A 56332-nucleotide genomic window follows, 5' to 3' on the forward strand; every position below is an offset into this window, starting at 1 on the left:
CCGCACCCGCGCTTACATGGAACGACGCATCCAAGACGGCCTGTCGAAGAAAGAGATCATCCGCTGCCTCAAACGCTACATCGCCCGCGAGATCTACCAGGTGATCATCAAAAACGATCATGAACGTGTCGCTTGACATCTATAGGAGCATCTCAGCTGAAGAACTGGTCGTACCCGAGCTTGGCGACCAGGGCGGCCACCACGCACAGCAGGACGACGCGGACGAACCCCGCGCCGCGGTTGAGCGCCATCCGCGCGCCGATCTGCGCTCCGGCGATGTTGCAGACCGCCATGGCCAGGCCGAGCGCCCACACCACATGGCCCTGCACGGCGAAGACGACGAGGGCGCCGAGGTTGGTGCCGGTGTTGACGACCTTCGCCGTGGCGGAGGCGTGGACGAAGTCCATCCCGAGGATCGAGGTGAACGCGATGAGCAGGAAGGTGCCGGTGCCTGGCCCGACGATGCCGTCGTAGTAAGCGATGCCGACGCCCGCCACCGCGACTCCCGTGATCGCCCGCGCACGCGTACGCAGGTGCGGGTGGGGCAGGCGGCCGAACCCCGGCCGCAGGGTCACGAACGCCCCCACCCCCAGCAGCACGACCATCACCAGCGGCTTCAGCACATCCGCGTCGAGCAGGGCCGCCGAGGCGGCCCCGAGTCCGGCGAAGGCCACGGCCAGCGCCGCGGCCGGCACGGCCACCGCCCGGTCGAGCTTCGTCTTCCTGGCGTAGGTGACGGCGGCCGACCCCGTGCCGAAGATGGCTGCGGACTTGTTCGTCGCCAGCGCCTGGACCGGCGTGAGACCGGCCAGGAGCAGCACCGGCAGTTGCAGCAGCCCTCCCCCGCCGACGACGGCGTCCACCCATCCGGCGGCCACGGCCGCGAGGAGCAGGAGCACGACCTGTCCGGCACCCATCCCGTCCCCCTTTTGCACCGGTTTGACCATGGCCCGACGAGCGAGCCTAGCGGGCGGCGGACAGCCCGGCGTTGGCCAGGATCTCCTGACGGGACAACGTCGTGCTCTCGGCGGCCGTCAGCCCTGAGGCGGCGAGGTGCGCGTCGACGATCCGCAGCCCGACCGGGTAGCCCGCGTGGTCGGGCAGGCCGACGGGCGGCTGCCCCATCGACTCCGCCGTGGCGTCCCCGTGCACGTACGCGGCGAAGTTGTGCATGCCGGTCAGGTTCACGGCCTCGGTGATCGTGGCGTACGCCGCGTCGAGCGCGGGCCCGTCCAGGGAGGTGCTCCAGGGGCCGAGACCCTCCGGCCCGTACAACTCGCGGACGAACGCGTCGGCGAGCCCTTCGGAGACGATCTGCTCGCCGAGGGTGACGGTCGGGGGGTCCCAGACGACGTTCGAGTACCGGATGTTGTGGTTGAGTTCGTGGACGGCGCAGTGCCCGAGGCGGCCGACGTTGTCCTCCGTCGGCCAGACCAGCAGGTAGACCAGGCCCTTGCCGCTCATGCCGAGGTAGCCGTGGTTACGCCGGACCAGTTGCTCCGCGTCGGGGTCGCCGAGGACGACGTAGACCTGCAGCGTCTCGGGATGCCGGACGCCGGGCACGGCCTCGCGCTGGTGCTTCCACGCGCCGGTGAGCGCGTCGCGGACCTGCTCCCACACCCCCGCCTCGCGCATCCGCCGCAACGCGGGCAGGTACCGCTCGTCGTCCCGGTCGACGCGGAAACCGGACCCCTTGTGATGCATGCCGACGACGTCGTCGACGGGCATCCAGGGCACGGCGTCCCACATCGGGCGGAGCATGCCGGTGAGCGCGGCGGGCCGTTCCGCGAGGGGGGCGGCCAGCAGTCCGGCCATCGCGGTGGCCGTGTCGTGAACGATGATCTCCATGCCGCCGACGCTAAGAGCTCACGCCACGTGAGGCTCAAGGGAGTTCCCCCGCGCGGGGGATGCGGCTCCCGCCCCGTGGGGAAGCCCGGCGAGGATGCGCCCGCGAGCCTGTTGGTCATGGAAACGGCACATCATCACCGGGAGTCCCCGCCCGGGCGCACCGGCCCGCTCACCACAGCCGCCACGACGGTGGCCGGTCTCGCGCTGGCCGGCGCCGGGGCGAGCGGGATCGCCTTCGACATCGTGGGCGGGATCATGGCGGGAATCGCGGCGGTCACCGGGGAGAGCGGAGTCGTCGACCTGGGCTTCGACCTGCCGATGGCCGCCGCCCGCGCCGCCGCGCTCGCCGCCGGCACGACACTCCTCGTGACCGCCGTACGGCGTCGCCGCCGCGCGCGCGGCGCCTGCGCTCGCTGCGGCCGGCGGCCTGACCAAGGCGCGGCGGACCACGGCGCGGCGGGTCACGAAGGACGCGGCGACGCGGGCCACGCATCTCCCGCCGGCGGGGGCCGGGAGACGTGGCAGAGGCTGAGCGTCCGCGCCGGATACCTGACCGTGCTGCTCGCGGCGGGGTACGGCGCGCTGAAGGTGCAGTGGGGCCTCGGGGGCACGGTCGGCCTCTCCGATCCCCGCGCGTTCGGGGACGTGCACCTGTGGACGCCGGGGCTGGGCGACACCGGGGTGCTGGCGCTGATCGGCATGGCGCTCGGCCTCGGTTTCGCCCGGACCTGGCGGCCACCGCTGCGCATGCCGCGGTGGATGCCGCTGACCGCCGCCTTCGTGGGCAGCGTGATGCTGATCCCGGTCGGCGTCCTCGGCACGGGACTGCGTGTCGCGGTCGCCCTCGGCCTCGCGCGGTCGTCCCTGGAGGGGGTATCCCCCTGGGTGTTCGACGTCATCTATCCCTGGTTCCTCGCCTGGGGGCTGGCGATGGGAACGGCTGCCGCCGGCTACCACTACCGCACGCGTGGCATCTGCCGCGCCTGCGGCCGGGGGCGTCCCGCCTTCGTACGGCACACCGGCACCGGGGTGCCGGCGGCACGAGAGGGGGCAGGGACGACGACACTGTGACCGGACGGGCGACGACGAGGAGCGGCTGTGACGTCATGGAGCGACCACGCGATCTGGTGGCATGTCTATCCTCTGGGCTTCACCGGCGCCCCGCTGACGGCGCCGCCCGAGGGAGCGCCGGTCCGGCACCGCCTGCGTCGTCTGGAGAGCTGGCTCGACTACATCGTCGACCTCGGCTGCTCGGGTCTCCAGCTGGGCCCGATCTTCGCGTCGCAGACGCACGGGTACGACACGGTGGACCACTTCCGGATCGATCCCCGGCTCGGGGACGACGACGACTTCGGCCACCTGGTGGCGCAGGCCCGGCAGCGCGGGCTCCGGGTGCTGCTCGACGGGGTGTTCAACCACGTGGGCAGGGGGTTTCCGGTCTTCGCGCGGGCGCTCGCGGAGGGGCCGGACTCCCCCGCCGCGCGCTGGTTCCGTCCCGGTGACGGCGCCGGCGGCTTCGCCGTGTTCGAGGGCCACGACCAGTTGGTCGCGCTGAACCACGCGGAGCCCGCCGTGCTCGACCACGTCGTACGGGTGATGAGCCACTGGCTCGGCCGGGGCGCGTCCGGCTGGCGGCTCGACGCGGCGTACGCGGTGCCGCTCGTCTTCTGGCGGGAGGCCGTCACGCGGGTGCGGCGGGAGCATCCGGACGCCTGGTTCGCCGGCGAGGTGATCCACGGCGACTACGCGGCGTACGTGACCGAGGGCGGCCTCGACTCGGTGACGCAGTACGAGCTGTGGAAGGCCATCTGGAGCTCGCTCAACGACGGCAACTTCTTCGAGCTCGCCTGGGCGCTCGACCGGCACGACCGGCTGCTGGAGGTGTTCGCGCCGATGACGTTCGTCGGCAACCACGACGTGACGCGCCTGGCCAGCAGGCTCGCCGATCCGCGGCACCTCGGGCACGCGCTGGCCGTCCTGCTGACCGTGGGCGGGGTGCCGAGCGTCTACTACGGCGACGAGCGGGCGTTCCCCGGGGTCAAGGAGGAACGTGCCGGGGGCGACGACGCGATCCGGCCCGCCTTCCCGGACGGCCCGGGCGATCTGGCGCCGGACGGCATGCCCGTCCACCGGCTCCACCAGCGGCTGATCGGGCTGCGCCGGCGGCATCCCTGGCTGGCCCGGGCGCGCACGAAGGCCGAGCACGTCGCCAACACGGCCCTCGCGCTGCGCAGCGAGGGACCGGAGGGAGAGGTCGTCACACTGCTCAACATCGGCGACGACGCCTGCCGCTTCCCCGTGGACGTCTCCCGTCTGACCGTGGCCGAGAGCTCCGCCGGGGCGGATGACCCGGATGGCGATCCCGCCCTCGTGCCCGCGCACGGGTGGCGGGTGCTCGTCCACAGGCCGTGACCGGACGGCACGGCGTCCGCCGTCACTGCGGGACCATCGGAACATGAACAAGGTCCTCGCCCCGCTCATCGACAGGGCCACCTACCGCAGGTGGGCCTGCCTGATCGTCGGCGGGGCGCTGCTCATGCCCTACATGATGGCCGGAGAGGTCGTGACGGCGCTGTGGCGCCCGACGCCGGACGTCGGCGATCCGCTGCTGTCGGTGCAGCCGTTGATCTTCATCGGGGTGCTTCCGGTGGTGGCCGCCTCAGGGCTGTTCCTGCCGGTCCGGGCCTTCGAGGTCGCCGCCGCCCGCACGCTGCTGGGGGCGGCCGTCGAGACCCCGCCGTCCTCCGCACGGCGGACCTGGTCCGAACGGCGCCGGACCGCGGCGTGGTTCACCCTGCACCTGGCCGTCGGCGGCCTGGTGAGCGGGGTGACCCTGGCCATGGTGCCGTTCTCGGTCTGGCTGGCGGTCCTCCCGCTGGCCGGGGATCACCTCGGGCTGGTGGACCGCGGGATCCGCGCCGGCCGGGCCACGATGTGGGGTCCGCCCGCGGGGCTGGCCGTCCTCGTCTGCCTGCTCTTCCTCACGGCCGGCGCCGGGGCGCTGCTCGCCCGCCTGGCCCCTGTGTTCCTGGGGCCGTCCGCGGCCGACCGGCTGGCGTCTGCGCGGCAGGCCGCGCGCCGGCTCGCGGTGCGCAACCGGCTCGCCAGGGAGTTGCACGACTCGGTGGGCCACGCCCTCAGCGTGGTGACCGTGCAGGCCGCCGCGGCCGGCCGGGTGCTCGACCGGGATCCCGCCGCCGCCCGGGCCGCGCTGGAGGCGATCGAGACCTCCGCCCGGAGCGCGCTGGACGAGCTCGACCACGTGATCGGCGTGCTGCGGGAGGGCGGGGGGCGGGCCTCGCCGGAACCGTCCCTCGACGACCTTCCCGCGTTGCTGGACGCCGCCGGCCCCGGAGACAGGCCGGTCACCCGGCGACTGGGCGAGCTGTCCGGAATCCCTCCCGTGATCTCCCGGGAGGCCTACCGCGTCGTGCAGGAGGCGTTGACCAACGCGATCCGGTACGGCACCGGCCCCGTCGAGGTGGACGCCGGCGTGCGCGACCGCGTCCTGGAGGTGTGCGTGCGCAACGAGGTCCGTGCGCATCACAGGCGAGGCCTCACCGGGCCACGCCGGCGTGGCGGGAGCGGCGGCGTGACCGGCGGGGCGGGGCACGGGCTGGCCGGCATCCGGGAGCGGGTGACGCTGCTCGGCGGCCGGGTCGAGGCGGGAGGCGACGATGAGACGTGGCGGGTCGAGGTCAGGGTCCCGCTTCCGGGGGCGGACGCCGCCCGGCTCCCGGACACGCGTGCCGAGAGCGCGAGCGGGGACATGGACGAGGACTCCGGGGAGGGGCGGACAGGGGAATGAGCACGAACATCGGGGTCCTGCTGGCCGACGACGAGGACCTGATCCGCACCGGCCTGCGGATCATCGTCGAGTCCGAGCCCGGCCTGAGCGTCGTGGGCGAGGCGGCCGACGGCGCGGCGGCGGTGTCGCTGGCCCGCTCGCTCCGGCCCGACGTCGTCCTGATGGACGTGCGCATGCCGGCGGTCGACGGCATCCAGGCGACGCGGGCCCTCACGGCCGCCGAGGGCGGGCCCAAGGTCGTGGTGGTGACGACGTTCGAGAACGACGACTACGTCTACGAGGCGCTGCGGGCCGGCGCGAGCGGCTTCCTGCTCAAGCGGGCGAGGGCGGACGAGCTCGTCCAGGCGATCCGGGTGGTCGCGGCGGGCGAGTCGCTGCTGTTCCCCGGCGCCATCCGGTCGCTGGTCGCGGCCCGCGGCGCCACCCGCGCCGTCCCCGGCATCGACCGGCTCACCGCGCGTGAGGGGGACGTGCTGCGGCTGATGGCACGCGGCCTGTCGAACGCGGAGATCGCGGCCGAACTCCACGTCGGCACGGAGACGGTCAAGACCCACGTGGGGAACGTCCTGGCCAAACTCGGCGCCCGCGACCGCACGCAGGCGGTGGTCGCCGCCTACGAGTCGGGCTTCGTCTCCCCCCGCTGAACCGCCCCTGCCCCATCGCCGTCCGTGGCCCCTGGCCTTGTGCGACGGCCGGTGCTGCGCGGCCCGAAACTGGTGAACTCCTTCGGCTTCCGCGGCCACAACGCCTCGGTGGTCCTCATCACCGCCTGATCCGCGTCAGATCGGGCCGCGGCCGCCGAAGAGGTCGTCGGGCCAGGGGCTCTCGCTGCCCTCTCCGCTGCCGGACGGGCCGGGCGTGGGCTGCTGCGGCTCGGGCGAGGCGGGCTCGGGCGGCGGGGTGGGCACGAACTGCGTGTTCGGCAGCGGGCGGGGCGGCTCCTGCTCGTCCTCGCCGTGGAACAGCAGCATCGAGACGACCAGCAGCAGCACCAGCACCAGCGTGGCCAGCAGCGTCGAGGCGAGCACGACCGAGCGCCGGGTCGCCAACGGCGGCGGGGGCGGCGCGGGCGGGGCGGGCAGCGCGGGGGTGCGGTCGCCCAGCCAGTAGTGCACGAAGTCGGGCCCGTGCCGCCGACCCGTCAAGGTGCCGGACACCGGCACCGGGTCGAGGAACCGCTCGGCCCCCGGGCCGTTCGCCACGTACGGCACGGCCACCCAGGGCGCGGGCCCGTCCTGCATCGCCAGGACGGGAGGCGTGTCGGGGGGAACCCGGCCGCGCACCCGGTCCACCAGCGAGGCCCCCCACGCGCGTACGCCGGCCCTGACCTGTGTTTCCCTGATCGCGCTGCTTTGTGCGTCCTTGATCGCGGTGACGAACCGGTCCCTGGCGGCGGCGTCGAGGGCGGCGCCGCTGGACAGGACGGCCACCGACACCACCCGGCCGTCCGGCGCCTGCCCCAGGTAGACGAGCCCGGCCGGGGCCGTCCGCAGACGCGCCTGCAGCGCGAACGGCCCCACGTGGGGCGGGTCGCCGTACTGCAGCGGAGTGACCATCCCCCACATGAAAACACACGGGCGCGGCAGGGGGTGTGGCGCGCGCCGGGACGGGCAAATGGGAGAGAAATGGATTCTCCAGCCGAGTCACGATTGAATAACGAGCATGACCGTTGCCGATGAACGCAGTGACCCCGAGCCCGGCGAGGGCGTGACGGAGCAGGAGGAGGGCGAGGCCCGGCTGGACACCCTGCGGGAGGCGCTGGGCGAGGTCCGGCGGGTGATCGTCGGACAGGAGCACATGGTCGAGCGGCTGCTGGTGGCGCTGCTCGCCCGGGGACACTGCCTGCTCGAAGGCGTCCCGGGAGTCGCCAAGACGCTGGCCGCCTCGACGCTGGCCACCGTGGTGGGCGGCACGTTCGCCCGCATCCAGTTCACTCCCGACCTGGTGCCCAGCGACATCGTCGGCACCCGCGTCTACCACCCGAGCTCCGAGCGGTTCGATGTCGAGCTCGGGCCGGTGTTCGTCAACTTCCTGCTCGCCGACGAGATCAACCGCGCTCCGGCGAAGGTCCAGTCGGCCCTGCTGGAGGTGATGGCCGAGCGACAGGTGACGCTCGCGGGGCGCACCCACCCGCTGCCCCGGCCGTTCGTCGTGCTCGCCACGCAGAACCCGATCGAGTCGGAGGGCGTCTACCCGCTGCCGGAGGTGCAGCGCGACCGGTTCCTGTTCAAGGTTCGCGTGTCCCACCCGAGCGCGCACGAGGAGCTGGAGATCCTGCAGCGGATGAGCGTGCGCCCGCCCGTGCCCAAGCCGGTGCTCGACCCGGCCACGCTGGTGCGGCTGCAGGACATGGCCGAGGAGGTCTCGGTCCACCAGCTCGTGGCCGACTACGTCGTACGGCTCGTCATGGCGACGCGCGCCCCCGCGGACTACGGCCTGGCCGACCTGCAGGACACGATCGAGATCGGGGTGAGCCCCCGGGCGACGCTGGGCCTGATCTCCGCCGGGCGGGCCCTGGCCCTGCTGCGCGGGCGCGACTACCTGCTGCCCGACGACGTCCGCGACGTGGCGATCGACGTCATGTCGCACCGGCTGATGCTCACCTTCGACGCGCTGGCCGACGAGGTGGACCCCGACGACGTCGTACGCCGGGTCCTGCAGGCGGTGCCGCCGCCGCTCGTGGTGTGGAACCAGGGCATGCGATGAGCGCGGCCAACCCCGACCAGGCGCTGCGGCGGCTGGAGCTGACGGTGGTGCGGCGGCTGGACGGGCTGCTCCAGGGCCGCCACCAGGGACTGATCCCCGGGCCCGGCAGCGAGCAGGGGGACAGCCGCGTCTACGTGCCCGGCGAGGACGACGTGCGCCGCATGGACTGGGCGGTGACCGCGCGCACGACGGTCCCGCACGTGCGGGACCTCATCGCCGACCGGGAGCTGGAGACGTGGGTGGTGGCCGACCTGTCGGCCAGCATGGAGTTCGGCACGGCGAGCATGTCCAAACGCGACCTGGTCGTCAGCGCCGTCGGGGCGATCGGGATCCTCGCGAGCCGGGTCGGCGACCGGTTCGGCGCCTACATCCTGTACGGCGACGACGTGCACCGCTATCCGGCCAGGTCCGGCCGGCCCCGGCTGTACGCTCTGCTGCACTCGCTGCTCAGCGCGCCGCCCGCGCAGGGCGCGGTGGACCTCGGGGAGGCTCTGGAGATGATGGCGCCGGCGCACCGCAAGCGCGGGCTGCGGGTCGTCGTCTCCGACTTCCTCGACTCGCCGGACTCCTGGGAGCCGCCGCTGCGCCGCCTGGCCGCGCGGCACCAGGTGCTCGCCGTGGAGATCATCGATCCCCGCGAGCTGGAGCTGCCCGACGTCGGGTTCGTCACCCTCGCCGACCCCGAGACCGGGCGCTCGCGCGGGGTCCAGCTGTCGCGCACGCTCAGGGAGCGGTACGCCGAGGCGGCGGCCGAGCAGCGCGGGTGGACCCGGGCGGCGCTGCGCCGGGCCGGGGCGGCCCATCTCGTGCTCCGCACCGACCGCGACTGGGTGTTCGACATCGCCGAGTTCGTGCTGCGGCAGCGGCGGGCCTCTCATCTGCTGCGCCGGGCCGCCGGCGGGAAGGCGGGCGCATGACGTTCCTCGCCCCCGGCTGGCTGTGGCTGTTCGTCCTGGTCGCCGCGATGGTCGCGGCGTACGTCGGGGCGCAGTTCGCGCGCCGCCGCTACACGGTGCGCTTCACGAACCTCGCGCTGCTGTCGCTGGTGGCGCCCGAACGGCCCTCCTGGCGGCGGCACGTGCCGGCCGTGCTGTTCCTCGTCATGATGAGCCTGCTGGTCCTCGGCGCGGCCCGGCCGGCCGGCGCGGTGAAGGTGCCCCGCGACCGCGCCACCATCATGGTCGCCGTGGACGTGTCGCTGTCGATGGAGTCGGCGGACGTCGCCCCCACCCGGCTCGTCGCGGCCAAGCAGGCCGCCCAGCAGTTCGTCAGCGACCTGCCCGAGCGGTTCAACGTCGGGGTGGTGGCCTTCGCGAGATCGGCCGCCGTGGTCATCTCCCCCACCACCGACCACGCCGCCGTGAACACGGCGATCTCCAGCCTGACCACCCGCCCCGGCACGGCGATCGGCGAGGCCGTGTTCAACTCGCTCGACTCGATCAGGTCGTTCGACCAGCGGGCGGTCACCGACCCGCCCCCGTCGGCGATCGTGCTGCTGTCGGACGGCGACAACACCTCCGGGCGGTCGGTCAACGAGGCCATCGACGCGTCGGTCGGCGCGAAGGTGCCGGTGTCCACGATCGCGTACGGCACGCCGGAGGGCACGGTGACGATCGACAACCGGGCGGTGCAGGTCCCGGTCAACAAGACCACGCTGAAGTCGCTGTCGGAGGGCACCGGGGGCCGGGCGTACACCGCCGAGTCGGGCAGCGAGCTGCGCGACGTGTACACGCAGATCGGCACCTCGCTCGGATACAAGGTCGTGCACCAGGAGATCACGCAGCGGTTCCTCGTCGCCGCGATCGTCGCGGGCCTGCTGGCGGCCGCCGCCGCGATCCTCCTGGGCGCCCGCATCCCCTGACCCACGGTCGTGCCCGTTCCCGGGGGAACGGGCACGATGGCGGATACGTCGCTAGCGAGTGATCCGTACGTCGTCCACGCCGGCCTCGACCAGGCTGGCGGTCGACTCGTCCCCGGCCTCGATCACCACGCGCACGGTCTGCCCGGCGAAGGCGGAGATGTCGGCGGTGGCCGTGCTCCACGCGCCGTCGCGGTTGGACGCGGCGCCGAGCTGCTGGACCACCGTGGCGGTGGTGCCGCCGACGATCCGGACGCGGAAGAAGTCGGCGCTGGTGGCGTTGCTGCCGTGGGCGAGGTACCACGACAGCGACAGGCTCAGCGAACCGGCCGGCAGGGTGATCGGCGGCGACTGGATGGAGGTGGTCCCGCCGTCGACGTCGTAGTCACCGGCCGAGGAACCGGCGAGCCTGCCGGTGACCAGGTCGTTGGTGCCGCTGACGGTGGTGCCGAGCTGCTTGGCGCCGCTGGACGACGTGGCCTCGGGGTCACCGCGCTCCCAGGTGCCGGTGGTCGCGGTGCCGGGGACAACGGTCCAGCCCTTGTCGGTCTCGAAGTCGTCCGACCAGACCGCGACGGGCGGGGTGGCGGTGGCGAGGGTCCACACGGCGTAGGCGATCGCGTCGGCGTTGCGGTCGAGCGCGGTGTCGTTGACGTTGCTCGTCGTGTCGCAGGACCGGTGGTAGCAGGCGTCGAACGCCTGGCCCGCCGTGCCTCCCCACAGGGACGCCTGGGCGCTGGTCTTGACGCCCTCGGCGCCGGTGAAGGTGCCGCCGGCCGGGATGCCGCGCGAGATGAACGGCCCGTAGTCGGAGCGTCCGTCGAAGTCGGTGCCGCGGGTCGGCACGCCGATCGAGGTGAAGTAGTCCTGCAGGACGCGCTCCAGCTGCGCCGAGCCCGCGGGACCGGGGCCCGAGCCGACGCCGTCGGAGTTGTCGCCGTCGTAGACGAAGTAGCCCGGGTTCGGCGAGCCGACCATGTCGAAGTTCAGGTACCCCTTGATCTTCGACCGTTCCGTGGTGGACAGGTTGGTGACGTAGGACGACGAGCCGCGCAGGCCGAGCTCCTCCGCGCCCCACCAGGCGAACCGCAGGTGCTTGGCGGGGGCCAGTCCCTGCCGGGACACCTCCAGGGCCGTCTCCAGGATCGCGGCGCTGCCGGAGCCGTTGTCGTTGATGCCGGGCCCGGCGGTCACGCTGTCGAGGTGGGCGCCGACCATGAGGACGTCGTTGGGGTCACCGCCCGGCCAGTCGGCGATCACGTTGTAGCCCGTCGCGCCGTTGTAGCTGAACGACTGGAGGGTCGTGGTGAAGCCCGCCGCGTCGAGCCTGCCCTTGACGTAGTTGGCCGAGGCCAGGTAGCCGGGACGGCCGTGGGCCCGGTTGCCGCCGTTGGCGGTGGCGATGCTCTGCAGCTGGGACAGATGCGCCTTGACGTTCTCCAGCGAGATGTTCGGCGGGGCGAGCGCCGATGCGCCGGAGGCGTGCGACGGCGCGGCGGGCAGCAGGGCGGCCGCCAGGATGGCGGCCAGCGTGAGCAGACGTGGTCTCATGCCGGTCCTCGGGGGGTGAGAGGGGGGTGGGCGGGCCGGGTCCGCCGGGGTGTGGCGTCGCCGGCCGGGGACGGGGGCGTCCAAGGGGGTGCGGCAGGGGATGCGGCAGTGCCGCCGGGTATGCCAGTGCCGGTGGCGCCTCCGTCGGAATCGAGGGGAGCGATTCTTGAATCGCTACCTTTGCGGAAGTTAACCCGTTCTGACACTTTCGCCTAGACCCGATCTGACGGACGTGCGCACGGAGGCGGTGAAAGTGTCAGAGAGGCCGCCCCTGTTCCCGATGATCATGTCTCCGGGTCAAGTGCCCGTGGTCAAGTGCCCATGGTCAAGTGCCCGTGGTCACGCGTCCGCGGTCGCTTCGCGGAGGGGCGCCTCGCGCCGGCCTCCCGAATGCCCGCCGTACGAGTGCCCGCCGTACGAGTGCCCGCCGTACGAGTGCCCGCCGCTGCGCCCAATGCCCGCCGCCACTTCCGATGCCCGCCGCCGCGCGCGGGGGCCGGGCGAGCGCCAGCCCCGCCGCCAGGCACGCCACGGGCACGGCGGGAAGCACGTAGCGGTGGTCGAAGTCGAGCACCGCCACCGGCGCGACGAGCAGCGTCACGGCGACCGCCCAGGGCAGCGCCGCCGTCCGCGGCCGCCGCACAGTGTCCCCCCTGCCCACCCTGCCCACCCTGCCCACAGTGCCGGCGGCGCCCATGAGCAGGATGACGGCCAGCAACGGCCCGCGCAGGTAGGCCGGGTGCTGATAGGCGATGAGCAGGTCGGCGTACGGCCGGACGGACCGCATCCCGGTGAGATCGGGGTCGTACTCCCGTCCGGCCTGCTCGACGAGCGGCCGGCCGGCGGGGAGCGGCCAGGTCCCGAGAGCGAAGCCGAACGCGGGGACGGTGCGAGCCGGGTGGGCGACGGGGGTCCAGGCGAACGCGAGCGCGGTGTCCGTCACCACGTCGCGCAGGTAGTCCAGGGGCTGGGCGGCGATGGCGCGCAGCGCGAAGGCGCGCGCCCGGTCGTTCAGCGCGATGTGTCCGCCGGGGAGCCGGTTGAGGGAGGACTCCTCGGCCCACACGTACTCCCCCGCGGCGTCGAGGACGGTGCCGTTCGGGCACAGTGGCGCGAGGTCCGGCGGAGGCTGGATGACCGCGCAGTCCGCGAAGGTCATCGAACGGGCCCACAACGCCACTCCGTCCGTGCCGCTGACACCGAACCGGCCGTGGAGCCCGCCGTACCACGTCGCGTACGCCGCGACCGGCAGCAACCCGGCCAGGGCGAGCGCGGCGATCCGGCGCCAGGGCACGCGGCGGACGGCGAGCACCATCAGGACCAGCAGGATCAACGGCAGCGCGACCGTGCGGGTGAGGGTGGCGCCCGCGAGCAGCAGACCGGCGGTCGCGGCGGCGCGCGCGGACGGCACCGGCCGCCGGACCAGCAGGGCCGTGGCGGCGACGACCAGCAGGATGAACAGCGAATCGGACAGCACCGCGTGCTCGAGCCGGAGGAACGACGCGTCGAACAGCACCGGGGCCGAGGCGAGCACGGCGCCCCAGGCGGGCAGTCCTCTGCCACGGAGCGCCGCGTAGACGATGACGCCCGTCGCCAGTCCCATCGCGTGCTGCAGCACGACGATCAGCTCGACGCTGTGGAAGGGCAGCAGGACGCGCAGCAGCAGGGGGTATCCGATCGGATGGAACCCCTGCTCGGGCCGCAGGTGAACGGCGTTGTGCAGGTAGCTGAACGAGTCGTACCAGTACAGCCGGGCGGGCGGGTAACCGAGCATCGTGACCACCCTGAGCACGGCCGCGGCGGTGAGCGCGATCGCGAAGAACCGGTGGCGCCCGATCCCGGCGAGCACCGGGAGCAGGGCACGAGCGTATGCGGGCATGACGAGACCGTTCGTTGAGGGGGAGATCCGGCCGGGCGGCGAACGGCCGCGGCGGCCGGGCATGACTGTGGGCATGCCGGTGTCAGCGCTGGAAGGCCGGCCGCTGAGGGCAGGGGTGAAGGCCCGGGCGCCGCGCCGGATTCGGCCGCGACGCCGCCGCCGTGGCAGGCGCGGGGCAAGGGGCGCCTGGAGCGGAGCGCGGAGGGGGCGCCTGACGGTCCGCGCCGCGAGCGGGGCGCGGACCGCCAGGCCGACCTCAGTGACGCCGGGGTCTCAGGGATGCTCGGCGCAGAAGGCGTCCCTGGGCCGCGGCTCGGGGTTCGGGGTGGGGTTGATCAGCATGAGCGCCTGTCCCTCCGCGACCATGACCCCCTCGTAGACGTACCAGGAAGCCGGGGCGGACGGCCTGGCGCCCTTGGTGGCGTAGGAGGTGAACTCCGCCCGCACGCCGCGCTCCCGGAGCAGGGGCAGGACCTCGGCGACGGTCTTGTTGACGTAGTCCACGCAATGGAAGGGCCGGCCCTCCATGTCGATGGCCTCCACAATCGCGTAGCGCTCCCCCGGCCGGGCGGTGCGGGTGAGCAGCACGGTCGCGTGCCCGCGGAAGTTAACCGGGACACGGAAGCCGATCGGGCAGCCGCCGAACCACTCGCACTCGCCCGGCGCCTTCATCACGGTGATGCCGCTGGTGTCCCGCGTGCCGTCGAAGCCGATCGCCCGCCCCGCCGAGCCCTCCGCCGTCGGCACGAGCCGCACCTCCACGTCCAGGCCGCGTTCGCGCAGTTCACGCTGGTACGTCGCGGGAGCGGCGAACAGGTCCCGCACCATGACGACGTAGTGGTCGCCCTCCCGCCTGATGTCGAGCGCGGCGGAGGCGGGTGCGGAGCCGATGCCGGCCGCCCCGGGCACGAGCCAGCCCACGGCGAGCAGAACGGCGGTGAGCGAGACGATCGCCGGCACCAGCCGGGGGCCGCGCAGGATGGTCCGGGCGGCCCCGGTGAGCGCCTCCGTCACCCGCCGGCGGCGGGCCGCCGGAGCCGGGCCGGAGACGATCTCCTCCAGCAGTTCCAGGGCGACCGGCGTCATCCCGGGGCCGGGGGCCGGAGCGATGCCGGCGACGAGCCGGTGCAGGTCATCGCGGTCGTAGGTCATCACGCCTCTCCTCCCGCCAGTGCCGGCACCCGGACGCCGTACCGGGCCACGTCCACCCCCGCGCAGGTCAACTCCTTGGTCAGGCGCTTGCGGGCCCGGTGCAGCCGGAGGCGGGCGGCTCCGCGTGAGCAGCCGAGCACCGTGGCGATCTCCGCCGATCCCAGCCCCTCCCAGCTCGCCAGTGCCAGCACGTCGCGGTCGTCGGAGCCGAGACGCCGGAACGCCGCGCGTACGGCGTCGAGATCCTCGTGGTCCGGCAGCCGATCGTGCTCCTCCCGTTGGGCGAGTTCCGCGCCGAGTCTCTCGACGAGCGCGCTCCTGCGGGTCTCGGCCCTGCGGCCGTTGGCCAGCACCCGCCGGGCCACGCCGTACAGCCATAATCGGGCGGACGACCCGGCCGGGACGTCGCCGATGCGCCGCCACGCCGTGGCGAAGGTCTCGGCGAGAGCGTCGGCGGCGTCCTCGGGGGTGTCCGTGCGGCGCCGCACGTATCCGAGAAGATCCGCATAATGCGCCATATAGATCTCCTCGAAGCGACGCCTCGTGTCCGAGCGGGCCACCGATACTCCCCCTTCACCGCTTTATCCGCCATCTCGTACGTGTCCGGAAGGCCGGAAGTGTTTCAGCTCTCCCGCGTCCTCGCGGGCGCGGAGATCAGGGGTCCGCGACGTTGGTACGTTTGGGCACGTGGCCCATTACTTCGAGGAGAGTCCCCAGGCGGCGAGCCGGCCGGGCTCGGTCACCCTGGTCCTCCCCGACCTGCACCTGCGGCTGGAGACCGACCGGGGGGTGTTCTCCCCCGAACGCATCGACGCGGGGACCCGGGTGCTGCTGGAGACCGTCCCGCCGCCCCCGGCCGAGGGCGACCTGCTCGACCTGGGCTGCGGCTACGGGCCCATCGCGCTGACGATGGCATCGCGGGCGCCCGGCGCGACGGTCTGGGCCGTCGACGTGAACCGGCGCTCGGTGGAGTTGTGCGAGCGGAACGCCAAAAGCGCGGGCCTTGACAAAGTAAGGTCAGTGCACGCCGACGAGATGCCGGACGACGTCCGGTTCCGGGCCATCTGGTCGAACCCCGCCATCCGGATCGGCAAGGCCGCGCTCCACGAGATGCTCACCCGATGGCTCGACCGGCTCACCCCCGACGGCAGCGCCTACCTGGTCGTACAGAAGCACCTCGGCTCCGACTCCCTGCAGCGCTGGCTGGGCGACCGTGGGTGGCCCACCTCACGGCTGGCCTCGCGGTCGGCCTACCGCGTCCTGCGGGTCGACGCCCGTCCCGCCGACATCGAGACCCAGGAGCGATGACCGCCCGATGAGCACTCCCAACCCGCGCAGGCAGCTCAAGCCGACCGACGTCAAGCGGCTCAACCGCACCTGGCGCCGCAACACGGAGGGCCGTCTCGCGCTGATCCTCGAATCGGTGACCGGCCCCTTCAACATCGGATCGATCTTCCGTACGGCCGCCGCCTTCGGCGTGCAGACGGTCTGGCTGGCCGGCAACGCCACCCCGCCCACCAACCCCAAGGCGCAGAAGACCGCGCTGGGCACCGACCGGCTGGTCGAGTGGCACGAGCCCGTCCCGGTGGCCGAGGCCGTGCGCGCCGCCAGGGAGGAGGGCTTCCGGGTGGTCGCCGTCGAGCTGACCGGCGACGCCGTGCCGCTGCACGAGGCCAAGCTCGACGGCGACGTCTGCCTGGTGCTCGGCAGCGAGGACCACGGCTGCTCCCCGGCCGGCCTGGAGGCGGCCGACTCGGTGGCCTACATCCCCCAGGTCGGCAGGGTCGGGTCGGTCAACGTGGCGGTCGCCGCGGCCATCGCGATGGCGGAGACCCGGCGGCAGGAATGGGCGTCGGCCGCCGGGTAGCCGGCGTACGGCGCCTCAGCCCTGCGCGGGGAGCGGACCGAACAGCCAGTTGCCGTGGCACTCCGCGTCGGAGCTGCGGAAGAACTGCTCGTTGGCCACGTGCAACTCCTGCCGGCTCAGTGAGCCGTTGCCGTCGAGATCGAGACGCTCGAACGCGGCGACGGCGTTCGCCTCCGACATGCGGAAGGCGCTCGCGGCCATCCGCAGGTACTCGGTCCGGGTGATCCTGCCGTCTCCGTCGGTGTCCATCAGGTCGTAGAAGGCGTCGGCGACCGGCGCGACATGGGTGTGGTAGCCCGTCTCGGGCTGGGTGACGAACCGGTCGAAGCCGGCCACGAACTCTTCCAGCTCGACGCGCTCGTCCCCGTCGGCGTCCATGGGCAGGGTCACCTCGTCCCACAGCCTCGCGTATCGGTCCCGGACCCGCCGCGACTCCGTCGAGCCCGGCGCGAACCCGAACGCGTTCACCAGCCGGTCGGCCGAGGCGGTGTAGTCCATCTTGTCGACGGTCCCGTCGTCGTCCACGTCCAGGAGCGTGAACAGATGGGCCAGCTTGCGCTGCTGCAGGTCGTTGAGCATGCACCCTCCCGAGTTCGGTCACTGTGAGCGATCGTGACTTTACCTTCCGCTACCGCTTGTGGGAAGGTGCGTTGGTGCGCGTCCACGTGATCGACGGGGCCAACGGCTTCGTGGCCTCCCATCTCATCGGCGCCCTGCTGGCCCGGGGCGACGAGGTGATCGCCCTCGCCCGCGCGTCCGCGGAGGTGGTGCGCCGCCGGGTCGCGGACGCGCTGTGCTGCCTCGGCTTCGACGAGTCCCCGGCGGGCCGCCTCCGGGTGCGCGGGCTGGCGCTGGACGAGCCGGACCTCGGCCTTCCGGTCGCCGAGGTCTTCGCCGAGCCCTGCGTCTACTGGCACGTCGCCGCGCTCGTCACCTTCTTCCCACGCCGGGAGGAGGAGCTCCTGAACGTGAACGTCACGGGATCGGCCAACGCGCTGTCCACCTACCAGCGGCACGCCCGGCCCGGCTCGCGCTACGTCCTCGTCGGGACGGCCTACCAGTGCGGACTCGACACCGAGGGCCCCGTTCCCGAGGACTGGCCGTCGCACGCTCCGCCGGACCGGTTCCGGAACTTCTACGAATACTCCAAACGCGAAGCGGAGATCGCGCTGGCGCGGTCGCGGTCCGCCCGCGAGGGCGCCGCCCTGGTGGCCCGGCTGGGCGTGATGGTCGGGCACTCCCGCACGGGGCGGGCGCTGACCGACTACGGCCTGTACGACTTCCTCCGGGTGATCGCCTTCTTCGCCCGGCGCACGCCCGGTGAGCGGGTCCGCCTCCCCTGCCATCCGGAGGCCAACCTCCATCTGACCCCCGTGGACACCACGGTCTCCCGGCTGCTCACGCTCGCCGCAGCCGACCGGGCGCGTCCGGTCTCCCACGTGGTGAGCGGGGCCACCGTGCCGGTGCGCGACCTGTTCGATGTGATCAACGCCCGGCTGCCGATCGAACTGGTTCCCGCCACCCTCGAAGAGATCCGCGACAGGCCGTTCGGCCGGTTCGAGGCGCTGGTCAACATGCGGGCGAAATACACCGCGACCTATTTCCGGCACCGCTACGACTTCGCCTGGCGAAACGCGGTGGCCCCGCCCGCCGTCACTCCCGCGACCCTCGACCGGCTCGTCTCCTGGTACGTACGGGAGGGGTTGCCCGAATGACCGACTTCGTCACCCACGTACGGAACCGCATCAGCGACGATCGTGAGTTCGTCTTCGTGCGCGACGACGGCGGCCGGAACCGGCTCACCTTCGCCGAGCTGGACCGGCGGGCGCGCGCCACCGCCGTGTGGCTCGCCGGACGCGGCCTGACCGACCAGCCGGTGCTGCTGCTCTACCCGGCGGGGCTCGACTTCACCGTCGCGTTCCTCGGCTGTCTCTACGCCCGGGTGCCGGCGATCCCCGCCCCCCTGCCGGACGCGGGCACACCGCACGCGAGCCGCGTACGGACTCTGATGCGGGACGCGGGCGCGCGGCTGGTCCTGACCGATCCCGCGCACGCGTCCGGACTGTCCGGTCTTTCGGCCCGCGTGGCCGACGCCGCCACCGCCGATCCGGACGCCTGGACTCCACCGGCCCTGACCGGCGGCACCATCGCCTACCTGCAGTACACCTCCGGCTCGACCAGCGACCCGCGCGGAGTCGAGGTCTCACACGGCAACCTGCTGCACAACCTGGAGTTGTTCCGCTCGCTGGCACGGGAGAGGCCGGTACGGCGACTGGCCGGGTGGCTGCCTCACTACCATGACATGGGCCTGGTCGGCCTCCAGTTACAGGCGCTCCACGCGGCCGCCGACCTGGTGTTCATGTCACCCGCCGCGTTCGTCGCGCGGCCGGTGCGCTGGCTGGAGCTGATCAGCCGGCACGGCGCGGACTGGACCGTGTCCCCGGACTTCGGGTACGCCTGGTGCACGCGCAGGATCACCGACGAGCAACTCGCCGGCCTGGACCTGTCCACGCTGACGATGGCCCTCAGCGGAGCCGAGCCGATCCGGGCCGGCACGCTCGCCGCTTTCGAGCGGCGTTTCGCCCCGGCGGGCTTCCGCCCGACCACCTGGAATCCCGGTTACGGCCTGGCCGAGTGCACCCTGATGGTCACCTGCGTGCCGCAGGGGCAGGGCGTGACCGTGCGCCGGTTCGACCCCTCCGCGCTGCAACGGCACCGGGCGGTCCCGGCGCCCGAGGGAACGCCCCTGGTCGCCTGCGGCCCGGTCTCCGGGCTCGATCTGCGAATCGTCGATCCGGGCGGCTCCGGCCCCGTCGCCGACGGCGAGATCGGGGAGATCTGGGTGGCGGGCCCCAGCGTCGCCCTCGGCTACCGGGGCCGCCCGGCGGAGACCCGCGCCACCTTCCGGGCGGGCGATCCGGCGCTGCACGGCCGCTGGCTGCGCACCGGGGACCTGGGGTTTCTGCTCGACGGCCAGCTCTACGTGACGGGACGGATCAAGGATGTGATCATCGTCAACGGCCGCAACCTCTACCCCCAGGACCTGGAGGAGGCCGCGGCGCGGGCCAACCCGGCCGCGGGGCGCAGCGCCGCCTTCGGCGTCCGGCGCGACGACGGCGGGGAACACGTCGTCCTCGTCCAGGAGGTGCGCCGGGGACAGTCGGGGGCCCTCGGCGAGACGGCCGGCCGGGTCATGGACCAGGTGACGCGGGAGTTCGGCATCCCGCTGAGCCTGATGCTGGTGCCTCGTGGCGCGGTGCGGCAGACCACCAGCGGCAAGCTACGCCGCCGGCACATGCGAGAGCTGTTCCTCAGCGGACGCCTCGCCCCACTGCACGCCGAACTGGAACCCGCGGTCAACGATTTGCTGGAGACCGTCGCATGAACGCCGCCTCCGAGCCGATGCCCCCAGACGACCTGCGCCGGTGGCTCACCGAGCGGGTGGCCGCCTATCTCGGGCGGCCACCCGCGGAGATCGACCCGACGGTGAAGCTCCGCACGTACGGCCTGGACTCGATCCACGCGCTCAGCCTGTGCGTCGACGTGGAGGAGGCCGTCGGCCTGCTGGTCGAGCCGACGCTGGCCTGGGATCACCCCACGATCGACGACATCGCCGCACACCTGACCGATCTCCTGTCGCGGGATCGGCCCCGGCGAGAGCCGGCGGCGGACACAGAGTGAACCGCGACACGCAGAGGCACCCCTTCGATCCCGAGCATGACAATGGACTCTTGTGACGCAAATGTTCACCTACGTGCGCTGACTGTACGGCCGGGACCCGGCATACTCCTCTCGTGCACCGCCGTTTCGCGTTCCTCGACCACCCCGGCCCACTCGCCTTCGCGCACCGAGGCGGGGCGGCGGAGGCCCGCGAGAACACGATGGAGGCGTTCTCCCGCGCGATCGAGCTCGGATACACCTACCTGGAGACCGACGCGCACGCGACCGCCGACGGCGTCCTGCTCGCGTTCCACGACCGCACCCTCGACCGCGTCACCGACCGCACCGGCCGCATCTCGCGACTGCCCTACCGCGAGGTGCGCGAGGCCAGGATCGGCGGCCGGCACGAGATCCCGCTGATGGAGGACCTGCTCGGCACCTGGCCGGAGGCGCGGTTCAACATCGACGTCAAGGAGAGCGCCGCTATCGCGCCGCTCGCCCAGGCCATCCGCCGCACCCGTGCCTACGACCGGGTGTGCCTGACCTCGTTCTCCGACGTGCGGCTGGCCCGCGCCCGGCGCGCGATCGACCGGGAGGTCTGCTTCTCGCTCGGCCCGCGCGGCCTGGCCGCCCTGCGCACGGCCGCGGTGGGCGGCGGGTACGGCAGGCTGCTGTCCGGGCTGGCCCGGGCGGGGGTGCCGTGCGCGCAGGCGCCCATCGGGTTCCGCGGCCTGCGGGTGACCACCCGCGCCCTCGTGCGCACCGCGCACGCGATCGGCATGCAGGTGCACGTGTGGACGGTGAACGACCCGGTGACGATGGCCCACCTGCTCGATCTCGGCGTCGACGGGATCATGACGGACAACGTCAGCGGCCTGCGCGACGTGCTCAAGTCACGCGGGCAGTGGCACCCGCGCCCGGCCGCGCCGTGACGCGCTGAACCCGCCCGTCGGGCACCTGCCGTCCCCCGACCGATTCGTACGACCGCCCACCCCGGCGAGGAGAGAACATGACCGCCCCCCAGGTCGTCCACGAGGAGATCCCCGAGGCGCGGCGGCGCGAGCAACGCGGCTGGTACTGGTACGACTGGGCGAACTCCGCGTTCCAGACGACCGTCCTGACCGTCTTCCTCGGGCCGTACCTCACGTCGATCGCGACGACGGCGGCGGACGGCGCGGGCGGCTTCGTGTCGTTCCTCGGCCTGGACCTGCGGCCGAAGGCGTACTTCACCACGCTGGTGACGATCTCGGTGCTGCTGCAGATCGTGGTCATGCCGATCATCGGCGCCGTGGCGGACCACACGGGACGCAAGAAGCAGATCCTGGGGGTGCTCGCCTACCTGGGCGCGACGGCCACACTCGGCTTCTACCTCGTGTCCGGTGACGCCTATCTGCTCGGCGGCGTGCTGTTCCTGGTCGCCAACGTGGCGTTCGGCGCGTCGATCGTGGTCTACGACTCCTTCCTGCCGCAGATCTCCGGCGTGGAGGAACGCGACGCGATCTCCAGCAGGGGGTGGGGCTTCGGCTACCTCGGCGGCGGCCTGCTGCTCGCGCTCAACCTGGTCGTCTACCTGTCCGGCGCGGTCGAGGAGGGCCTGGCGGTGCGGATCAGCCTGGCCTCGGCGGGCCTGTGGTGGGGCGCGTTCACGCTCATCCCGATGCTGCGCCTGCGCAACCGCCGGGTGCCCGTCCACGAGGCGACCGCGGCCCGGGCCGTGGCCGGCAGCGTCCGCCAGCTCGGCCGTACGATCGCCGACCTGCGGCGCTACCCCCGCACGCTGCTGTTCCTCGCGGCCTACCTGGTCTACAACGACGGTGTGCAGACGGTGATCGGCTTCTCCGCCACCTACGCCGACCAGGAGCTGGGGCTGAGCCAGACGCACCAGATCGGCGCGATCCTGATGGTGCAGTTCATCGCCGTCGGCGGCGCGCTCGGACTCGCGCGGCTCGCGGCCAGGATCGGGACCAAGCGCACGGTCCTGGCCAGCCTGGTCGTATGGACACTGGTGGTGGGAGTGGCCTACTTCCTGCAGAAGGGCGCGGCGATCCAGTTCTACGCGATCGCCTTCGCCATCGCGATCGTCATGGGCGGCACGCAGGCGCTGTCACGCTCGATGTACTCCCTGGTGATCCCGCCCGGCCGGGAGGCGGAGTACTTCAGCCTCTACCAGATCAGCGACAAGGGGTCGGCGTTCCTCGGCTCGCTGGTGCTCACGCTGGCGCTCCAGCTCACCGACAGCTACCGCACCGCGATCGTCTCGCTGGTGGTGTTCTTCGTCATCGGATTCGTGCTGCTCACCGTTGTCAACCTGCCCCGGGCCATCCGTGAGGCGGGGAACGAGGTGCCCGAGCACATCTGAGACCACTGGGACGGAAAAAGCGCGATTGGATCAGGTCTCGGCTGGGAATCCACACACGGTATCAGGCGTTGTACGCGGTGGCGAACGAACCCCTCGAAGGCGGGGACCTCAGGAGGCTTAAAGACATGGGCGAGCGTGCACTTCGCGGTACCCGGCTCGGCGCGACCAGCTACGAGAACGACCGCAACACCGACCTGGCCCCGCGCCAGGAGGTGTCCTACACGTGCCCGAAGGGCCATCTCACCACCGTCCCGCTCGCCGTCGAGGCCGAGATCCCCACGACGTGGGAGTGCCGTCACTGCGGCAGCCCGGCGCTGCGGGTGGACGCGGAGCAGCCCCAGCAGAAGAAGGCGAAGCCCCCGCGGACCCACTGGGACATGCTGCTGGAGCGCCGCTCGATCGAGGACCTCGAAGAGGTGCTGAACGAGCGGCTCGCCATTCTGCGCGAGCAGCGGCGCAAGAGCGCGTAGGACGCCGACGACGCCCCCGGCGGCCCGGATCATCCGGGCCGCCGGGGGCGTTTCGCGTGTTCAGCCAGCCAGCTGTTCAGCCGGCGCGCGGACGACGACCATGGGGCACCTCGCGTAGTGCAGCATGGCCTGGCAGACCGAACCGAGGACCAGGCCGGTGAACTGGCCGTGGCCCCGGGAGCCGATGACGAGCAGGTCGGCGCCCACCGACGCGTGCCGCAGCACCTCCACGGGATGACCCCGGACGACCTCCTCGACGACCTTGACGTCGGGGTAGTGCTCGCGGCGCCCGGCGAGAGCCTCCCTGACCATCCGCACCTCGACCTTCTCGTCGTCGAAGTCGTCCGGCACCGGCGCGAAGCCGCCGCCCGCCTCCAGCGGCCTGTAGGCGTGCACCACCCGCAGGCCCACCCCGCGCAGCGCCGCCTCGGCGAAGGCGAAGTCGAGCACCTTCGCGCAGGCGGGCGATCCGTCGACGCCCACCACGATCTCCGGGCGCGGCGCCGAGGGCACCTCCCGCACGACGACCACGTCGCACGGGGCGCGACCCGCCACGCCGTACGCGACCGAGCCGAGCAGCAGGCCGCGGAAGCCGCCGAGCCCGTGGTTGCCGAGCACCAGGAGATCGGCGTCCGCGGCCGCCTCGACGAGCGCCGGGCGCGGGTCGCCGGCCAGGATCGCGGTGTCGACCTCCACCCCGGGCGCCTCCGCCTGAGCCCGCCCGGTGGCGGCGGCGAGCACGTCGGCGGCGCCGTCGCGCATCCACGCGGCGACTCTCGTGTACCGGCCCTGCGGGGCGGTCGAGCACGCCCAGGCGGGGATGGCGTTGGCGATCCGCAGGGGGACGCCGCGCAGACCGGCCTCCCGGGCCGCCCAAGCCGCCGCCGCGACGCCAGCGGGCGAACCGTCGACACCCACCACGATCATGAAGCCCTCCTTCTCCCGTCCCTCCATCAGACCGCTTACCCACCGCGGCGTGCGAGCGCCGAAGGTCCCGCCGGGACGGGACCTCCGGCCCCGGGTCACATCACGCCGGCCCGCTCCGGGGATGCGGCGGCGCCGGTGGTCAGGTGGTGGCGCAGGCGTTCGCCCTCGACGTCGAGGTCGGGCAGCGCCCGGTCCAGAGCGCGGGGCAGCCACCAGGCGGCGCGGCCGAGCATGGACATCACGGCGGGGACGAGGGTCATGCGGACGACGAAGGCGTCGATGAGCACACCGATGGCCAGCGCGAAGCCCATCGACTTGATGATCGGGTCGTCCATGAACACGAACCCGCCGAACACGGCCGTCATGATCAGCGCCGCGGCGGTGACGACCCGCGCGTTGTGCCCCATGCCGTTGATCGTGGCCTGGCGGGGAGTGTCGCCGTGCACGTAGTCCTCGCGCATGCGCGAGACCAGGAACACCTCGTAGTCCATGGCCAGGCCGAACAGGATGCCGATGAGCAGGATCGGCAGGAAGCTGACCAGCGGGCCCGGCACGTCCACGCCCAGCAGCCCGGCCAGGTGACCCTCCTGGAAGATCGCCACCGTGATGCCGAAGGTCGAGCCGACGGTGAGCAGGAAGCCCAGCGCCGCCTTGACGGGGACCAGGATCGAACGGAAGACGAGCATGAGCAGCAGCACCGACAGGCCGACCACGAGCAGCAGGTACACCGGCATGGCGTCGGCGAGCTTGTCGGAGACGTCGATGCCCACGGCCGTCGCCCCGGTGACGGCGATCTCGGCGCCTTCGATCGAGGCCACCTTGGCGCGGATGGCGTGGACGGCGTCCTCGGTGGCCGCGGCGGTGGGCCCGGCCTTGGGGATGATGGTCAGCAGCGCGGTGGTGCCCGCGGCGTTGGGCTGCGGCGGGGCCACGGCCAGCACGCCGGGGGTCTGCTGGATCATCTTGGCGGCCTCGCCGGCGGCGGCGGTCGTGGCCGCCGGGTCCGCGGCGGAGACCACGGCGATCAGGCGGGCGTTGAAGCCCTCGCCGAAGCCCTCGCTGGTCAGGTCGTAGGCCTCGCGGGCGGGGGTGCCGGGGGCGGCGGTGCCGGCGTCGGGCAGGGCCAGGCGCAGGTCCTGGGCCGGCAGCGTGAGCGCGCCGAGGCCGATCACGCCGGCCAGCAGGATCGGCACGCGCAGCCGGGTGACGACCCGTCCCCACCTGTAGCCGAAGCCCTCCGCACCCGCGCCCGTGCTCTGACCGGTGCGCTGCTTGCGGGGCAGCACGCGGGCACCGGCGTACGACAGGAAGGCGGGCAGCAGCGTGAGGGCGACCAGGACGGCGACGGCCACGGTGCCGGCGGCGGCCAGGCCCATCACGCTCAGGAACGGGATGCCGACCACCGACAGGCCGGCGAGCGCGATGACCACGGTGGCCCCCGCGAACACGACCGCCGATCCGGCGGTGCCGACCGCCCGGCCCGCGGCCTCCTCCGGCGTCACGCCCTCGGCCAGGAACTGGCGGTAGCGGGAGGTGATGAACAGCGAGTAGTCGATGCCGACGGCCAGGCCCAGCATCAGCGCCAGCACCGGCGTGACGGAGGTCAGCTCGACGACGCCGCTGAGCGCGAACAGGCCGCCCATGCCGGCCCCCACGCCGATCAGCGCGTTCAGCAGAGTCATGCCGGCGGCCACCAGCGAGCCGAAGGTGACGATGAGGACCACCGCGGCGATCACGACGCCGATCCCTTCCGACCCGCCGACCTCCGGCGCGCCGTTCAGGATCTCGCCGCCGTGCTCGACCCGCAGCCCCTGCGCGGAGGAGCCGGCCTTCAGGTACGCCGCGCGCTGCGCCTCGGTCACGTCCTGGGCCTCGCGGTCGAACTGCACCTGGATCAGGGCGTGGCGGCCGTCGGCGGAGACGGCGCCGGACTTGAACGGGTCGAGGGCGGCGACGACGCCAGGGACGGCGGCGGCCTCCTCGACCAGCGGCGCGACCGCGGCGGGGTCGAGCTTGCGGCCCTGCGGGGCGGCCACGACGATGGTGCCGGTGGCCCCGCTGGCCTGCGGGAACTCCTTGGCCAGGGCGTCCAGCGCCCGCTGCGACTCGGTGCCGGGCATGGCGAACTTGTCGCCGGTCGGGCCGTGGAAGGCTGCCGCGGCCAGGCCCAGGACCACGAGCAGCAGCAGCCACACGGCGGCCACGCGCCCGCGCCTGCGGAAGGAGAACCGGCCCAGCCGGTACAGCAGGGTTGCCAAAACAGATCTCTTTCTTCTGAAGGTCAGTCGGCCTGCAGACCGAGCGTCCGCAACGCCCCGCGGGTCAGTTCCGCGCGCAGCGTCTCCTCCGGAACCGCGAGCTCGCCGGCGCTGGTCAGGATGATCCCCAGCATCGCCATCCAGGCCCAGACCCGGGCCTCGGGGGCGGCCGAACGGCCGGACAGGGCGTCCGTCAGCCGTTCGATGAAGCCGTCCACGTCCGGCAGTTCCGGCCGGTTGATCAGCGCGTCGACGTCCTGCAGGAGGATCTTCACCTGCAGCCGGAAGCGCAGGGACAGGTCGACGAGCGCGGCGACGGCGGCACGGGCGGCCGCCTCACCGTCCAGCCCGGCGAGCCGTGCCTCGAGTTCGGCGACCTGGGACCCGACGGGCGCCAGCAGCTCGGTCAAGATCGCGTCCTTGTTCGTGAAGTGGTAGAGCAAGGACGCCTTGGAGCAGCCGGCGTCCGTGGCGATCTCCTGGAGAGAGGTGCCGCGGAAGCCGTGGGCGGCGAACAGCCGCACCGCCGAGTCGAGGATGTCCGCGCGCAGGGTGGTTACGGAACGCGCCATGGGAGACACCCTAGCTGACCGATCGGACAGGATCTGACCGATCGGACAGTGACCGTGTGGGAGAAGACCGAGATCCGAGGGAGTCCGCCCAGGTGAGGCCAGGTCTCATCCGGAGCGGACCGTGGCGGACATCACAGGTGGAGCAGGTCCACCTGAGACGCCGCCCCGGCGGAGACCCTCACACGCGGTGCCAGCGGGCCTCCGCGAAGCAGTAGGCGGCGAACAGCACCAGGCCGATCGCGACCACGACGAGCAGCCACGGACCGGCCGGGGTGTCGGCGAGCGCCTTGAGCGCGCCGTCGATGCCGGCCGCCTTGTCGGGGTCGTACGTGAGGGCGGCCCGGCCGATCAGGACGCCGGCGGCCAGCGCGATCACGCCGCGGGCGATGTAGCCGGCCTTGCCGAGCTTGGTCACGACGCCGCGGGCACGAGGCCCGGTCACGTGCATGTCCTTCATGAACTTCTCGGTCCAGCCTTCGTAGATCCAGTAGACCCCGAGGGCGATCACGCCGAGCGCCATCAGGCCGACCAGGAACTGTCCGCCCGGCAGCTCGAACAGCGCCTTGGTGACGTCCTGCGACTGGCTGTCGGACGAGGAGGCGGCCTTGTTCCGCGTGAGCAGCGCCACCATCGAGAACACGAGCGCCGCGTAGACGACGGCCCTGGAAACGGCCTCCACGCGCTCCTTGACCTTGGGACGGCCCCAGACGGCCTCGGAGATCTGCCAGATCGCGAGGGCGGCCAGGCCGACGGCCATGATCCACAGCAGCGTGTCGCCCAGGGGCGCGTCGCGGACGATATGAAGCGCGCTGCTCTTGTCGGCCTCCCCTCCCCCGCCGAAGGCGATCTGGAGGGCGACCAGGCCGATGATCGCGTACAGGACGCCCCGGGCGGCGAACCCTACCTTGGCGAGCTTCTCCAGGACAGGATGGTCGGCCGCTCTCCGGGCCGTGCCTTCCAGCCGCCGGCCCGCCTGATGCGCGGTCGTCATCACGGCTCCTCTCCTTGGGGGGACGGATCGGTCTGCCTGCTGCACCGTCTCCCTACTGACCCGGACGAGGAGGGGCAAACATCAGCCCGCCAGGCGCAGCGCCTCCGCCGCGACGGCGTGCCGCAGGTCGCGGATGCCGGGCCGCCCCCGGAGGGGATGCACGTTGTTGGTGAGCAGCACGACGGTCAGCCGGTGGGCGGGGTCGACGACCAGCGACGTGCCGGTGAAGCCCGAGTGGCCGAACGCGCCCGTGAGCGGCCCGACGATGGCGGGATCGTCGATCCGCACGCCGAGCCCCTGGCGGAACACGGCGCCCGCGACCCCCTGGTCGCGCAGCGTCTCGGCGGTCCACTCGGGAGAAAGGATCGGGCCGCCGCCGGTGCGCAGCGCCTCGCCGAAGCGCACGAGGTCGGCGGCGGTGGAGAACAGCCCCGCGTGCCCGGCCACGCCGCCCAGCGCGTGTGCGGTCTCGTCGTGCACCTCGCCCCTGACGCACGTGCCGCGCTTGAACTCCGTGGCCACGGCGCGCCCCGGGTCGACCGGCCCGTACGTCGTGGCGCCGAGCCCGAGCGGTCCGGTGACCCGCTCGCGCACGAGCACGTCCAGCGGCGCCCCGCCGGCGGCCTCCGCCACCCGCCCGGCCGTGATCATGCCGACGTCCGAGTACAGGTGCGTGCCCGGCGGCCCCTGAACCGGGGTGGACAGGACGAGGTCCCAGCGGGTCTCCTCCGGCTCCTTCTCCACCCGGCGGCTCGCGGGCAGACCCGCCGAATGCGTCAGCAGGTGCCGGACGGTGATCCCGGGCCGGTGCCCGTAGAACCGGGGCAGCCGTGCGGCCACCGGCTCGTCGAGGTCGAGCGCGCCCTCCTGGGCCAGCGAGACCAGCACCGCGGCGGTGAACATCTTGGTCAGGGAGGCGATGTCGAAGAGCGCGTCCACCGCCACGGGCGGCCGCTCCGCCAGCAGGCCCCCGGACGGATCGGCATACCGCACGGCCTCCCCCACGGCGGCCCCGGCGACCGTGCGCCCGTCCAGAGCGATCACGGCGACCGCCGCCGAGGCGACCTCGGGCACCGCGGCCCGCAGGACGTCTTCGAGCGCGGACACCCCGTCAGGCACCGTGCAGGGCCGGGCCGAGGCGGTTGCCGTGCGCCGCGAGCAGCGCCCGGGCGTCGTCGGCGCCCACGCCGCGCTCGATCATCACCACGGCCGTCTTCACGTCCCGCCCGGCGTTCTCCAGGACCTCCCGGGCCCGTGGCACCTGCGTGCCGGTGATGTCGGAGACGATACGGGCCGCCCGGTCGACCAGCTTGGAGTTGCTGGCCACGACGTCGACCATGAAGTTCCCGTACGTCCGGCCCGACCTGATCATCGTGATCGTGGAGATCATGTTGAGGACCAGCTTCTGGGCCGTGCCGGCCTTCAGCCGCGTCGAGCCGGTGACCACCTCGGGTCCCACGATGACCTCGACGGCGTGGTCGGCCGCCCGCGCGAGCGGGGTGCCGGTGTTACAGGCCAGGCCCACGGTCAGCGCGCCGAGCCGCCGGGCCTGCTCGACCGCCGCGACGACGTACGGCGCGCGCCCGCTGGCGGAGATGCCCACGACGGAGTCGCGAGGGCCGACGGCCTTGCCCCGGATGACGGCGGCGCCCGCCTCGGCGTCGTCCTCCGCGCCCTCGACCGACCGCACCAGCGCGGCCTCGCCGCCCGCGATGACGCCCTGGACCAGGTCGGGGTGCGTGCCGAAGGTCGGCGGGCACTCGGAGGCGTCGAGCACCGCGAGCCGCCCGGAGGTGCCCGCGCCCACGTAGAGGAGCCTGCCCCCGTCGGCCATCCGCGCGGCGATCGCGTCGACGGCCGCGGAGATCGCCGGAACGGCCCGGCCCACCGCGGCGGGGACGGCGGCGTCGGCGGCGTTCATGAGCCGCGCGATCTCCTCCGTCGGCAACGTGTCGATTTCGCTGAAGCGGGGATCGCTCTGTTCGGTGGCGAGAGCGGCGAGTGAATGCGTCGTGGACTGCGTCATGATTCCTCGGCTTGGAGTGCTTGATGGATCGCGTGCGTACGGGGCTGGAGCGGCTGGCGAGCGCGCCGGGAGCCGGACGCGGACGGGTCGGGCTCGTCACCAACCCCACCGGAGTCCTGCCCGATCTGACCGCCGCCGCACCGGCCCTGCTGGCCGCCGGGGTGCCCGTGACCACGCTGTTCAGCCCCGAGCACGGCCTGCGCGGCACGGCCCAGGCGGGCGGCGGCGAGGCCGACACCGTCGACCCGGTCACCGGTCTTCCCGTGCTCGACACCTACCAGCGGTCGGGGGGCGACCTGGACGCGCTCGTCGCGTCGTCCGGGGTGGAGGCGCTCGTCTTCGACGTGTGCGACGTGGGCGCGCGTTTCTACACCTACATCTGGACGATGTACGACCTGATGGGCTCGGCGGCCCGGCTCGGGCTGCGGTTCACCGTGCTCGACCGGCCCAACCCGATCGGCGGCGCGGTGGCCGAGGGCCCGGTGCTCGACCCGGCCTTCGCGAGCTTCGTCGGCCGCGCCGCCCTGCCCGTACGGCACGGCCTCACGCCCGGCGAGATCGCGTCGACCGTCAACCGCGCGCTCGGCGCCGAGCTGGAGGTCGTGCCGATGGAGGGCTGGCGCAGGGAGTGGCAGTTCGACCGCACCGGGCTGCCCTGGGTGATGCCGTCGGCCAACATGCCGACCCTCGACACCGCCCTGGTCTATCCCGGCACCGGGCTGCTGGAGGGTGTGAACGCGGCCGAGGGCCGTGGCACGACCCGGCCGTTCGAGCTGGTCGGCGCGCCGTACGCGGACGGCCGGTTCGCCGCGGCGCTGAACGATGCCGGCCTGCCCGGCGTGCGCTTCCGCGACACGTGGTTCACCCCGACGTTCGGCAGGCACGCGGGCGTCGTGGTGCGCGGCGCGCAGCTGCACGTGACCGACCGGCGGGCCTTCCTGCCGGTACTCACGGGCGTGTCCGTCCTGCACGCGCTGCGCACCCTCTATCCGGGCGAGTTCCGCTGCGAGCCGTTCCTCGACCTGCTGTGGGGCTCGGCGTCGCTGCGCGAGCACCTGGAGGCGGGCCGCGACCCCCGGGAGCTGTGCCCCCCGCCGGGCCCGCCCCGAGGCGAACTGCTGTACGGCTGACATCAGTCCAGCGCGCGGCGGTAGAGCCAGAAGACCCGCTCGGCGCGGGCGCCCACCGCCCGGGAGTAGAAGCGGAGCGGGCCGACCCAGCCGATCTGCGTGGAGGTCTGCCCCGCTGCGGCCTGGTCGGCGAGGCAGCGGCGCAGCAGCACCCGGCCCACGCCGAGCCCGCGGGCGGCCTCGGCCGTGCCCATCGGGCCGAACCACAGCGGCCGGGCGCCCCAGGCGGCGAAGCCGAGGATCTCCCCGTCGCGGAAGGCATAGTGCAGGCCGGTCGCCTGCTCGGCCTCCCAGGCCCACTTGTCGTTCCACTGCTCGCGCACGAACGCCGCGATCCTCGCGCGGTCGGCGGCGGCCGCGACCGTGACCCCGGCGGCGGCGAGCTTCACCAGGTCGGCCTCGTGCTCGGCCTCGTCGTAGCGGGCCGGCAGGCCGGCCGTCATGTTCCAGGCGACGCGATACTGCTCGTACCCCAGGCGCTCGGCCAGGCAGGCCGCCGGGGTGTAGCGCACGTCGATGCCGGGCCAGGCGTAGCAGGGCGGGTTGCCGGCGAACCTCGACTCGGCGGCGCCGTGCGCCCGCATCCACTCCTCGGCCGCGCCGACCAGCGCCCGCCCGATCCCCCGGCCCTGGGCGGCGGGGTCCACGGCGATCAGGTCGACGTGGCCCGCGCCGTCCGCGCCGATCGAGGTGAATACCACTCCCTCGCGGCCCGGCGTGGCCAGGACGGTCCACCGGCGCTCCGGCGGCGGGGCGGCCAGCCGCCGGACGACCAGCGGGGCGTCCGCGGCGTCCGCCCAGAGAGCGGCGGCCGCGACGTCCGCGACACGGTCGTCGACGGCGACGGGGGCGATGTGCGTCACTCGCCCACCCCCACCGGGATCACGCCGCGCCGCTCGGGATGGAAGCAGGCGTACTCCTGCTCGATCTCCGTTCCGGGCCCGCCGTCGCGGCCCAGCACGGGCATCTCGCTCTCGCAGCGTTCGGTGCTGAACGGGCAGCGCCGCGCGAACAGGCACCCGCCGTCGGGCAGCCCCTCCCGCTGCATCTCCCGCGGCACGACCCGCTCCGCGCCCGGCCGTTCCAGGCCGTGCAGCACCGGGATCGCCGACAGCAGCGACTGCGTGTACGGGTGGACCGGGTCGGCGATGATCTTCTCGGTGGCGCCCCGCTCGACGACCTGGCCGCGGTAGAGCACGTACAGCTCGCCGTCGCCGCCGATGTAGCGGGCGGTGGCGATGTCGTGGGTGATGAACAGCACGCCCACGCCGAGCCGCTCGCGCAGGTCCTTCAGCAGCGCGAGGATGCCGAGGCGCAGCGACACGTCGATCATCGAGACGGCCTCGTCGGCCACGAGGACCTCGGGGTCCATGGTGAGCGCGCGGGCGATCACCACGCGCTGGCGCATGCCGCCCGACAGCTGGTGGGGGTAGCGCGGGAGCACGTAGCCGGGGTCGATGCCGACCATCGCCAGCAGTTCCTCGGCCCGCCCGTCGACCCACGACCTCGGGCGGCCCGTCTGCTTGGCGCGCAGCCGCAGCGGCGCCTCCAGCGTCTGGTGGATCGTCCGGGTGGGGTTCAGCGCCGAGTAGGGGTCCTGGTGGATGAGCTGGACCCGGCGGAAGTACGGCTGCCGCGCGCGGTGGCTCAGCGACGACATCGGCACGCCGTCGATGACGATCTCGCCGGCGTCGTGGGTCTCCAGCCCGGCGATGATCCGGCCGAGGGTGGTCTTGCCGCTGCCCGACTCGCCGATGAACGAGGCGGCGCCGCCCTTGGCGATGGCGAAGTCCACGCCGCGCAGCGCGGGCACCTCGCGGGCGCCGAGCACCCCGCCGCGCTGCTTGAAGATCTTGGTGATCCCGGTTCCCGTGATCACACGAACTCCTTCCGCTTGACCAGCGTGAGGTGGCGGTCGGTGGCGTGGCAGGCGACGGTGCGGCCGTCCCGGTTGACGGACATCGGCTCGTCGGTCTCGCACACATCCATGCGCCGCTCGCAGCGCTCGCGGAACACGCAGCCCTGCTTGGGCAGCGTCCCGAGCGTCGGCGGGCGGCCGGGCAGCGCCCGGGCCAGCGACAGGTCGCCCGTCAGGCGCGGGATCGCCCTGATCAGTCCCTGCGTGTACGGGTGCCGGGCGTCGCCGAGCACCTCGGTCACCGGGCCGTGCTCGACCACGCGTCCGCCGTACATGACGGCGAGGCTGTCGGCGACCTCGGCGACGGCGCCCACGTCGTGCGTGATCACCAGCGTGGTGAGCGCCCGCTCCTCGTGGACCTCGCGGATGATCCGCAGGATCGTGGCCTGCGTGATCATGTCGAGGGCGGTGGTCGGCTCGTCCAGAACGACGACTTTGGCGTTCAGGACGAGCGCGAGCATGATGCCGACCCGCTGGCGCATGCCGCCCGACAGCTCGTGCTGGTAGGAGTCGAGCACCCGGGCGCCGTCCATGCCCATGCGGGCGAGCAGGTCCTTGGCGTCCCGCACCAGCGCCCGCAGGTCCTCCACGTCGTGGGAGCGGCCGAGGTCGAGCAGCTGCTTGCCGATGGTCTTGAGCGGGTTCAGCGAGTTCTGCGCGGCCTGGAAGACGTACCCGACCTGGCGGCCGCGGGCGCGGCGCAGGTCCTCGCCCCGCAGCGTCAGCACGTCGCCGAGGCCGTCGATCTCGACGCTGCCCGCCGCGATCCTGCCGGGCGGCTGCACCGCGTTGAGCAGGGAGAGCGCGAGTGTCGACTTGCCCGAGCCCGACTCGCCGACGACGCCGGTGATCGTGCCGGGGGCGAGGGCGATGTCGACGCCGCGTACGGCGGGCAGTTCGCCCGACGGCGTCTTGTAGACGACCGTGAGGTCTCGGATCCGGACCCCCGGTGCTTCCATGTCACGTGCCGCCATGTGAGGTGCGGCCGTGTGAGCGGTCATAGAGGCTACTCCTCCCGCAACCGGGGGTTGAAGATCTCGTCCATCGCGTCCACGATCAGCACGATGCCCAGGGTGAGCAGCAGGATCGCGATCAGCGGGGCCATCAGGTACGGGAGCGCGGCCGGGGTGGTGAGCGCCCCGCCGTTGAAGACCGCGAGGTTCAGCATCACGCCCCAGTTGCTCGACTCGAACGGCAGCACGCCGAGGAAGAACAGGCCCACCTGGGCGTACACCGCGCCGGTGACGGCGATGAGCATGTTCATCGCGATGTACGGCGCCATGCTCGGCAGCAGTTCGCGGCCGATGATGTGCCGCGTCGGCAGGCCGAGGCCGCGGGCCGCCTCGATGAAGCCGCGCTCGCGCAGCGACAGCGTCTGCGACCGCACGGCGCGGGCGATGCCGCCCCAGCCGAGCACTCCGAGCACCAGGCCCATCTCCAGCGGGCTCTCGAACTTCCACACCGTGGACAGCACGAGCAGCAGCGGCAGGCCGGGGATCGCGAGGTTCATGTCGGTCAGCCGCATGAGCAGCGTGTCCCACCGGCCGCGATGGAAGCCCGCGACCAGCCCGATGAGCGTGCCGAGCGCGACCGTGATGACGGCCGTGGCCAGGCCGGTCAGCAGCACGTAGCGCGCGCCGGTGACGACCAGCGCGAGCACGTCGGTGCCCTCGAAGTCGGTGCCGAAGGGGTGGGCCAGGCTGGGCGGCGCGTACAGCGCGTCGTCGTCGCGCGGCAGCTGGGCGGGGTAGAGCAGCGGCCCGGCCACGCCCATGAGCGCGAACAGGGCGACGATGACCACACCCGCCATGCGGCTGGGCTTGCGCCGCAGCACCCGCCACACCCCGCGCCAGAAGTTGCGCCGCAGCGTGGCCCGGGTGGTCCCGGGTGGCCCGGCCTCGGGACTCATCGCCCCTTCCGGGCTGACGATGACGGTCATGCCGCGCCTCCGCTCCTGACCCGCGGGTCGATCACCGTGTACAGCAGGTCGGCGGCGATGTTGGCGACGACGATGCCCACCGTGATCACCAGGAAGGTGCCGCCCATCAGGGCGTAGTCGCGGCTGCTGATGCTGTTGACGAGCAGCAGGCCGAGGCCCGGGTAGTTGAAGATCTGCTCGATGAAGATCGAGCCGCCGAACAGCATGCCGATCGACAGGGCGAGGATCGTGAACAGCGGCAGGATCGCGTTGCGCGCGAGATACCGGAACACGAAGCCGCGCCGCAGGCCGCGCAGCTCGGCCGCGAGGATGAAGTCGTCGCCGAGCACGGCGACCACGTTGGACTTCATCGCGAGGATCCATCCGCCGTAGCTGGCCAGCGTGTACGTGACGACCGGCAGCACGGCGTGGTGGACCAGCGAGCCGATGTAGCCGGCGTTGAACCCGGGGACGAACTCGACGTCCACCGGCCCGCCCGACGGCATGATCGGCCACAGCGTGGCGAAGATCGCGGTGAGCAGCAGGCCGATGACGTACACGGGCACGCCGTGCAGCAGCGAGCCGGACAGCGCGAGCATGTCGCCGAGCTTGCCGGACCGCTTGATCGCGGCGTAGACGCCCATGGTGACGCCGAGCAGGAAGCTCAGCAGCGTGCCGGCGAGCACCGGCAGCACGGTCCACCGGGCCGCGTGGCCGATGAGCGTGGTCACCTCCACGCCGGGCGTGCTGAGCGAACGCCCGAGGTCGAGGTGGAGCAGCGAGCCCATGTAGCCGACGTACTGCTCCCACAGGTTGCCGGTGGGCAGGAAGCCGTACAGGACGGCCGTGGCCCGCTCGGCCTGCTCGGGCGACATGCCCTTCTGGATCAGGCTCTCGTACTGCCCCAGCACGGGGTTGCCGGGGATCTCCCGGATGATGACGAAGCTGATCGTGGCGACGACCCAGATCATCGCCAGGCCGCGGACCAGATGGCCGCCGACCTTCCTGGCGATGGCGCCCACCCGGGGACGCCCCGGGACCGCGTGCGTCATGCCTGCCCCTTCTCCGCTTTTCTGATCATCCCGAGCTGCATCCACACGCCGGACGACAGCCGCAGGGACTCGTCGTCGTCGGGCGGGAACGCCGTGTACCGGGAGGTGTTCACGAACTGGGTGTTCACGTAGTCCCACAGCTGGACGACCGGAAGCTGCTCGTTGGCGACCTTGGCCAGGACGCCGACGATGCGCTTCTGCTCGTCCTGGGAGGCGAAGTTCAGCCTGCTGGTCAGGTCGCCGGGGTCGACCGTGCCGGCGGCGCCGGCGTCGACCTTCTCCGGCCCGCCCATCCAGTTGCCCTCGGTGCCCGGCGCGACGTGCCGCAGCCGGCCGCCGAACATCTGCCAGCCGTTCGCCTGCCCGAACAGCCGCTGGAAGATGTTGTACGGCGAGGGGCCGAGGCCGATCAGCCAGAACCCGAGGTCGTACTTGCCTTCGGCCAGCTCTCCAAGATAGAGCGTGTAGTCGGCCGCGGTGACCACGCTCGCGTCGATGCCGTGGTCGCTGAGCTGGCTGCTGATCGACTTGCCCGCGGCGACCCAGTCGGAGAACGACGCGGGCACGTGGATGCGGACCTTCCACGGGCTGCCGTCCGGCATGGCCCACCGGCCGCCCCGCTTGGTCATGCCCGCCGCCTTCAGCTCGGCGTCGGCCTTGGCGGGGTCGACGCGGTACCGCTCCAGGGTGTCGAACGCGTCGCCGAGCCAGGCACGGGCCGCCTTGGCGTGGATGCCCGAGGTGGTGGCGGCGGGAGTGCCGCCCTCCGGCGAGGCGATCTTCGTGACCTGGGCGCGGTCGATCAGGTAGGCCATCGCCCGCCGCACGTGCACGTTGTCGTACGGCTTGTGCGACTGGTTGAACGCGAGGGACACGGCCACCGGCGAGTAGCCCTTGACCACCTTGCTGCCCCCGGCGTCGCGGATCCGCTCCATGACGGCGGTGGGCACGGAGGTGAAGGGGGCGTTGTCCAGCCGGCCGGCGATCAGGTAGTTCCAGATCTGCTCGTTGCCGGTGTAGTTCAGGATCTTCACCTTGGCCGGCGCGATGTTCTGCCGGGCGTAGAAGTAGGGGTTGCGCTTGAGCAGCGCCGCACCCGGGTTCACCCGCTCCAGCACGAACGGCCCGGCCGACACGTCGTGGCCGGGGTCGAAGGCGATGACCTTCTCCGCCAGGCCGGTGATCTGGTTCTTCGCCTTCTCGGCCGCCGCGCCCTGGCCGTGCTGGGCGACCTTGAGCGTCTGCCAGAAGTCGGCCGGCAGCAGCTTCCCGAACACGTGCGCGGGCACGACCACGGTCGACAGCAGGTTGGCGAGGAACGTCGAGCTGCGGTTGGCGCCCTGGGTCACCCGGACCGTCTTGGGGTCGACGACCTGGATGTCGGCGGCGGCGCCCGCCGCCTTCGGGTCGAGCGCGTACGCCGTGCCGCCCTGGGTGTAGGCGAGACCGATCGAGACGCGCACGTCCTCGCTGGTCACCGGCTTGCCGTCGGACCACCTGGCGTCCGGCTGCAGGTGGATGACGACCTCCGACCGGTCCGGGGACATGCTCCAGCTCCTGGCGATGGCCGGGTAGAACTGGTTGGGATCGGTGGGGTCGTTCTTGGGCCACGCCAGCGCCATGCCGTTGTATCCCGAGAAGACCGATCCGACGGGGTTGAACGGGTTGATCGGCGCGCTTGCGTTGATCTGCTTGCTGCCGTCGATCGTGGTGTAAACGCCGCCGCCCTGTTGGGCGGTGTCCGTCGTACCGGTAGTGCCGCAGGCGGTGGCTGTGACGATCGACGCCAGAGCCACGATCGCCGCGAGTCGCTTCATGGGCTGCTCCTGGTTCCCGATTGCCTGGACAATACGGGCGCTCTCGCGACGCCGTCAATTTTTTCCACGGGCAGACGCATCGGTGGAGTTAATTTTTACCCGAGCCTGCTACCTGGGAATATGTCCTGTCCCAGGGGCCGGCAGGCGGGTCAGACGGCTCCGGCGAGCCAGCGGGCCGCCGCCCGCGCAGAGGCCGTGGAGCTGCCGTGAGTGGCGAGGTACAGCCGCCCGGCGGGCGGCCCCGGCACCCCGGTCTCCACCACGATCGCGTCCGGGCGGGCCCGCAGCGCCTCCTCCAGGAGCCGCCGCATCCAGGCGTGCCGCACGGCGTCGTGGACGGCGATCACGAGCGGGCCCCCGGTGTCGCGCAGCTCCGGCAGCCGCCCGTCGTCATGCACCTGCGCCGTCACGGTCCCGGGCAGGAGCTCGCCGAGCGCCTCCCCCAGGGTGAGAGGGGTCGCCCGGCCGACGGCCTGACTGGGGCGCGCCGCCATGTGCACCACCAGCGGCGCCCGCGTGAGCGGCCCCGGAGGCTCCGCGGGGGTCGCGCGCAGCGCCGCCGTCGCCGCCGCCAGGCCGAGGCCCTCGTCGGCGTCGCGGGCCACCGCCTTCCTGGCCTCCGCCTGCGCGTCGTACCACGCGGCCAGGTCCCGCACCCGGCCCGCCGCCTCGGCCAGGCGCTCCTCCGCCAGCCGGCCCTCGCGGACCGCGCCGGTGATCGCGTCGCGCAGCGCGTACACGCTCTCCCCCCTGGCCGAGGACACCCCGACGCAGATCGCGTCGGCCCCGGCGGCCAGCGCGCGGACCGCGATCTCGCCGGGCGGATGCAGGGCGGCGACCGCCCGCATCTCGATCGCGTCGGTCACCACGAGCCCCTCGAACCCCAGTTCCTCCCGCAGCAGGCCGGTCAGCACCGCCCGGCTCAGCGTCGCGGGGAGCGCGTCGACGGCGGGGACGAGCAGGTGCCCGCACATCACGGCGCGCACCCCGGCCGCGATCGCGGCCCGGAACGGCGGCAGGTCGCGCCGTTCTATCACCTCACGGGAGGCCCGTACGGCGGGCAGTGCCAGGTGGGAGTCGGTCACGGTGTCGCCGTGGCCGGGGAAGTGCTTGGCGCAGGCGGCCACCCCGGCGCTCTGCAGTCCCTCGATCCAGGCGGCGCCGTGGCGGCCGACCTCCTCGGGGTCGGAGCCGAAGGAACGCACGCCGATGACGGGGTTACGGGGGTCGGCGTTGACGTCCACCACGGGGGCGTAGTCGAGGGTGACGCCGGCGGCGGCGACCATCCGGCCGATCTGCCGCGCCACCCGGCGGGTCAGCGCCTCGTCGCCGGCGACGCCCAGCGCCATGTTGCCGGGCCACGAACTGCCGCCGGCGGCCTCCAGACGGGTGACGGAACCGCCCTCCTCGTCCACCGCGACGACCACGTCCGGCCGCTCCCGGCGCAGCTCCGCGGCCAGGGCGGCCGTCCCCTCCAGGCCGGCGACGTTGCGGGCGAACAGGACCACGCCGCCGAGGCCCTCCGCGAGCGCCCGCCGCAGCCACGCGGGCGGCTCCGTGCCCTCGAACCCGGGCTGGAGCACCGCCATCGCCATCCGGTCCAGCTCGCCCTCACTCATGCCGCCTCCCCGTCCGGCGGCTCGGCGTCAGGTCGTGCCGGAGGCGTGCAGGCGGTGTTTCTTGATCCACTCGTTTCGCTCGCACAGTGCGTACCGACTCGCTCGCTCCGCTCGCTCATGCGCCCCCCTGCCCGATCAGCGCGCGGTGCGCCTCGGCGGCGCGGGGGTCGCCGGGCAGGGCCGCCCGCACCGCGAGCGCGGCGGCGCCCGCCGCGGCGTCCCGGGCGCGCACCAGCGTGGCCCGCCTGCCCAGCTCGGCCCTGACCAGGTGGGCGAGCTCGGTCGGCTCGGTCAGCAGCGACCCCGCGAGCACCAGCGGCCCCCCGCCTCCCGCCGCCCGTGCTCCCCTGTCGTGGGCGGCCTCCCCGGTGACGACCCGTGCCGTACGGCACAGCCTGCGGGCCGCCTCGGCGACGACGCCGCGGGCCACCTCGTCGCCCTCGCGGGCGGCGGTGTCCACCACGGGCGCGAGCGTGCCGAGCCAGGCGGGACCGCGCTCGGCCACCTGCGCGTACACGACCGAGACCAGGGCCTGGGCGAGCGCGGGCCCGTCGTCCTCGCCGGCCGCCCCGGCGCCCAGGACGGCCTCGGCCACCCGGGCGACCAGCACGGTGGACGCGCCCCGGCCGTCGATCGCGTTCAGCGCCGCGGCGGCGGCCCGGCGGCCCAGCCACACGCCCGAACCCTCGTCGCCCAGGAGCCAGCCGAGGCCGTCGGCCCGCCGCACGACACGGCGGTCGCGGACACGCGCGCCAATCGCGCCGGTGCCGGCCACCAGGACCGCGCCGTCCGGCTCGTCGGTGGCGCCGGTGAAGGCGACGAGCACGTCGGCGACCACCGCCGGCCGCCCGGCGAGCCCGGCCTCCCGCCAGGCCCGCTCCGCCGGCTCCGCCGCGCGGGCCGCCCCGGCCAGGCCGAACACGCCGCCCGCGACCCGCGCGCGGTCCAGGCCCTCCAGCGCGCCGAGCAGCGCGGCGCGCAGATTGGCCGCCGGATCGGGGACCGAGATCGCGTTGGCGCCGCCGGCCAGTCCACGCCCGGCGATCTCGCCCGATTCCGTGACCACGACGCAGCGCGTACTGGTACCTCCCCCGTCCACACCGACGAACAGAGCCCCCACGGCCGCTCCTTTGTAGGCACTTTCCATCAACCTACAAGGCGATGGAAATCTTCTACAACGGCCGCCGGTAGGGCGGGAGACCCGATTATTTCCCGCTGTCGGTGAGATCGACGAGCGCGGTGGCCGCCCGGAAGAACTTGTTTCGGCCGAGGTCTCCGACGGTCTTGATGTGGAAGGCCTTCTTCAGCAGCTCCGCGTCCTCCGCGCTCACCCCGGCCAGCGCATCCACCGGCGCCTTGAGGAGCTCGTCCAGGGTCTTGTCCTCGTACTCGCGGTCGAGCAGCTTCGCCAGGTCCGCCGATACAGCCATGGTTCCCCCCATCGAACACGCCCCCGATACCTCTTGAAGTGCCCAAACGGCCCAATTCCTATGCCGCTCCCGCGCCTCCCGCCGGACGCCGGACGGGCCCTACTCCGCCGTGTGCTCCTTGAGCCAGTCGGCGAACCGCGTGGGGCCGAGGTCGGCGTCGCCCTCGGGGACCAGGCTGCCCTCCTGCAGCTTCGAGCCGAAATAGCGCGCGTCCGGGTCGCCGACCACCCGGCGGGGGTCGCGGCGGGCCTCGAGGACCCGCCGGACCACCTCGTCGAACCTGAGACGGTCCGGACCGGCGATCTCGACCCCGCCGGCGGGCGGCCTCACCGCGACCCTGGCCACCGCCTCGGAGACGTCCGCGGCCGCGATCGGCTGGAACAGCACCGGCGCCACACGGACGGTGTCCCCTTCGGTGGCCGTGTCGGCGATGCCGCCGACGAACTCGAAGAACTGCGTCGCGTACACGATCGTGTGGGGGATCGCGGAGGCGACGATCAGTTCCTCCTGCGCGTGCTTGGCCCGGAAGTAACCGTTCTCGGGCAGACGGGACGTTCCGACGATCGACAGCGCGACGTGATGGCCCACTCCCGCCTCGGTCTCCGCGGCCAGCAGGTTGCGGGTGGATGCGGTGAAGAACTCCATCACCGCGGTGTCCTCGAAGGACGGGGAGTTCGACACGTCGACCACCACCGAGGCGCCCTTGAGCACCTCGGCCAGGCCCTCCCCCGTGACGGTGTTCACACCCGTCCGGGGAGTGGCCACCACCGCCTCATGCCCCTGACCGCCGAGCCTGTCGACGACCTTGCTCCCGATCAGCCCGCTGCCGCCGACGACCACGATCTTCATTGCCGTACCTCCGCGATGCTCTCCTGGTGACTGCCCGTCCTCCGACGGGCGTACGACACCTATGACCGGACAGGCCCCGCGTCTGTGACACCGATGCTCCGAAGAGCCGCCCGGCTCCTCAGCCGAGCGCGGCGCTTCCGTAGTCCCACAGGCGGTCCGCCGCGTCCCTGTCGAACGCGTGGGCCGCCACTCCGCCAGCGATCCCGGGGGCGGCGGGCGGGGCCTCCTGGTTGTCCTCGAAGTAGCGCCCGGTCACGCCTTCCACCAGGGGCGAGGCCGCCAGCAGCACCGATGCCGCCGCGCCCTGGGCGACCGTCTTGAGGTAGGGCCGGGGAACGATCTCGCCGTTCTCGTCGATCGCGCCCATCTCGCGCATGGTCGCCTCGTCCAGGTGGCGCTGGAGGTTCGTCGATATCCAGCCGGGGTTGAGCGCGTTCGCCGTGATCCCGTCGGCCGCCCACCGGCGCGCGCCCACCGCCAGCAGGACGTCCGCCGTCTTGGACTGCCCGTAGGCCGTCCACGGGTGGTACGGCCGGCGCTCGAACTGCGGGTCGTCGAAGTCGAACGGCGTCTCGCGATGGGCGCCGGAGCTGACGACGACGATCCGCGCCCGGCCCGCCGCCCGCAGACTGCCGTACAGGCCCACGGCGAGGGCGAAATGTCCGAGATAGTTCGTCGCGAGCTGCATCTCCCAGCCCTGCGCGGTAATTTGGCGCACCGGGAGCGCCATGACCCCGGCGTTGGCGACCAGCACATCGAGCGGGCCGCGCCACTCCCGCACGAACGCCGCGACAGACGACAGATCGGCCAGGTCGAGCGCTGCGGACCGGACGGCTCCCGGCGCGCCGGCGAGGCTCGCGGCGATTCGCGCCGCCGCGGCCGGGTCGCGGGCGGCGATGGTGACCTCCGCCCCGGCCCCGGCCAGGACGCGGACGGTTTCCGCGCCGATGCCGGAAGCGCCGCCGGTGACGACGACGCGCCGCCCGGACAGATCCACCCCTTCGATGACCTCGGCCGCGGTGGCGTGGGAGTGGAAGGGAGTGGTGAGACGAGTCTGTTCGCTGTTCATGCCGTCACGCTAGAGCGCCGGATTCGGACTATCTATAGCGAAAAGTCCGGCATACTTTATCGATCGTCCATCACCCGATCGCACCGGAGAAGCCGATGGATCCGCTCGAAGACGTGCTCGCGCTGCTGGGCACCAGGGCGCACCTGTCCACGGGCATGTCGGCGGGCGGCAGCTGGGCCGTGCGTTTCGAGCCGCCGGACGGCGTGAAGTTCAACGCCATCCGGCGCGGCCGGTGCCTCCTGGACGTCGAGGGCCTCGACGCGCCGATCTCCCTGGCGGAGGGCGACTGTTTTCTGCTCACGCGCCCGCTCGTCTTCACGCTCTTCAGCGACCCGCATGCCGTCCCGGTCGACGCCGGGCCGTTGTGGACGGCGGCCCGGGACGGCCTCGCACACGTCGGCGACGGCGCGGACACGCTCCTCGTCGGCGGCCGCTTCTCGTTCGGCGACCGGGCGCGCTCGCTCCTGCTCGACGGGCTGCCGCGGGTCATCCACGTGCCCGCGGAAACCGGCGAGGCGAGCGCGGTGCGGTGGGCCCTCGACCAGATCGACGCCGAGCTGCGGGGGCGCGCCATCGGCTCGACGCTCGCGGCCGAGCATCTCGCCGTGGTCATGCTCATCCACGTCCTGCGTCTGCACCTGGCCCGGGAGCCCCGCGCGGTGTCGGGCTGGCTCGCCGGTCTCGCCGACCCCGTGGTCGCGGCGGCACTGCGGTCCATGCACGCGCGGCCCGCCCATCCATGGACCGTCGCGGAGCTGGCACGGACCGGTGCGGTGTCCCGGTCCACCCTCGCCGCGCGGTTCAAGGACACGGTCGGTCTCGGCCCCCTGGACTACCTCACCCGGTGGCGGATCGAGCTCGCCTCCCGGCGCCTGCGCGACGGCGGCGACACGCTCGCCGCGATCGCCCACGCCGTCGGCTACGGCTCGGAAAGCGCCCTCAGCACCGCGTTCAAGCGGATCACCGGCGGCTCGCCGCGCGAGTATCGCCGGCGAAGTGCGGGCGCCCGGCTCCCTGAGCCGTCCCCGAGCCAGGCGCCGTGACCCGTCCCCGAGCCAGGCGCCGTGAGCCGTCCCCGAGCCAGGCGCCGTAGCCGGCTGAACCGGCGTCGCCCGCGGGCGACACGGCGTCCCGGAACGGGGACCGGGCGCGGGGCATGCGATATTGGCAGTGCCATGCCGCTGACATCGCCTCTCCGTCTCGCCCGAGCCGCCGCCTTCACCGCGGTGTGCCTCGGTCTGGGCGTGCTGGCGCACCTGTTCAGCGGCGGCGAGGTGACCCCCGGCGCGCTCGCGCTGGGCCTGCCGGCGGTGTTCGCCGCCGCGCTGCCCCTGTCCGGCGGGGAGCGGACGCTGCGCGCGATCCTGCCCCTGCTCGCGGCCCTGCAGGCCGCGTTGCACGTGCTGTTCGCCCTGGCGTCCCCGTCTACCGTGGACGTCGCGACCGGGCACCTCCTGGCCGGGCACGCGCACGCCGGACCCGGCTTGGGGATGCTCATCGCCCACGGCTCGGCGGTGGTGCTGACGTCGCTGTGGCTGGCCAGGGGCGAGGCCGCCCTGTGGGCGCTGCTGCGGCGGCTGGCCGTACGCCTCACGCGGATCGCGGCCGATCCGGCGCCGCCCGTGTTCGCGCCCCTGGCGTCGCCGCATCCGGACGAGCCGCTTGTCCCCCGCTCCGTCGCGCCGCGTCACAGCGTCACCCGGCGCGGCCCGCCCCGCCTTCTCCGTACGTCCGTCTGAGACGGCGCTCCTCACCCCGCTCCCGGCCGCGTACGGCCCGGGACGTGATCATGATCTTTTCCGGCGGAGCATGCCCACGCGCGTGCCCCGTTCCTCAGCCGCGCCCGGCCCGTGTCTCAGCCGCGCCCGCCCGGCCCACGGGACGCGCCCGCGTGCCCGCCGGACGACCGAGAGAAGGCTTCCGCATGACCAGCACGACCGTTCACCGCGTCCTCCCGGCGGCGCTCGCCGCCCTCCTCGCCGCGGCCGCCTGCGCCGCACCGGCCGGCACCACCGCCGCTTCGCCGGCGGCGGCGCAGGCCCCCGTCTCCGCGTCCGCCACGACGGCCGCCGCCCCGCTGTCGATCGCCGATCCGTGGGTGAAGACGGCCCGTTCCGGCATGAGCGCCGCCTTCGGCACGCTCGTCAACACCACCCGCGAGGCGGTCACCGTCGTCGGGGTGAGCACCCCCGTCTCCCCGTCCGTGGAACTGCACGAGGTCGCCGGAGACGCCGGCGCCACGACGATGCGCCGCAAGCAGGGCGGGTTCGTGATCCCCGCGGGCGGGCGGCACGTGCTCCAGCCCGGCGGCGACCACATCATGCTCATGGACGTCCGCACGGCGATCGAGCCCGGGGCCGAGGTGCCCTTCACGATCACCCTGAAGGACGGCAGGACGGTGTCCTTCACCGCGGTGGCCAAGGACTTCGCCGGTGCCAACGAGTCCTACGCCCCCCATGAGTGAGCGCGAGTCCCGGGCGGGACGGCGGCTGACCCGGCGCGGCCTGCTCGCGGGAGGGGCCGTCGCCGCCGCCGCGGCGGCCTGCGCCGTGCCCGGTGGGGCCGGGTCCGCGGCGGCCGGGTCCGCGCCTCTCCCCGGCGGTGACGCCGTCGAACCCTTCCACGGCGTCCACCAGGCGGGCGTCGCGACCTCTCCGCAGACGTTCGCGGTGTTCGCCGGGTTCGACCTGCGGCCGAAAACCGGGCGAGTCGCGCTGACACGCCTGATGCGGCTGCTGACCGACGACGCGCGGCGGCTCACCCGGGGCGAGCCCGCCCTCGCCGACACCGACGCCGAACTGGCGCTGCTGCCCGCGCGGCTCACCGTCACCTTCGGGTTCGGCGCCGGGCTGTTCGAGGCGGCGGGGGCCGGGCACCTGGCGCCACGGCCGCTGCCGGCCTTCAAGATCGACGCTTTGCAGCCTCGCTGGAGCGGCGGCGATCTGCTGGTCCACGTGTGCGCGGAGGACCGCGTCACGCTGGCGCACGCGCTGCGCGTGCTCGTCAGGGACGCCCGTTCCTTCGCGACCATACGCTGGACCCAGCACGGCTTCCGGCAGAGCCCGCAGGTCCGGGCGCCGGGCACGACCCAGCGCAACCTGATGGGCCAGCTCGACGGCACCGTCAACCTCACGCCGGGCTCGGCGGACTTCGAGCGGGCCGTGTGGGTGCGCGACGGGTGGCTGCGCGGCGGCACCACGCTGGTGCTGCGGCGCATCCGGATGGACCTGGAGAAGTGGGACGCCGCGGACCGGGCGGCCAAGGAGTTCAGCGTCGGGCGGCGGCTGGACAACGGTGCGCCCCTGACCGGCCGGGCCGAGACCGACGAGCCCGACTTCGCCGCGCTCGGCCCGTCGGGCCTGCCGGTGATCTCCGAGTTCGCGCACATCCGCCGCGCGCGGACGGCCGACCCGGGCATGCGGATCCTGCGCCGGGCATACAACTACGAGGCCGGACTCAGCCCGGAGGGACGGCAGGACGCCGGCCTGCTGTTCGCGTCCTACCAGGCCGACGTGGCACGGCAGTTCGTCCCGATCCAGGCGCGGCTGGCGGAGATGGATCTGCTGAACCAGTGGACGACCCCCATCGGGTCGGCCGTCTTCGCCATACCACCCGGATGCTCCCCGGACGGCTGGATCGGCGAGACCCTGCTGTCCTGATCCGCCCGTCCTGATCCTGCTGTCCGGATCCGGCCGTCCGGAGCGGAAGGCCCGGCGGGGTCTCCCGCTCCGGACGGGAGGCGCCTCACGCCCGGAGCGCAGGCGCCTCGGCGCGGCCGTCTCAGCCGCGCGAACGGCGCAGGGCGGTCAGGCCGGCGCCGGCCCCGACCAGGCCGGCGACCAGGCCGATGCCGCCGAGCACCAGGGCCGGGGTGGTGTCCCCGCCCTCGTCGTCGTCATCGTCCGCGGCGGCCGCCACCGTGGGGGCGGCGGCGGCGACAGGCGAGGCGGAGGCGGCGACGCCATGGTCGTCCTCCCCCTCCTCGGCGGCGACGAGCTTGAGCACCGGCGCGGGGTGTTCGGGCTCGGAGCCGTCGGCCTTCGGCGCATCCGCCCACTTGACCTTCTCGCCGCCGGAGTAGGTCTGCACCGTGGGGAAGGTGAGCGCGTCCACGTTCTTCGGCAGCGGCCCCACCGAGGCCTCGAACTCCTGAAACTGGCCGGACTCGATCTTCCCGCCGGACCAGGTGATCTTCAGTACCGACTCGGTGATCGTGTCGCCGGCGTCCGACACGACGGGCTTGGGCAGCTTGCCGCGGGTGAGCTTGACGTCCCAGCCGGGGACCGGGCGGACCGAGACGAACGGCAGCGGGTGGTCGGTGGGGAACTCGACCTCCACCTTGGTGGTCGAGGCGTTGTCGCGCTCGTTGGGGACACGGAAGGCGATCTTGGTCCAGCCGCCCTGGACGGCGGTGCCGGGGTTGACGGTGACGTGGGCGAGGGCGGGAACGGCGAGGCCGAGGGTGAGCGCGAGGGCACCGGCGGTGACGGCGGCCGCGCGACGGACGTACGAGGTCATGGGGGTTCTCCAGTCGTCTGCGAGGTTACGAAGGCGCGCGAGCGTGTCCCAGAAGGGGAGAGTCCGATCCCCTGGGAGATGCGCGCCGCCCGCGCGTGAAGCTCAGAAGACGGGAAGAACCGGTGGCCCGCGGCGGGCGACCGCGTGCCGCAGCACGCCCGCGGCGTGCGGGACGCGCCCGGCATCGGGCGCCGGGCGCCGGCGAGGACGCCGGGCGGCCGCGAGATCCGCTCCCAGCAGGGCCGACAGCGCGGTCACCAATGCGGCCACCGCCCGCAGGCAGCGCACCACCCTGGCGCCGATCCCCCGCAGCACGGACCACAGGGCTTCCTCGCCGCGCGCCAGCCACCATCCGGTGAGCAGCCCCGCGGTGAGGTGGGCGGTGAGCATGCCGGTCTGCGCGCTCAGGCCGCCGTGCCACGTGGGATGCCCCGCCTCGGCGGCGGAGGCCGTGACGTCGAAGAAGAAGTGCAGGAAGGCCTGGGCCCCGAGCAGCAGGCCGACGATCGCCTGGGGCGACCGTTCCCGGCCCGCCGCGACTGCCGCCCCCGCCGCCACCACGAGCACGCCCGTGAGGAGCGCGGCGGGCGCCGGCCCCCCTCCGCCGGCGAACCGGTGCGCGCCGACGGCCAGGAGCACGCAGACGGCCGAGAAGGCGGCCGACCGCGCGAGCCGGAAGGAGAGTGAGGCGCGCATGTCGCCGGGATTGTCTCACACCCGGGCGATCTCGGGCCGGTCCCCTCTGCGATCTTCCGCACACCAGGAGAAGGCCCATTGACCTCGGGAGTGGCCGCTCTGTGCCCCGGCCCGCCGCTACCGCAGCGCGGCCTGCGCCGGGACGGACAGCGCCGTCCCGGCGCAGGCATGCGGCGAGAGGTCAGAGGCGGGTCCAGCGCTGGTTGGCCTGGCCGTTACACGTCCAGATGACGAGCTTGGTGCCGTTGGCGGTGCCGTTGTTGTAGGCGTCCAGGCACTTGTTCGCGCCGACGGCGGTGATGGTGCCGTCGGCGTTGAGCCGCCACTGCTGGTTGCTCTGGCCGTTGCAGTCCCAGATCACCACGTTGCCGCCGTCCGCGGTGCCCCGGTTGTACACGTCCAGGCACTTGGTGCCGTAGACCCGCAGCTCACCCGAACCGGTCGGCGTCCACCGCTGGTTCGCCTGGCCGTTGCAGTCCCAGAGCTGCACCTGCGCGCCGTTGGCCTGCGAGGCGCCACTGACGTCCAGGCACCGGCCCGACCCCACCCCCTTGATCGCGCCTGTCCCGGTGGGCGTGGGCGACGGGCCGGCGGACGGAGTGGCGCCGCTCCCGGTGACGGTGAGCAGGACCGCTTCGCGGGCGGGCACGGTCGTGGTGTAGCCGCCGTCGAACGTGCCGATGTCGGTCCCGGTCCACAGGTTCCGCACGGTGGCGGCCCCGCTCAGGCCGAGGTCCGACCAGCGGGCGGTGATGGACGCGGAGGAGGTGGTCCGGTTGAGCAGGAGCACGGCCCGGCGGCCGGTGCCGGAGAGCACCTTGCTGTAGACCTGGCGTCCGCTCTGGTCCTCGGCGACCTTCACGCCCTGACGTCCGAGCGGATCCTGGTCGACCGCGAGCACCTCCCGGTTGGTCAGGATCGCCCGGGTCTCCGCGCTCATCGTGGCGATGTTGTTCCCGGCCAGCAGCGGCGCCCCGGAGATCGCCCACAGGCCCATGTGCGTACGGTTCTGCGCCGCGGAGAAGCCGTTCATGCCGACGACGAGCATGTCGGGATCGTTGTAGTGGCCGGGGGTCTGCGCGTTCGGATGCTGGGCGGAGTCGAAGTTGGCCAGCACCCGGTCCATCGAGGCGTTCTCGCCCCAGTAGATGATGTCCCCGCTGGTGCGCCACATGGTGGAGATGGCCGGTGCCCAGTCCCACGGGCTCTGGGCGCCCCAGTTGCAGACCGACAGCACCATCGGCCGTCCGGTCTGCGCGGTGGCGCGGTCGATGGCGGCGCTGATCGCCTGGTAGGCGGTGCGGGCGTTGAGCCCCTCGGCCTGGCCGCCGCACCAGTCGACCTTCACGAAGTCGAAGCCCCAGCGGGAGAACTGCAGGAAGTCCTGGTCGTAGTGGCCCTCGCTGCCGCTGTTCGGCGCGGCCGGACGGCCGGTCGGGTAGTAGTAGCCGCAGCCGTTGCGCCCGGCGTCGGTGTAGATGCCCGCCTTCAGCCCCTTGCTGTGGATGTAGTCGGCGATCGCCTTCATCCCGCCCGGCCACTCGGACTGGTCGACCGTGATGTTGCCGGACGCGTCGCGCGTCCCCTGCCACCAGCCCTCGTCGATGTTGACGTACTCGTAGCCGGCGTCCTTCATCCCCGAGGACACCATCGCGTCCACCTGGGCTTTGATGACGTTGTAGTTGATCTGGGCCGCGAAGGTGTTCCACGACGCCCAGCCCATCGGCGGAGTCGCCACCGTCGCCACGGCCGCGGCGGCCGCGGCGGCCGTTCCCGTCGTGGTGGCCGCGGCGCCGTCCGCGACCGCCCACCCCGCCGGGACCATCGTCGCGATCGCGAGGTGCACGGCGACGACCAGCCGCCGTAGCCGCCGGAGGCGGGGGGAACGGCCATCCGGGGTGTGCCCGGAGGACCGTCGCCGGGCGGATTCGCGTAATCGCATGCGTTTCTCCTTCTGGTGGGGATGCTCACTCTGGTGGGGTGCTCGACGAGTGCCCGGCGCGGCCGGTCCCCGGAGAAGGAAGCGGCGGGACCACCCGCCCGAGTCCGAGCCGACATGAGCCGACAGCGGAGGCCGACATGGCTGTACGACGAGGAGGAAGCCGGAGGCACCCGAAGATTCAGTGTGCGGCGGAACGCCTGACGCGACCGGCGTCGCCGCCGGCCCCTGCCGCTCATCACCGACCCCGGCAGGAGGAAGCCGAACGCGCCCTCAGTGTGGAAACCTCCGCGAGCAGTGTCAAGACCATTGGCGAATCGATTCGCCCAGACGCCCCCGCGTCGCGCGACTCAAGGACGCCGGTGAACCGGGCCCTCACCCGCGCTCCGGCCGCTGAAACTTTCAGCGGGCTACGCGGCCGACGGAGAAGGTGATCCCGGCCGGATCGGAGCAGCTGGGAGTCCTGCCGGGCGGAAACGCGGAGGGCGGCCCCGGGCGGATCACTTGACGGTGCTCGCCGCGTCGTATTTGCTCCGCTGCACCAGCGCCTTCAGTCGCCTTCAGTCACCTCAGAGAGAGGAGCACACCTCTGCTGTGATTTGTTAACGTTAACAACGTCGCGCCGGACGTACGAGGAAGATCGACCGTTCCGCGATCAGCGCAGCGTCTCGCATCCGACCCCGCGAGACCGCGCCCATCAACATGGGCTTCTCACCTACGGGCCCATACCTGGCGAGAGGAACGAGAGCATGCCGAGACGTCACCGCTGACACGCCGGTAGTCGACTGCCGAAAACGGTTGTTTCGCGCCCGGCCTCCCTGGGGGCGAGTGCGCCCTTCCCTGTGCCGTCCGCGCCGGGTGCCCGCGGCCGGGACCGCTGAACGTCGCCCGGATGCGGAGACGGCTCCGGTCCCCACCCCGGGGCTCCCACGCGGAGAGCCCTTGGGCCATACTCGCATTCGATCAACGGTGCCGAGCCGAGGAACGCCGACGATGAAATCTCCCCCGCGCCATCGCGGCGTGGTCGTTCCCGCCGTCGCCGCGACGGCGTTCGCCGTGCTGGTGCTCGCCCTGTGGTTCGGCGGCGGCAGGCCGCAACCGGCGATCCAGGGGCTGCCCTCCCCCGGCGCCCTGACCACCTGGGGCCTGCCGGTCGCGCGCCTCGTGCACGACGCCTGCGCCGCCGCCACGGTCGGGGCCCTGCTGGCCGCCGTCGTCCTCGCCCCCGCGAGCGGCAGGGCCGTCATGCGGGCGGCCGGGGCGTGGGCGCTCGGCTGGGCGGCGAGCGCGGCGGTCACCGAGGTCCTGACGCTGTCGGACTTCCTCGGGCTGCCCCCGGTCGACGCGCTGCGCTCGGGCGCGCTGCCCGCCTTCCTCCTCTACATCCCGCAGGGACAGGCGTTCCTGACGGTGACGGTCGCGGCCCTCGCGGTCGCCGCCGGGTCGCTCCTGCCACACGGTCCCCGGCTCCGGTCCGCGCTGCTCCGGCCCGCGCTGCTCGCGGTGGCGGTCCTCGCGGCGCTGCCCCCGGCGTACGTGGGCCACTCGGCCTCGGCCGCCGACCACAACCTCGCCGTCCTCAGCCTGATGGCGCACGTCGCGGCCGTCGCGCTGTGGATCGGCGGTCTGTACGCCCTCGTGGCGCACCTGCGCGCCGCGCCCGGGCTCACCGTCGCCGTGCGCCGCTTCAGCACGCTCGCGCTGGGCTGCTTCGCCGCCGTCGGGGCGTCCGGCGCGCTCAACGCCTGGGTCAGGCTCGGCTCGCTGCCCCTGCTCTGGCAGTCGAGGTACGGCCTGCTCGTGCTAGCCAAGGTCGCCGCGCTGGCCGTGCTCGGCTGGTTCGGGTGGCGGCACCGGCGCAGGACCATCGGGGCGATGGAGTCCGGCGGGGCCCGCGCGCCGTTCCTCCGTCTCGCCTGCGGCGAGATCGCGGTGATGGCCGGCGCCCTGGGTCTGGCCGTGGCGCTGGGCCGCACGCCCCCGCCGCCCGCGGAGACGGCCGTGCACCAGCACGACGCCCTGGGATACGCCCTGCCCGCACTCACCCCGGGCACGCTCGCCACCGACGTGCGGCCCGACCCGATCGCGCTGCTCCTGCTGGCCGCGGCCCTCGCCGCGTACCTGTCCGGCGTGCGGCGGCTGTCGCGCGCCGCGTCGCCGGGGGGCGGCGAGAGGTGGCCGGCCGGACGCACCATGTCCTGGGTCGCCGGCCTGGTCGTGCTCGGCTACGCCACGTCGGGAGGAGTGGCGGCCTACGCGCCCGCGGTGTTCTCCGCGCACGCGGCGCAGTACGCGCTGCTCGGCGCCGTGGGGCCCGTCCTGCTCGTCTTCGGAGCCCCGGTGACGCTGTGGCGGCGGGTCCACCCGGGATCCGAGCCCCTCGCCGGCCCGGCCGGCCGCGCGCTGTCCCATCCGGTGACGGTCCTGGCCCTGTACGCGCTGCCGTACCCGGTGCTGTACCTGACGGGCCTGTTCGGGCACGCCCAGCCGAGCCTCGCCCTGCGGCTGGCCGCGCAGGCGGTGGTGACGGTCACCGCGGTGCTCTTCCTCGCGGTGGCGGCCGGCGTGGACCCGCTTCCGCACGCGACCCGGCCGCAGGTCCGCGTCTGGATGCTCGTGGGGGCGATCGCCGTACGCGCGTGGACGGGGCTCGCGGTGCTGGCGGGGCCGTCGCAGGCGCCGGAGTGGTACGCGGCGCTGGAACTGCCGTGGGCGCCGGACCGGGCGGCCGACCAGCGGCTGGGGGCGTCGCTCGGCACGGGCGCGACCGTCGCCGTCCTCGCGGGCCTGCTCGTGCTGCTGCTCGTCCACGGGCGCGCGGCGCGACGCGACGCGGTGTCCGGACCGGGACGGATCAGGACGACGGGACGGGACCCGTCGAGTCGCGGACGCTGAGGGTCGTCGCCAGTTGGAGGTGCCGGGAGGCGGGCTGGACGCCGTCCGCCATGCCGAGGACGGTCTCGACGGCCATCCGGCCCATGCCGACGAGAGGCTGCCGGACCGAGGTGAGCCGGGGTGTGGTCCATTCGGTCTGCGGGGTGTCGTCGAACCCGGTGACCGACAGCTCGCCCGGGACGGTGATGTGCAGTTCCTTGGCCGCGGCGAGGACGCCGACGGCGATCTCGTCGTTGCCCGCGACGATCGCGGTCGGCCGCTCGTCGAGCGCGAGGATCTCGCGGCCGTGCCGCAGGCCCGCGTCGACGGAGAACGCGTCGTGGCGGATCAGCGCGCGGTCCGGCGTGAGTCCGGCCGAGTCGAGCGCGGCCTGGTACCCGTGGAAGCGTTCCAGCGAGGGGGCGGAGCCCGGCGGGCCGCCAATCCAGGCGATCCTGCGATGGCCGAGCTTGATGACGTGCTCGGTCGCCGAGCGACCGCCCGCCCAGTTGGTGGAGCCGATGCTGACGACACGTGATTCGGTCGTGTCGATCGGGTCGATCGACACGACGGGCACCTCCAGATCCTCCGCGGCGAGGAGCACCGCGTCGGGCACGGCGACGGCGAGCGCGATGAGACCGGCGACGCCGGACTCCTTCTGCTCCTCCATCCAGGCACGGGCCGCCGTGCCGCTCGTGCTGATCGGCTCGTCGGGCGGCAGGCGGAGGAGGAGCTCGGCCTGCGCGGAGGTCGCGGCCACGAGTATCCCCTGGAGCACCGTTCCGGCGTAACGGGACTCCACGAAGTCGAGCATGGTGACGAGGGCCCGGTTTCGTGCTCGCTCGTGACGTGCCGCCGTCGGCTTGTAGCCGATCTCGGCCATGACCGCGAGGACACGCTCACGCGTGTTCGGCCCCACGTCGCTGCGCCCGTTGAGGACCTTCGACGCGGTCGTGGGCGAGACACCGGCCAGTCGGGCGACATCCGCCAAGGTGGCTCGCTCGGAACGACCTCGCCGTACCATCAGGGCTCCTTCCGGGCTTCGAAATTGTTTCGAATCTACCACGCGTGATTTTCGTCGGTCGCGTGCGACATCTGGCCCGTGTCCACCCGTTGACACTGCCCAGGTGCACCCCTAGTGTCCTGGACATAACGAACAAGTTGCGAAATATTTTCGAAACCCTCGGGACGAGAAGAGACGCTCGTGCGGCTCTCCCGCGATCTCCCACCCCCGGATCACCGAAGAAGAAGTGAGACCATGACGAGTGACGGCGTGTCCGGCCCCCGGTTGCGGATCGACGGAGAGCCGTGCGACGAGAGTGCGTTCCCGCACATCTGGGCCAGGTGCGTCGGCGCCGGACGGGCGAACGAGGCACTGCGTGCGGACTGGCAGCAGCAGTTCGCCGAGGCCGTCGCCGCGTGCGGGTTCCAGTACGTCCGCTTTCACGGCGTCTTCCACGACGACATGTTCGTGTACCGGGAGAGCTACGGCGGCGGTTTCGGCCCTGACGCACCCCTCGCCTCGCCCGTGTACACGTTCAGCTACGTGGACAAGGTGTTCGACTTTATCGTGGACCACGGCGTCCGTCCGTTCGTCGAGCTGGGTTTCATGCCGCGCGAGCTCGCGACGGTGACGGACACGGTGTTCTGGTGGGGCGCCCACTGCAGCCCGCCCAAGGACATGGCGCGCTGGGTCGAGCTGGTCACGAGGACGGTCGAGCACTGGATCGGCCGGTACGGCCTCGACGAGGTGCGGGAGTGGCGGTTCGAGGTGTGGAACGAGCCGAACCTGGTTCCCCACTTCTGGACCGGGACGAAGACCGAGTACTTCGAGCTTTACGAGCAGACCGTGACGGCGATCAAGAAGATCGACCCCGCGTTGAAGGTGGGCGGGCCCGCGACGAGCGTCTTCGTGCCCGACGACCGCTACAAAGGCGAGGTCGAGGACCGCTCCGCGACCCACGCGACGGCCGCGGCGGCCGACGTGGACGCGCTCGACTGGCGCCCCGTGTGGATCGAGGACTTCCTCGCCTGGTGCGCCAAGCGCGACCTCCCCGTCGACTTCGTCTCGACCCACACCTACCCCACGGACTTCGCCTTCGCCGCCGACGGCGAGGCGGTGCAGATCACCCGGTACGCCGACGCGACGTTCGACGACCTCACCCTGCTCCGCGAGCTCGTGAAGAACAGCGCGTATCCCGACGCGGAGATCCACATCACGGAGTGGTCGACGTCGCCGTCATCGCGTGACTTCATCCACGACACGCCGTTCGCGGCGGCCTTCATCACCCGGGCGTACCTGCAGTGCGCCGCCCTCGCCGACTCGATCTCCTACTGGACCTTCACCGACGTGTTCGAGGAGGGAGGCGCCGGGATCGGACCCTTTCACGGCGGGTTCGGCCTGGTGAACGAGTGGGGCGTCCACAAGCCCACCTTCCACGCGTTCACGATGCTCGCGCGGCTCGGCGACCGGCTGCTCCTCGCGACGCCCGACGGGGTCGTGACCCGCGACAGCCGGACCTCGGCCGTGTCGGCGGTGTTCTTCAACTACCCGGAGGACATGGCCCTGCGAGGTGTCCGGGCGCAGAGTTCGTACGCGGCGGCACGCACGCTGGCCGAGGTGGGGCCGAGCCGGAGGATCCGCCACTCGATCGGCGGTCTGGAGCCCGGCGCCACGTTCCTCGTCGAGATCGTCGACTGGGAGCACGGGAACGCCGCCGAGGCCTGGTATCGGCTCGGGTGCCCTCTCAACCCGTCCCGGGCCGAGAGCGAGCACCTGCGCGGGGTCGCCGACTCGCTCCTCAGGTTCACGCTGACCGTCCCCGGCACCGGTGTGCTCGACCTCGACGTCGAACTCGCGCCGTGGGCCGTGATGTCGTTGCGGCAGTCGGCCTGACCGCACGATCCGCCCCGGCGGTGGCGCCGGAGAGCGCACGACGCCCGGAAGACGGCCGTCCGGTGAAGGACGGCCGTCGCCCGGGTCCGGCGGCGCCCTGCGAGAAGGGTCAGCGACGGCCGCGCGGGGCGTCGTCGCGGTCCCTGCGCACGATCGGCTTCTTGCCCTTGATCGTGGTGCGGCGCAGCGCCGACACCACCTCGTCCACGGCGCCGTCCGGGATCTCGACCAGGGTGAACCGGTCGGCGATCTCGATCGCCCCGATCTCACGCCCGCTGACCCGGGTCTCCCCGGTGATCGCACCGACGATGTCCTGGGGGCGCACGCCCGCGCTGCGGCCCGCGCCGACGAAGACGCGGCTCATCGCGCCGCCGCCGCGCCGCCCGCGCCGGTCGTCGCGGCCGTGCCTGTCGTCGCGCGGCCCGCGCTCGGGCCGCTGGGCGCGCGGCGCGACCTCGGGGATCTCCTCCTCGTCGGCGGCGGCGCCGGTGGACTCGTGGGCGAGCTTGACCGCCGCGAGCGCGATGGCGACCAGGTCGAACTCGTCGGCGAGCGTCTCGACCACCACACGGAAGCGGTCGAGGTCGCCGTCCTCCATCAGGCTCTCCTGCAGCGCGGCCCGGGTCAGCTCCAGACGCCGGGCGCGCAGGTCGGCGACCGTCGGCACCTTCTCGA

At 73.0% G+C, this 56332-nt stretch carries 52 protein-coding genes and 1 pseudogene (1 of these 53 cut by a window edge); 23 read left to right on the forward strand and 30 right to left on the reverse strand.

What is annotated here, in order from left to right; genetic code table 11:
• Positions 1 to 136, forward strand: a pseudogene (locus HHX30_RS42235) (IS110 family transposase); the annotation flags it as partial.
• 16 nt (positions 137 to 152) lie between these two features.
• Here the strand turns inward: HHX30_RS42235 and HHX30_RS36555 are convergent.
• Both HHX30_RS36555 and HHX30_RS36560 read right to left on the reverse strand, forming a co-directional pair.
• Positions 153 to 917 carry a TSUP family transporter gene (locus HHX30_RS36555; RefSeq protein WP_169988297.1) on the reverse strand — a complete coding sequence of 255 codons (765 nt, stop codon included), beginning with the start codon at positions 915 to 917 and terminating at the stop codon, positions 153 to 155.
• Between the two features lie 46 nt (positions 918 to 963).
• Positions 964 to 1848, reverse strand: a complete 885-nt coding sequence (locus HHX30_RS36560) for a DUF2268 domain-containing protein (RefSeq protein ID WP_169988299.1) — start codon at positions 1846 to 1848, stop codon at positions 964 to 966.
• 117 nt (positions 1849 to 1965) lie between these two features.
• On the opposite strand from HHX30_RS36560, the gene HHX30_RS36565 reads away from it, so the two are divergent.
• The 4 genes from HHX30_RS36565 to HHX30_RS36580 are packed head-to-tail and all read left to right on the forward strand — an operon-like array spanning position 1966 to position 6300.
• Positions 1966 to 2919, forward strand: a complete 954-nt coding sequence (locus HHX30_RS36565) for a hypothetical protein (protein WP_169988301.1) — start codon at positions 1966 to 1968, stop codon at positions 2917 to 2919.
• A gap of 27 nt (positions 2920 to 2946) precedes the next feature.
• On the forward strand, positions 2947 to 4260 hold the full coding sequence (locus HHX30_RS36570; RefSeq protein WP_169988303.1) for an alpha-amylase family protein: 1314 nt from the start codon (positions 2947 to 2949) through the stop codon (positions 4258 to 4260).
• A 43-nt stretch (positions 4261 to 4303) separates the two neighbouring features.
• A complete protein-coding gene (locus tag HHX30_RS36575) occupies positions 4304 to 5656 on the forward strand; it encodes a sensor histidine kinase (RefSeq protein WP_169988305.1) in 1353 nt (450 codons plus the stop codon).
• Positions 5653 to 6300 (forward strand): response regulator transcription factor, encoded by a 648-nt coding sequence (locus HHX30_RS36580; protein WP_169988307.1) that lies wholly within the window; start codon positions 5653 to 5655, stop codon positions 6298 to 6300. Before HHX30_RS36575 ends, HHX30_RS36580 begins: the two co-directional genes overlap by 4 nt.
• Positions 6301 to 6435: 135 nt before the next feature.
• On the opposite strand, the gene HHX30_RS36585 is transcribed toward HHX30_RS36580, so the two are convergent.
• A complete protein-coding gene (locus HHX30_RS36585; protein WP_249350837.1) occupies positions 6436 to 7212 on the reverse strand; it encodes a hypothetical protein in 777 nt (258 codons plus the stop codon).
• Between the two features lie 106 nt (positions 7213 to 7318).
• Here HHX30_RS36585 and HHX30_RS36590 point away from each other — a divergent pair, with 106 nt between their 5' ends.
• The 3 genes from HHX30_RS36590 to HHX30_RS36600 are packed head-to-tail and all read left to right on the forward strand — an operon-like array spanning position 7319 to position 10223.
• Entirely contained in the window at positions 7319 to 8362 is a 1044-nt protein-coding gene (locus tag HHX30_RS36590; RefSeq protein ID WP_169988311.1) for a MoxR family ATPase, read from the forward strand.
• Entirely contained in the window at positions 8359 to 9279 is a 921-nt protein-coding gene (locus HHX30_RS36595) for a DUF58 domain-containing protein (RefSeq protein WP_169988313.1), read from the forward strand. The genes HHX30_RS36590 and HHX30_RS36595 overlap by 4 nt, the downstream gene beginning before the upstream one ends.
• Positions 9276 to 10223: a VWA domain-containing protein gene (locus HHX30_RS36600; RefSeq protein WP_169988315.1), complete on the forward strand. Its 948-nt coding sequence runs from the start codon at positions 9276 to 9278 to the stop codon at positions 10221 to 10223. Before HHX30_RS36595 ends, HHX30_RS36600 begins: the two co-directional genes overlap by 4 nt.
• A 51-nt stretch (positions 10224 to 10274) precedes the next feature.
• Here HHX30_RS36600 and HHX30_RS36605 read toward each other — a convergent pair whose 3' ends face one another.
• From HHX30_RS36605 to HHX30_RS36620, 4 genes are all read right to left on the reverse strand, one after another.
• A complete protein-coding gene (locus tag HHX30_RS36605; RefSeq protein ID WP_169988317.1) occupies positions 10275 to 11771 on the reverse strand; it encodes a M28 family metallopeptidase in 1497 nt (498 codons plus the stop codon).
• A 325-nt stretch (positions 11772 to 12096) separates the two neighbouring features.
• Positions 12097 to 13650, reverse strand: a complete 1554-nt coding sequence (locus HHX30_RS36610) for a hypothetical protein (RefSeq protein ID WP_211593253.1) — start codon at positions 13648 to 13650, stop codon at positions 12097 to 12099.
• A 273-nt stretch (positions 13651 to 13923) separates the two neighbouring features.
• Entirely contained in the window at positions 13924 to 14802 is an 879-nt protein-coding gene (locus HHX30_RS36615; RefSeq protein ID WP_169988319.1) for a hypothetical protein, read from the reverse strand.
• The gene (locus HHX30_RS36620) at positions 14802 to 15320 is read right to left on the reverse strand and encodes an RNA polymerase sigma factor (RefSeq protein ID WP_169988320.1); all 519 of its coding nucleotides are present in this window, start codon (positions 15318 to 15320) and stop codon (positions 14802 to 14804) included. Before HHX30_RS36620 ends, HHX30_RS36615 begins: the two co-directional genes overlap by 1 nt.
• 169 nt (positions 15321 to 15489) lie before the next feature.
• Here HHX30_RS36620 and HHX30_RS36625 point away from each other — a divergent pair, with 169 nt between their 5' ends.
• Both HHX30_RS36625 and HHX30_RS36630 read left to right on the forward strand, forming a co-directional pair.
• Positions 15490 to 16110: a methyltransferase gene (locus HHX30_RS36625; RefSeq protein WP_169988322.1), complete on the forward strand. Its 621-nt coding sequence runs from the start codon at positions 15490 to 15492 to the stop codon at positions 16108 to 16110.
• A gap of 7 nt (positions 16111 to 16117) precedes the next feature.
• Complete coding sequence (locus HHX30_RS36630; protein ID WP_169988324.1) at positions 16118 to 16669, forward strand: TrmH family RNA methyltransferase; 552 nt, start codon at positions 16118 to 16120, stop codon at positions 16667 to 16669.
• 15 nt (positions 16670 to 16684) lie between these two features.
• Here the strand turns inward: HHX30_RS36630 and HHX30_RS36635 are convergent, their stop codons facing one another.
• On the reverse strand, positions 16685 to 17248 hold the full coding sequence (locus HHX30_RS36635) for an EF-hand domain-containing protein (RefSeq protein ID WP_169988326.1): 564 nt from the start codon (positions 17246 to 17248) through the stop codon (positions 16685 to 16687).
• Between the two features lie 74 nt (positions 17249 to 17322).
• On the opposite strand from HHX30_RS36635, the gene HHX30_RS36640 reads away from it, so the two are divergent.
• From HHX30_RS36640 to HHX30_RS36665, 6 genes are all read left to right on the forward strand, one after another.
• Positions 17323 to 18384 carry an SDR family oxidoreductase gene (locus HHX30_RS36640; RefSeq protein ID WP_169988328.1) on the forward strand — a complete coding sequence of 354 codons (1062 nt, stop codon included), beginning with the start codon at positions 17323 to 17325 and terminating at the stop codon, positions 18382 to 18384.
• A complete protein-coding gene (locus tag HHX30_RS36645) occupies positions 18381 to 20054 on the forward strand; it encodes a fatty acyl-AMP ligase (protein WP_169988329.1) in 1674 nt (557 codons plus the stop codon). The genes HHX30_RS36640 and HHX30_RS36645 overlap by 4 nt, the downstream gene beginning before the upstream one ends.
• Positions 20051 to 20350, forward strand: a complete 300-nt coding sequence (locus HHX30_RS36650; RefSeq protein ID WP_169988331.1) for an acyl carrier protein — start codon at positions 20051 to 20053, stop codon at positions 20348 to 20350. The genes HHX30_RS36645 and HHX30_RS36650 overlap by 4 nt, the downstream gene beginning before the upstream one ends.
• A gap of 113 nt (positions 20351 to 20463) precedes the next feature.
• Positions 20464 to 21261, forward strand: coding sequence for a glycerophosphodiester phosphodiesterase (locus HHX30_RS36655; RefSeq protein ID WP_169988333.1), 798 nt, complete (start codon positions 20464 to 20466; stop codon positions 21259 to 21261).
• A gap of 77 nt (positions 21262 to 21338) precedes the next feature.
• Positions 21339 to 22688, forward strand: coding sequence for an MFS transporter (locus HHX30_RS36660; protein ID WP_169988335.1), 1350 nt, complete (start codon positions 21339 to 21341; stop codon positions 22686 to 22688).
• A 125-nt stretch (positions 22689 to 22813) separates the two neighbouring features.
• A complete protein-coding gene (locus tag HHX30_RS36665; protein ID WP_030509898.1) occupies positions 22814 to 23158 on the forward strand; it encodes an RNA polymerase-binding protein RbpA in 345 nt (114 codons plus the stop codon).
• A 60-nt stretch (positions 23159 to 23218) separates the two neighbouring features.
• Here the strand turns inward: HHX30_RS36665 and HHX30_RS36670 are convergent, their stop codons facing one another.
• The 6 genes from HHX30_RS36670 to murQ form a co-directional block, all read right to left on the reverse strand.
• Complete coding sequence (locus HHX30_RS36670) at positions 23219 to 24085, reverse strand: universal stress protein (RefSeq protein WP_169988337.1); 867 nt, start codon at positions 24083 to 24085, stop codon at positions 23219 to 23221.
• A 95-nt stretch (positions 24086 to 24180) separates the two neighbouring features.
• On the reverse strand, positions 24181 to 26343 hold the full coding sequence (locus HHX30_RS36675; RefSeq protein ID WP_169988339.1) for an MMPL family transporter: 2163 nt from the start codon (positions 26341 to 26343) through the stop codon (positions 24181 to 24183).
• A 23-nt stretch (positions 26344 to 26366) separates the two neighbouring features.
• Entirely contained in the window at positions 26367 to 26915 is a 549-nt protein-coding gene (locus HHX30_RS36680; protein ID WP_169988341.1) for a TetR/AcrR family transcriptional regulator, read from the reverse strand.
• Between the two features lie 178 nt (positions 26916 to 27093).
• Positions 27094 to 27906: a DUF1206 domain-containing protein gene (locus HHX30_RS36685; protein ID WP_169988343.1), complete on the reverse strand. Its 813-nt coding sequence runs from the start codon at positions 27904 to 27906 to the stop codon at positions 27094 to 27096.
• Positions 27907 to 27987: 81 nt separating this feature from the next.
• A complete protein-coding gene (locus HHX30_RS36690; RefSeq protein ID WP_169988345.1) occupies positions 27988 to 29013 on the reverse strand; it encodes a serine hydrolase in 1026 nt (341 codons plus the stop codon).
• Positions 29014 to 29017: 4 nt separating this feature from the next.
• Positions 29018 to 29932, reverse strand: a complete 915-nt coding sequence (gene murQ, locus HHX30_RS36695) for an N-acetylmuramic acid 6-phosphate etherase (RefSeq protein WP_169988347.1) — start codon at positions 29930 to 29932, stop codon at positions 29018 to 29020.
• Positions 29933 to 29955: 23 nt separating this feature from the next.
• On the opposite strand from murQ, the gene HHX30_RS36700 reads away from it, so the two are divergent.
• The gene (locus HHX30_RS36700; protein WP_169988349.1) at positions 29956 to 31062 is read left to right on the forward strand and encodes an exo-beta-N-acetylmuramidase NamZ domain-containing protein; all 1107 of its coding nucleotides are present in this window, start codon (positions 29956 to 29958) and stop codon (positions 31060 to 31062) included.
• Between the two features lie 2 nt (positions 31063 to 31064).
• On the opposite strand, the gene HHX30_RS36705 is transcribed toward HHX30_RS36700, so the two are convergent.
• From HHX30_RS36705 to HHX30_RS36755, 11 genes are all read right to left on the reverse strand, one after another.
• Positions 31065 to 31925 carry a GNAT family N-acetyltransferase gene (locus HHX30_RS36705; protein ID WP_169988351.1) on the reverse strand — a complete coding sequence of 287 codons (861 nt, stop codon included), beginning with the start codon at positions 31923 to 31925 and terminating at the stop codon, positions 31065 to 31067.
• The gene (locus tag HHX30_RS36710; RefSeq protein WP_169988353.1) at positions 31922 to 32941 is read right to left on the reverse strand and encodes an ABC transporter ATP-binding protein; all 1020 of its coding nucleotides are present in this window, start codon (positions 32939 to 32941) and stop codon (positions 31922 to 31924) included. Before HHX30_RS36710 ends, HHX30_RS36705 begins: the two co-directional genes overlap by 4 nt.
• A complete protein-coding gene (locus HHX30_RS36715; RefSeq protein ID WP_249350839.1) occupies positions 32938 to 33981 on the reverse strand; it encodes an ABC transporter ATP-binding protein in 1044 nt (347 codons plus the stop codon). The genes HHX30_RS36710 and HHX30_RS36715 overlap by 4 nt, the downstream gene beginning before the upstream one ends.
• 5 nt (positions 33982 to 33986) lie before the next feature.
• The gene (locus HHX30_RS36720; RefSeq protein WP_249350840.1) at positions 33987 to 34919 is read right to left on the reverse strand and encodes an ABC transporter permease; all 933 of its coding nucleotides are present in this window, start codon (positions 34917 to 34919) and stop codon (positions 33987 to 33989) included.
• Positions 34916 to 35950, reverse strand: coding sequence for an ABC transporter permease (locus HHX30_RS36725; protein ID WP_169988355.1), 1035 nt, complete (start codon positions 35948 to 35950; stop codon positions 34916 to 34918). Before HHX30_RS36725 ends, HHX30_RS36720 begins: the two co-directional genes overlap by 4 nt.
• Positions 35947 to 37767 carry an ABC transporter substrate-binding protein gene (locus HHX30_RS36730; RefSeq protein ID WP_169988357.1) on the reverse strand — a complete coding sequence of 607 codons (1821 nt, stop codon included), beginning with the start codon at positions 37765 to 37767 and terminating at the stop codon, positions 35947 to 35949. Before HHX30_RS36730 ends, HHX30_RS36725 begins: the two co-directional genes overlap by 4 nt.
• A 149-nt stretch (positions 37768 to 37916) precedes the next feature.
• Positions 37917 to 39386, reverse strand: a complete 1470-nt coding sequence (locus HHX30_RS36735) for a glycoside hydrolase family 3 protein (protein WP_169988358.1) — start codon at positions 39384 to 39386, stop codon at positions 37917 to 37919.
• A gap of 115 nt (positions 39387 to 39501) precedes the next feature.
• A complete protein-coding gene (locus HHX30_RS36740; protein ID WP_311923011.1) occupies positions 39502 to 40506 on the reverse strand; it encodes a BadF/BadG/BcrA/BcrD ATPase family protein in 1005 nt (334 codons plus the stop codon).
• A gap of 85 nt (positions 40507 to 40591) precedes the next feature.
• Positions 40592 to 40816 carry a hypothetical protein gene (locus tag HHX30_RS36745; protein WP_169988362.1) on the reverse strand — a complete coding sequence of 75 codons (225 nt, stop codon included), beginning with the start codon at positions 40814 to 40816 and terminating at the stop codon, positions 40592 to 40594.
• A 99-nt stretch (positions 40817 to 40915) separates the two neighbouring features.
• Positions 40916 to 41665 (reverse strand): SDR family oxidoreductase, encoded by a 750-nt coding sequence (locus HHX30_RS36750; protein ID WP_169988364.1) that lies wholly within the window; start codon positions 41663 to 41665, stop codon positions 40916 to 40918.
• Positions 41666 to 41783: 118 nt separating this feature from the next.
• Complete coding sequence (locus HHX30_RS36755) at positions 41784 to 42734, reverse strand: SDR family NAD(P)-dependent oxidoreductase (RefSeq protein ID WP_169988366.1); 951 nt, start codon at positions 42732 to 42734, stop codon at positions 41784 to 41786.
• A gap of 95 nt (positions 42735 to 42829) precedes the next feature.
• Between HHX30_RS36755 and HHX30_RS36760 the strand changes: the two genes are divergently transcribed.
• From HHX30_RS36760 to HHX30_RS36775, 4 genes are all read left to right on the forward strand, one after another.
• Entirely contained in the window at positions 42830 to 43777 is a 948-nt protein-coding gene (locus HHX30_RS36760; protein WP_169988368.1) for an AraC family transcriptional regulator, read from the forward strand.
• A 132-nt stretch (positions 43778 to 43909) separates the two neighbouring features.
• A complete protein-coding gene (locus tag HHX30_RS36765; protein ID WP_169988370.1) occupies positions 43910 to 44473 on the forward strand; it encodes an MFS transporter in 564 nt (187 codons plus the stop codon).
• Positions 44474 to 44658: 185 nt separating this feature from the next.
• The gene (locus tag HHX30_RS36770; protein WP_169988372.1) at positions 44659 to 45198 is read left to right on the forward strand and encodes a copper chaperone PCu(A)C; all 540 of its coding nucleotides are present in this window, start codon (positions 44659 to 44661) and stop codon (positions 45196 to 45198) included.
• The gene (locus tag HHX30_RS36775) at positions 45191 to 46393 is read left to right on the forward strand and encodes a Dyp-type peroxidase (protein WP_169988374.1); all 1203 of its coding nucleotides are present in this window, start codon (positions 45191 to 45193) and stop codon (positions 46391 to 46393) included. The genes HHX30_RS36770 and HHX30_RS36775 overlap by 8 nt, the downstream gene beginning before the upstream one ends.
• 121 nt (positions 46394 to 46514) lie before the next feature.
• Here HHX30_RS36775 and HHX30_RS36780 read toward each other — a convergent pair whose 3' ends face one another.
• The 3 genes from HHX30_RS36780 to HHX30_RS36790 form a co-directional block, all read right to left on the reverse strand.
• The gene (locus tag HHX30_RS36780) at positions 46515 to 47252 is read right to left on the reverse strand and encodes a YcnI family protein (RefSeq protein WP_169988376.1); all 738 of its coding nucleotides are present in this window, start codon (positions 47250 to 47252) and stop codon (positions 46515 to 46517) included.
• A 102-nt stretch (positions 47253 to 47354) separates the two neighbouring features.
• On the reverse strand, positions 47355 to 47948 hold the full coding sequence (locus HHX30_RS36785; RefSeq protein ID WP_169988378.1) for an MFS transporter: 594 nt from the start codon (positions 47946 to 47948) through the stop codon (positions 47355 to 47357).
• Between the two features lie 181 nt (positions 47949 to 48129).
• A complete protein-coding gene (locus tag HHX30_RS36790; RefSeq protein WP_249350841.1) occupies positions 48130 to 49890 on the reverse strand; it encodes a lectin in 1761 nt (586 codons plus the stop codon).
• A gap of 990 nt (positions 49891 to 50880) precedes the next feature.
• On the opposite strand from HHX30_RS36790, the gene HHX30_RS36795 reads away from it, so the two are divergent.
• The gene (locus HHX30_RS36795; protein WP_169988380.1) at positions 50881 to 52782 is read left to right on the forward strand and encodes a cytochrome c oxidase assembly protein; all 1902 of its coding nucleotides are present in this window, start codon (positions 50881 to 50883) and stop codon (positions 52780 to 52782) included.
• Here the strand turns inward: HHX30_RS36795 and HHX30_RS36800 are convergent.
• Complete coding sequence (locus tag HHX30_RS36800) at positions 52742 to 53752, reverse strand: LacI family DNA-binding transcriptional regulator (RefSeq protein WP_249350842.1); 1011 nt, start codon at positions 53750 to 53752, stop codon at positions 52742 to 52744. The genes HHX30_RS36795 and HHX30_RS36800 overlap by 41 nt on opposite strands.
• Positions 53753 to 54019: 267 nt before the next feature.
• On the opposite strand from HHX30_RS36800, the gene HHX30_RS36805 reads away from it, so the two are divergent.
• Positions 54020 to 55657: a GH39 family glycosyl hydrolase gene (locus HHX30_RS36805; RefSeq protein WP_169988384.1), complete on the forward strand. Its 1638-nt coding sequence runs from the start codon at positions 54020 to 54022 to the stop codon at positions 55655 to 55657.
• A 109-nt stretch (positions 55658 to 55766) separates the two neighbouring features.
• On the opposite strand, the gene HHX30_RS36810 is transcribed toward HHX30_RS36805, so the two are convergent.
• On the reverse strand, positions 55767 to 56332 hold the final stretch of the coding sequence (locus tag HHX30_RS36810; RefSeq protein ID WP_169988386.1) for a DEAD/DEAH box helicase. Its footprint extends 1150 nt past the window's final position; only the last 566 of its 1716 coding nucleotides appear in the window; its start codon lies off the right edge, out of view; it ends in the stop codon at positions 55767 to 55769.

This window comes from Microbispora sp. H10836 (assembly GCF_012999525.1).
GTDB lineage: Bacteria > Actinomycetota > Actinomycetes > Streptosporangiales > Streptosporangiaceae > Microbispora.

Coding starts and splice junctions, on each gene's coding strand:
- HHX30_RS36790 (WP_249350841.1), bottom strand. CDS start 49,890: ATGCGATTACGCGAATCCGCCCGGCGACGGTCCTCCGGGCACACCCCG.
- HHX30_RS36590 (WP_169988311.1), top strand. CDS start 7,319: ATGACCGTTGCCGATGAACGCAGTGACCCCGAGCCCGGCGAGGGCGTG.
- HHX30_RS36685 (WP_169988343.1), bottom strand. CDS start 27,906: ATGACGACCGCGCATCAGGCGGGCCGGCGGCTGGAAGGCACGGCCCGG.
- HHX30_RS36605 (WP_169988317.1), bottom strand. CDS start 11,771: ATGAGACCACGTCTGCTCACGCTGGCCGCCATCCTGGCGGCCGCCCTG.
- HHX30_RS36795 (WP_169988380.1), top strand. CDS start 50,881: ATGAAATCTCCCCCGCGCCATCGCGGCGTGGTCGTTCCCGCCGTCGCC.
- HHX30_RS36805 (WP_169988384.1), top strand. CDS start 54,020: ATGACGAGTGACGGCGTGTCCGGCCCCCGGTTGCGGATCGACGGAGAG.
- HHX30_RS36715 (WP_249350839.1), bottom strand. CDS start 33,981: ATGACCGCTCACACGGCCGCACCTCACATGGCGGCACGTGACATGGAA.
- HHX30_RS36720 (WP_249350840.1), bottom strand. CDS start 34,919: ATGACCGTCATCGTCAGCCCGGAAGGGGCGATGAGTCCCGAGGCCGGG.
- HHX30_RS36620 (WP_169988320.1), bottom strand. CDS start 15,320: ATGGCGCATTATGCGGATCTTCTCGGATACGTGCGGCGCCGCACGGAC.
- HHX30_RS36595 (WP_169988313.1), top strand. CDS start 8,359: ATGAGCGCGGCCAACCCCGACCAGGCGCTGCGGCGGCTGGAGCTGACG.
- HHX30_RS36610 (WP_211593253.1), bottom strand. CDS start 13,650: ATGCCCGCATACGCTCGTGCCCTGCTCCCGGTGCTCGCCGGGATCGGG.
- HHX30_RS36780 (WP_169988376.1), bottom strand. CDS start 47,252: ATGACCTCGTACGTCCGTCGCGCGGCCGCCGTCACCGCCGGTGCCCTC.
- HHX30_RS36555 (WP_169988297.1), bottom strand. CDS start 917: ATGGGTGCCGGACAGGTCGTGCTCCTGCTCCTCGCGGCCGTGGCCGCC.
- HHX30_RS36775 (WP_169988374.1), top strand. CDS start 45,191: ATGAGTGAGCGCGAGTCCCGGGCGGGACGGCGGCTGACCCGGCGCGGC.
- HHX30_RS36750 (WP_169988364.1), bottom strand. CDS start 41,665: ATGAAGATCGTGGTCGTCGGCGGCAGCGGGCTGATCGGGAGCAAGGTC.
- HHX30_RS36745 (WP_169988362.1), bottom strand. CDS start 40,816: ATGGCTGTATCGGCGGACCTGGCGAAGCTGCTCGACCGCGAGTACGAG.
- HHX30_RS36755 (WP_169988366.1), bottom strand. CDS start 42,734: ATGAACAGCGAACAGACTCGTCTCACCACTCCCTTCCACTCCCACGCC.
- HHX30_RS36630 (WP_169988324.1), top strand. CDS start 16,118: ATGAGCACTCCCAACCCGCGCAGGCAGCTCAAGCCGACCGACGTCAAG.
- HHX30_RS36635 (WP_169988326.1), bottom strand. CDS start 17,248: ATGCTCAACGACCTGCAGCAGCGCAAGCTGGCCCATCTGTTCACGCTC.
- HHX30_RS36560 (WP_169988299.1), bottom strand. CDS start 1,848: ATGGAGATCATCGTTCACGACACGGCCACCGCGATGGCCGGACTGCTG.
- HHX30_RS36700 (WP_169988349.1), top strand. CDS start 29,956: ATGGATCGCGTGCGTACGGGGCTGGAGCGGCTGGCGAGCGCGCCGGGA.
- HHX30_RS36765 (WP_169988370.1), top strand. CDS start 43,910: ATGCCGCTGACATCGCCTCTCCGTCTCGCCCGAGCCGCCGCCTTCACC.
- HHX30_RS36580 (WP_169988307.1), top strand. CDS start 5,653: ATGAGCACGAACATCGGGGTCCTGCTGGCCGACGACGAGGACCTGATC.
- HHX30_RS36615 (WP_169988319.1), bottom strand. CDS start 14,802: ATGACCTACGACCGCGATGACCTGCACCGGCTCGTCGCCGGCATCGCT.
- HHX30_RS36785 (WP_169988378.1), bottom strand. CDS start 47,948: ATGCGCGCCTCACTCTCCTTCCGGCTCGCGCGGTCGGCCGCCTTCTCG.
- HHX30_RS36680 (WP_169988341.1), bottom strand. CDS start 26,915: ATGGCGCGTTCCGTAACCACCCTGCGCGCGGACATCCTCGACTCGGCG.
- HHX30_RS36650 (WP_169988331.1), top strand. CDS start 20,051: ATGAACGCCGCCTCCGAGCCGATGCCCCCAGACGACCTGCGCCGGTGG.
- HHX30_RS36665 (WP_030509898.1), top strand. CDS start 22,814: ATGGGCGAGCGTGCACTTCGCGGTACCCGGCTCGGCGCGACCAGCTAC.
- HHX30_RS36735 (WP_169988358.1), bottom strand. CDS start 39,386: ATGAGTGAGGGCGAGCTGGACCGGATGGCGATGGCGGTGCTCCAGCCC.
- HHX30_RS36670 (WP_169988337.1), bottom strand. CDS start 24,085: ATGATCGTGGTGGGTGTCGACGGTTCGCCCGCTGGCGTCGCGGCGGCG.
- HHX30_RS36760 (WP_169988368.1), top strand. CDS start 42,830: ATGGATCCGCTCGAAGACGTGCTCGCGCTGCTGGGCACCAGGGCGCAC.
- HHX30_RS36660 (WP_169988335.1), top strand. CDS start 21,339: ATGACCGCCCCCCAGGTCGTCCACGAGGAGATCCCCGAGGCGCGGCGG.
- murQ (WP_169988347.1), bottom strand. CDS start 29,932: ATGACGCAGTCCACGACGCATTCACTCGCCGCTCTCGCCACCGAACAG.
- HHX30_RS36600 (WP_169988315.1), top strand. CDS start 9,276: ATGACGTTCCTCGCCCCCGGCTGGCTGTGGCTGTTCGTCCTGGTCGCC.
- HHX30_RS36575 (WP_169988305.1), top strand. CDS start 4,304: ATGAACAAGGTCCTCGCCCCGCTCATCGACAGGGCCACCTACCGCAGG.
- HHX30_RS36770 (WP_169988372.1), top strand. CDS start 44,659: ATGACCAGCACGACCGTTCACCGCGTCCTCCCGGCGGCGCTCGCCGCC.
- HHX30_RS36730 (WP_169988357.1), bottom strand. CDS start 37,767: ATGAAGCGACTCGCGGCGATCGTGGCTCTGGCGTCGATCGTCACAGCC.
- HHX30_RS36645 (WP_169988329.1), top strand. CDS start 18,381: ATGACCGACTTCGTCACCCACGTACGGAACCGCATCAGCGACGATCGT.
- HHX30_RS36585 (WP_249350837.1), bottom strand. CDS start 7,212: ATGGTCACTCCGCTGCAGTACGGCGACCCGCCCCACGTGGGGCCGTTC.
- HHX30_RS36565 (WP_169988301.1), top strand. CDS start 1,966: ATGGAAACGGCACATCATCACCGGGAGTCCCCGCCCGGGCGCACCGGC.
- HHX30_RS36725 (WP_169988355.1), bottom strand. CDS start 35,950: ATGACGCACGCGGTCCCGGGGCGTCCCCGGGTGGGCGCCATCGCCAGG.